This is a genomic window from Streptomyces sp. NPDC006798 (assembly GCF_040635975.1).
GTDB lineage: Bacteria > Actinomycetota > Actinomycetes > Streptomycetales > Streptomycetaceae > Streptomyces.
The window spans coordinates 1-57,671 of the sequence record NZ_JBEYIS010000007.1 but is presented as its reverse complement, the minus strand read 5'-3'; the positions used below and the strand labels follow the sequence as shown (position 1 = coordinate 57,671).

The 57,671-nt window shown below is 72.2% G+C and carries 40 protein-coding genes, 1 rRNA gene, 1 other RNA gene and 1 pseudogene (1 of these 43 running past the window's edge); 13 read left to right on the top strand and 30 right to left on the bottom strand.

Annotated elements, in window-relative coordinates; translation table 11 throughout:
- The 13 genes and pseudogenes from ABZ714_RS06540 to ftsE form a co-directional block, all read right to left on the bottom strand.
- A protein-coding gene (locus ABZ714_RS06540) for an NAD-dependent malic enzyme (RefSeq protein ID WP_358824023.1) crosses the window boundary here: on the bottom strand, nucleotides 1-416 show its beginning. Its footprint begins 1,012 nt before the window's first position; the window shows 416 of its 1,428 coding nt (coding positions 1-416); it begins with the start codon at nucleotides 414-416; the stop codon falls past the left edge of the window.
- 501 nt (nucleotides 417-917) lie between these two features.
- Nucleotides 918-3,242: a UvrD-helicase domain-containing protein gene (locus tag ABZ714_RS06535; RefSeq protein WP_358824022.1), complete on the bottom strand. Its 2,325-nt coding sequence runs from the start codon at nucleotides 3,240-3,242 to the stop codon at nucleotides 918-920.
- A gap of 302 nt (nucleotides 3,243-3,544) precedes the next feature.
- A complete protein-coding gene (locus ABZ714_RS06530) occupies nucleotides 3,545-4,249 on the bottom strand; it encodes a hypothetical protein (RefSeq protein ID WP_358824145.1) in 705 nt (234 codons plus the stop codon).
- A 102-nt stretch (nucleotides 4,250-4,351) separates the two neighbouring features.
- Nucleotides 4,352-4,537 (bottom strand): annotated as a pseudogene (locus tag ABZ714_RS06525) (zf-HC2 domain-containing protein); the annotation flags it as partial.
- The gene (locus ABZ714_RS06520) at nucleotides 4,534-5,127 is read right to left on the bottom strand and encodes a sigma-70 family RNA polymerase sigma factor (protein WP_358824021.1); all 594 of its coding nucleotides are present in this window, start codon (nucleotides 5,125-5,127) and stop codon (nucleotides 4,534-4,536) included. The gene ABZ714_RS06520 and the pseudogene ABZ714_RS06525, both read right to left, overlap by 4 nt.
- Before the next feature lie 506 nt (nucleotides 5,128-5,633).
- Complete coding sequence (locus ABZ714_RS06515; protein WP_358824020.1) at nucleotides 5,634-6,311, bottom strand: CGNR zinc finger domain-containing protein; 678 nt, start codon at nucleotides 6,309-6,311, stop codon at nucleotides 5,634-5,636.
- Nucleotides 6,312-7,128: 817 nt separating this feature from the next.
- Complete coding sequence (locus ABZ714_RS06510; RefSeq protein ID WP_358824019.1) at nucleotides 7,129-8,451, bottom strand: serine hydrolase domain-containing protein; 1,323 nt, start codon at nucleotides 8,449-8,451, stop codon at nucleotides 7,129-7,131.
- A 153-nt stretch (nucleotides 8,452-8,604) separates the two neighbouring features.
- Nucleotides 8,605-9,261, bottom strand: coding sequence for a disulfide bond formation protein DsbA (locus tag ABZ714_RS06505; protein ID WP_358824018.1), 657 nt, complete (start codon nucleotides 9,259-9,261; stop codon nucleotides 8,605-8,607).
- Between the two features lie 112 nt (nucleotides 9,262-9,373).
- Nucleotides 9,374-9,768, bottom strand: a transfer-messenger RNA (tmRNA) gene (gene ssrA / locus ABZ714_RS06500).
- Nucleotides 9,769-9,962: 194 nt separating this feature from the next.
- Nucleotides 9,963-10,454, bottom strand: a complete 492-nt coding sequence (smpB, locus tag ABZ714_RS06495) for an SsrA-binding protein SmpB (RefSeq protein ID WP_358824017.1) — start codon at nucleotides 10,452-10,454, stop codon at nucleotides 9,963-9,965.
- Nucleotides 10,455-10,472: 18 nt separating this feature from the next.
- Nucleotides 10,473-11,639: a S41 family peptidase gene (locus tag ABZ714_RS06490; RefSeq protein ID WP_358824016.1), complete on the bottom strand. Its 1,167-nt coding sequence runs from the start codon at nucleotides 11,637-11,639 to the stop codon at nucleotides 10,473-10,475.
- Nucleotides 11,640-11,706: 67 nt separating this feature from the next.
- Nucleotides 11,707-12,624 carry a permease-like cell division protein FtsX gene (gene ftsX / locus ABZ714_RS06485; protein ID WP_358824015.1) on the bottom strand — a complete coding sequence of 306 codons (918 nt, stop codon included), beginning with the start codon at nucleotides 12,622-12,624 and terminating at the stop codon, nucleotides 11,707-11,709.
- 56 nt (nucleotides 12,625-12,680) lie between these two features.
- Nucleotides 12,681-13,370: a cell division ATP-binding protein FtsE gene (ftsE, locus tag ABZ714_RS06480; protein ID WP_358824014.1), complete on the bottom strand. Its 690-nt coding sequence runs from the start codon at nucleotides 13,368-13,370 to the stop codon at nucleotides 12,681-12,683.
- A 264-nt stretch (nucleotides 13,371-13,634) separates the two neighbouring features.
- On the opposite strand from ftsE, the gene ABZ714_RS06475 reads away from it, so the two are divergent.
- Nucleotides 13,635-13,826 carry a hypothetical protein gene (locus ABZ714_RS06475; protein WP_358824013.1) on the top strand — a complete coding sequence of 64 codons (192 nt, stop codon included), beginning with the start codon at nucleotides 13,635-13,637 and terminating at the stop codon, nucleotides 13,824-13,826.
- Between the two features lie 116 nt (nucleotides 13,827-13,942).
- Here the strand turns inward: ABZ714_RS06475 and ABZ714_RS06470 are convergent, their stop codons facing one another.
- From ABZ714_RS06470 to ABZ714_RS06455, 4 genes are all read right to left on the bottom strand, one after another.
- Complete coding sequence (locus tag ABZ714_RS06470) at nucleotides 13,943-14,923, bottom strand: hypothetical protein (protein ID WP_358824012.1); 981 nt, start codon at nucleotides 14,921-14,923, stop codon at nucleotides 13,943-13,945.
- Nucleotides 14,924-15,498: 575 nt separating this feature from the next.
- The gene (gene prfB, locus ABZ714_RS06465; protein ID WP_358824011.1) at nucleotides 15,499-16,617 is read right to left on the bottom strand and encodes a peptide chain release factor 2; all 1,119 of its coding nucleotides are present in this window, start codon (nucleotides 16,615-16,617) and stop codon (nucleotides 15,499-15,501) included.
- Nucleotides 16,618-16,822: 205 nt separating this feature from the next.
- Entirely contained in the window at nucleotides 16,823-18,070 is a 1,248-nt protein-coding gene (locus ABZ714_RS06460) for a serine/threonine-protein kinase (RefSeq protein ID WP_358824010.1), read from the bottom strand.
- Between the two features lie 258 nt (nucleotides 18,071-18,328).
- Nucleotides 18,329-20,116: a serine/threonine-protein kinase gene (locus ABZ714_RS06455; RefSeq protein WP_358824009.1), complete on the bottom strand. Its 1,788-nt coding sequence runs from the start codon at nucleotides 20,114-20,116 to the stop codon at nucleotides 18,329-18,331.
- Between the two features lie 650 nt (nucleotides 20,117-20,766).
- Between ABZ714_RS06455 and ABZ714_RS06450 the strand changes: the two genes are divergently transcribed.
- The 4 genes from ABZ714_RS06450 to ABZ714_RS06435 all read left to right on the top strand — a co-directional run bounded on the left by ABZ714_RS06450 (nucleotide 20,767) and on the right by ABZ714_RS06435 (nucleotide 28,261).
- Nucleotides 20,767-24,225, top strand: a complete 3,459-nt coding sequence (locus tag ABZ714_RS06450) for an FHA domain-containing protein (protein WP_358824008.1) — start codon at nucleotides 20,767-20,769, stop codon at nucleotides 24,223-24,225.
- A 376-nt stretch (nucleotides 24,226-24,601) separates the two neighbouring features.
- Nucleotides 24,602-25,954, top strand: a complete 1,353-nt coding sequence (locus ABZ714_RS06445; protein WP_358824007.1) for an ABC transporter substrate-binding protein — start codon at nucleotides 24,602-24,604, stop codon at nucleotides 25,952-25,954.
- Between the two features lie 16 nt (nucleotides 25,955-25,970).
- Nucleotides 25,971-27,317, top strand: coding sequence for a sugar ABC transporter permease (locus tag ABZ714_RS06440; protein ID WP_358824144.1), 1,347 nt, complete (start codon nucleotides 25,971-25,973; stop codon nucleotides 27,315-27,317).
- Nucleotides 27,314-28,261 carry a carbohydrate ABC transporter permease gene (locus ABZ714_RS06435; RefSeq protein WP_358824006.1) on the top strand — a complete coding sequence of 316 codons (948 nt, stop codon included), beginning with the start codon at nucleotides 27,314-27,316 and terminating at the stop codon, nucleotides 28,259-28,261. Before ABZ714_RS06440 ends, ABZ714_RS06435 begins: the two co-directional genes overlap by 4 nt.
- 422 nt (nucleotides 28,262-28,683) lie before the next feature.
- On the opposite strand, the gene ABZ714_RS06430 is transcribed toward ABZ714_RS06435, so the two are convergent.
- Nucleotides 28,684-29,304 carry a TetR/AcrR family transcriptional regulator gene (locus tag ABZ714_RS06430; protein ID WP_358824005.1) on the bottom strand — a complete coding sequence of 207 codons (621 nt, stop codon included), beginning with the start codon at nucleotides 29,302-29,304 and terminating at the stop codon, nucleotides 28,684-28,686.
- A 262-nt stretch (nucleotides 29,305-29,566) separates the two neighbouring features.
- Between ABZ714_RS06430 and ABZ714_RS06425 the strand changes: the two genes are divergently transcribed.
- From ABZ714_RS06425 to ABZ714_RS06415, 3 genes are all read left to right on the top strand, one after another.
- Nucleotides 29,567-30,418 carry an ABC transporter permease gene (locus ABZ714_RS06425; protein WP_358824143.1) on the top strand — a complete coding sequence of 284 codons (852 nt, stop codon included), beginning with the start codon at nucleotides 29,567-29,569 and terminating at the stop codon, nucleotides 30,416-30,418.
- A 7-nt stretch (nucleotides 30,419-30,425) separates the two neighbouring features.
- Nucleotides 30,426-31,259 (top strand): ABC transporter ATP-binding protein, encoded by an 834-nt coding sequence (locus tag ABZ714_RS06420; RefSeq protein ID WP_358824142.1) that lies wholly within the window; start codon nucleotides 30,426-30,428, stop codon nucleotides 31,257-31,259.
- 139 nt (nucleotides 31,260-31,398) lie between these two features.
- Nucleotides 31,399-32,706, top strand: coding sequence for a glycosyltransferase 87 family protein (locus tag ABZ714_RS06415; protein WP_358824004.1), 1,308 nt, complete (start codon nucleotides 31,399-31,401; stop codon nucleotides 32,704-32,706).
- 174 nt (nucleotides 32,707-32,880) lie between these two features.
- On the opposite strand, the gene ABZ714_RS06410 is transcribed toward ABZ714_RS06415, so the two are convergent.
- Nucleotides 32,881-37,845, bottom strand: a complete 4,965-nt coding sequence (locus ABZ714_RS06410; protein WP_358824003.1) for an NAD-glutamate dehydrogenase — start codon at nucleotides 37,843-37,845, stop codon at nucleotides 32,881-32,883.
- A 422-nt stretch (nucleotides 37,846-38,267) separates the two neighbouring features.
- On the opposite strand from ABZ714_RS06410, the gene ABZ714_RS06405 reads away from it, so the two are divergent.
- A complete protein-coding gene (locus ABZ714_RS06405; protein ID WP_358824002.1) occupies nucleotides 38,268-38,825 on the top strand; it encodes a DJ-1/PfpI family protein in 558 nt (185 codons plus the stop codon).
- 439 nt (nucleotides 38,826-39,264) lie between these two features.
- Here the strand turns inward: ABZ714_RS06405 and ABZ714_RS06400 are convergent, their stop codons facing one another.
- Together ABZ714_RS06400 and ABZ714_RS06395 are read right to left on the bottom strand one after the other, a co-directional pair.
- Nucleotides 39,265-39,960 carry an HAD family hydrolase gene (locus ABZ714_RS06400; protein WP_358824001.1) on the bottom strand — a complete coding sequence of 232 codons (696 nt, stop codon included), beginning with the start codon at nucleotides 39,958-39,960 and terminating at the stop codon, nucleotides 39,265-39,267.
- A 90-nt stretch (nucleotides 39,961-40,050) separates the two neighbouring features.
- A complete protein-coding gene (locus tag ABZ714_RS06395; protein WP_358824000.1) occupies nucleotides 40,051-40,575 on the bottom strand; it encodes a hypothetical protein in 525 nt (174 codons plus the stop codon).
- A 293-nt stretch (nucleotides 40,576-40,868) separates the two neighbouring features.
- On the opposite strand from ABZ714_RS06395, the gene ABZ714_RS06390 reads away from it, so the two are divergent.
- Nucleotides 40,869-41,591, top strand: coding sequence for an Rv3235 family protein (locus ABZ714_RS06390; RefSeq protein WP_358823999.1), 723 nt, complete (start codon nucleotides 40,869-40,871; stop codon nucleotides 41,589-41,591).
- A gap of 167 nt (nucleotides 41,592-41,758) precedes the next feature.
- On the opposite strand, the gene secA is transcribed toward ABZ714_RS06390, so the two are convergent.
- The gene (gene secA / locus ABZ714_RS06385; protein WP_358823998.1) at nucleotides 41,759-44,575 is read right to left on the bottom strand and encodes a preprotein translocase subunit SecA; all 2,817 of its coding nucleotides are present in this window, start codon (nucleotides 44,573-44,575) and stop codon (nucleotides 41,759-41,761) included.
- Nucleotides 44,576-44,823: 248 nt separating this feature from the next.
- On the opposite strand from secA, the gene ABZ714_RS06380 reads away from it, so the two are divergent.
- Together ABZ714_RS06380 and ABZ714_RS06375 are read left to right on the top strand one after the other, a co-directional pair.
- Nucleotides 44,824-45,468, top strand: coding sequence for a GNAT family protein (locus ABZ714_RS06380; protein ID WP_358823997.1), 645 nt, complete (start codon nucleotides 44,824-44,826; stop codon nucleotides 45,466-45,468).
- Nucleotides 45,469-45,596: 128 nt separating this feature from the next.
- Nucleotides 45,597-46,760: a crosslink repair DNA glycosylase YcaQ family protein gene (locus ABZ714_RS06375; protein WP_358823996.1), complete on the top strand. Its 1,164-nt coding sequence runs from the start codon at nucleotides 45,597-45,599 to the stop codon at nucleotides 46,758-46,760.
- 80 nt (nucleotides 46,761-46,840) lie between these two features.
- Here the strand turns inward: ABZ714_RS06375 and ABZ714_RS06370 are convergent, their stop codons facing one another.
- From ABZ714_RS06370 to mtnA, 7 genes are all read right to left on the bottom strand, one after another.
- On the bottom strand, nucleotides 46,841-47,587 hold the full coding sequence (locus tag ABZ714_RS06370) for a response regulator transcription factor (RefSeq protein ID WP_358823995.1): 747 nt from the start codon (nucleotides 47,585-47,587) through the stop codon (nucleotides 46,841-46,843).
- A gap of 205 nt (nucleotides 47,588-47,792) precedes the next feature.
- The gene (gene raiA / locus ABZ714_RS06365) at nucleotides 47,793-48,482 is read right to left on the bottom strand and encodes a ribosome-associated translation inhibitor RaiA (protein WP_358823994.1); all 690 of its coding nucleotides are present in this window, start codon (nucleotides 48,480-48,482) and stop codon (nucleotides 47,793-47,795) included.
- A gap of 310 nt (nucleotides 48,483-48,792) precedes the next feature.
- Nucleotides 48,793-49,683 (bottom strand): ComF family protein, encoded by an 891-nt coding sequence (locus ABZ714_RS06360; RefSeq protein WP_358823993.1) that lies wholly within the window; start codon nucleotides 49,681-49,683, stop codon nucleotides 48,793-48,795.
- A gap of 129 nt (nucleotides 49,684-49,812) precedes the next feature.
- Nucleotides 49,813-51,567 (bottom strand): LpqB family beta-propeller domain-containing protein, encoded by a 1,755-nt coding sequence (locus tag ABZ714_RS06355; protein ID WP_358824141.1) that lies wholly within the window; start codon nucleotides 51,565-51,567, stop codon nucleotides 49,813-49,815.
- Between the two features lie 85 nt (nucleotides 51,568-51,652).
- On the bottom strand, nucleotides 51,653-53,713 hold the full coding sequence (mtrB, locus tag ABZ714_RS06350; protein ID WP_358823992.1) for an MtrAB system histidine kinase MtrB: 2,061 nt from the start codon (nucleotides 53,711-53,713) through the stop codon (nucleotides 51,653-51,655).
- Between the two features lies 1 nt (nucleotide 53,714).
- Nucleotides 53,715-54,404, bottom strand: a complete 690-nt coding sequence (gene mtrA, locus ABZ714_RS06345) for a two-component system response regulator MtrA (protein ID WP_187740742.1) — start codon at nucleotides 54,402-54,404, stop codon at nucleotides 53,715-53,717.
- A 185-nt stretch (nucleotides 54,405-54,589) separates the two neighbouring features.
- Complete coding sequence (gene mtnA, locus ABZ714_RS06340) at nucleotides 54,590-55,696, bottom strand: S-methyl-5-thioribose-1-phosphate isomerase (RefSeq protein WP_358823991.1); 1,107 nt, start codon at nucleotides 55,694-55,696, stop codon at nucleotides 54,590-54,592.
- Nucleotides 55,697-55,876: 180 nt separating this feature from the next.
- Here mtnA and ABZ714_RS06335 point away from each other — a divergent pair, with 180 nt between their 5' ends.
- Nucleotides 55,877-57,109 carry a glycerophosphoryl diester phosphodiesterase membrane domain-containing protein gene (locus ABZ714_RS06335; protein ID WP_358823990.1) on the top strand — a complete coding sequence of 411 codons (1,233 nt, stop codon included), beginning with the start codon at nucleotides 55,877-55,879 and terminating at the stop codon, nucleotides 57,107-57,109.
- A 474-nt stretch (nucleotides 57,110-57,583) separates the two neighbouring features.
- On the opposite strand, the gene rrf is transcribed toward ABZ714_RS06335, so the two are convergent.
- A 5S ribosomal RNA gene (rrf, locus tag ABZ714_RS06330) occupies nucleotides 57,584-57,671 on the bottom strand; the annotation flags it as partial.

Below are 57,671 nucleotides of genomic sequence, written 5' to 3'. Positions count from 1 at the left end.
CGCTTGATGGTGAGCCTGCGGGCGTCCTCGGGGTTCTCCGCGATGGCCATACAGACCCGGGCGACGCCCGGGGTGTAGATCATCGAGAGGTCGTCACGGTTGCGGATGGGGTGCTTGGACTGCATCTCGATCTTGCCGCCGAGGTGCATCAGGAAGGTCCGGTCGGAGACCTTGCCGAGGACGACTCCCTCGATGGCGCGCAGCCCCTCGACGATCTCGTCGGCGTGCGCGGTGGAGGAGGCCGCGATGGTGACGTCGATCCGGAGCTTTTCGTGCCCGGAGGCGGTGACGTCGAGGCCGGTGACGGATCCACCGGAGGACTCCACCGCCGTGGTGAGCTGGGAGACCGCGGTTCCGCTCGCGGGCACCTCCAGCCTGACCGTCATCGAGTACGAGACGCTTGGCGCCGTTGCCATGGCCGGATCCCTCTGCTTTCCCTAGCTCTTTCGCTCCACCGCCGCGGCCCGGCGCTTCGGCTGGGCTACGGCGGCGCACTCCCGATGGTCGCACCTACCTGCGGGTAGCAGGTAATAGTGGTCGTATTGTTTCTGGAAATCTAATTCCACGATACGAGAAAAACCTCAGGTCAGCGGGGTCGTGGACCGCTCGCGGAGGCCGCCCCTGAACAAGATCGGGCCCGCGCCCCGAGGGGACACGGACCCGATCCGACGTGCATAGATGTATACCGCCCTATGCCGACGGTTCTGCGCTGAGTGACACCGGCCCGCCATGCTCGCCTCGCGGCAAGTGGTCGCTCGAAGCGACGAAGGTTGGGCCCGGGGGCTTGGATCGGGCCGGTGCCAACCCCAAGGCTAACAAACTGTTCTTGGTTCGCAGGCGGGTTGCCCCGTACGGACCGCGCCCGTACGCCCACCGGGCCCCGACCGGCGGAATCCGTACGCCCACCCGGCTCCGGGTCAGTCCCGCAGCAGCTCCGGCACCCCCGCCCCGTCCGGCCCGTCCGCCGCCGTGGTGACCACGGTCAGCTCCCGGGTCGCCCGGGTCAGGGCCACGTAGAGCACCCGCAGCCCGGTCTCGTCGGCGCCCGCGATCTCGGCGGGCGCCACCACGATCGACGCGTCGTACTCCAGGCCCTTCGCCTCCAGGGACCCGAGGGCCACCACCCGGTCGCCCAGTCCGGCCAGCCAGCCCGCGGCCTCCTCGCGGCGGTCCATCGCGACCACCACACCGACGGTGCCGTCGACCCGGGCCAGCAGCCGCTCGGCCTCCGCCCGGACCGTCGCGCCCAGTCCCGTACCGCCGCCGTCACCGCCGCCGCCCCCGGCCGGAGCGAACCGGGGCACCACGCCCGTCGAACGGACCGCGGTCGGCGAGGTCGCCCCCGGCATCGCCCGGGCCAGCACCTTCGCCGCCAGCTCGGCGATCTCCGCCGGGTTGCGGTAGTTCACGGTCAGCTCGAACCGCCGCCTCGGCCGGCTGCCCAGCGCCTCGTCCCGGGCCTCGGCCGCGTCCTCCGGCTCGGGCCACGACGACTGCGCCGGGTCGCCCACCACCGTCCAGGTCGCGTGCCGCCCCCGGCGGCCGATCATCCGCCACTGCATGGGCGTCACGTCCTGCGCCTCGTCGACGATGACATGCGCGTACTCGGTACGCTCCGCCGCCAGCCGCTCGGCCCGCTCCCGCTGGGTCTCCTCGCGCCGTGGCATCAGCTCCTCCAGGCCGGTGAGCTGGTCCAGCGGGTCGTACTCCCGCTTCCGCTTCGGCCGGGCCGGGGTGCCCAGCAGGGTGTTCAGCTCGTCCAGCAGGGCCACGTCGTGCACCGACAGCGGCCCGGAGCCGTCCCGGCCGATCCGCCGCAGGGAGCGGGCCGTCGCCCGGACCTCGCCCGGGGTCAGCACCCGGCGGGCCCAGCGGCCGAGCCGCCGCTCGTCGGCCATCGCCGCCAGCACGGCCCGCGGCGTCAGCTCGGGCCACCAGGCGTCGAGGAAGCCGGTGAAGGCGTCCTCGGACGTGACGTCCTCGTCGAAGGAGGACCGCAGCTCGGCCGCCAGCTCGGGGTCCGCGTGCCGGCTCGCCGAGCCGGAGCGGGCGTAGAGCGCGTCCAGCAGCAGCCGCCGGGCCCGGGGCCGCAGCAGATTGACCGGGGCGGTGCCGCCGAGCACGGTCTGCCGGATCCGGCGCAGCTCGGCCGCCTCCAGTTCGATCCGCCGCCCGAAGGCGACGACCCGCAGCAGATCGGTCCGTACGGGCGGCTTCGCCGCGTCGGCGCCGCCCTCGTCGCCGTCGTCGTCGCCGAGGGCGAGCTGCCCGCGCGTCGCGGGCGGCGGCGGCAGCTCCAGCGCGCCCCGGGCGGCCTTCCTGAGCACCTGCAGCATCCGCGACGAGCCCTTGATCCGGGCCACGGCCGGGGTGTCGTAGGCCGTCGCCTCCGCGCCGTCGACCAGATGGCCGACCGCCCGGATCGCGACCTGCCCCTCCTCGCCCAGGGACGGCAGTACGCCCTCCGTGTAGGCGACGAGCAGCGGCGTCGGGGAGACGATCAGGATCCCGCCCGCGTACCGGCGGCGGTCCTGGTAGAGCAGATAGGCGGCCCGGTGCAGGGCCACCGCCGTCTTGCCGGTGCCGGGGCCGCCCTCCACATGGGTGACCGACGCGGCGGGCGCCCGGATGACCAGGTCCTGCTCGGCCTGGATGGAGGAGACGATGTCGCGCATCGTATGGCCGCGGGACCGGCCGAGCGCCGCCATCAGGGCACCGTCGCCGATCACCGCCAGCTCCCGGCCGTCGAGGCTCGCGGTCAGCTCGGGGCGCATCAGGTCGTCCTCGACGCCGAGCACCCGCCGCCCCTTGGAGCGGATCACCCGGCGGCGGACGACCCGGCCCGGGTCGACGGGCGTGGAGCGGTAGAAGGGCGCGGCGGCCGGGGCCCGCCAGTCGATCACCAGCGGCGCGTACTCCTCGTCGAGTACCCCCATCCGGCCGATGTGCAGGGTCTCGCCGATATCGGCGGTGTTGTCGGGGCGTACGGCGTCGTCCGCGGGCTCCACCGAGGTGTAGGCGCCGTCGGGACCCCGTTTGCCGTCCTTGCCGTACAGCAGGTCGATCCGGCCGAAGAGGAAGTCCTCGTACTCGGCGTGCAACCGGTTGAGATGCACTCCGGCCCGGAAGACCTGGGCGTCCCGCTCGGCCAGCGCGCCGGGCGTGCCGACCTGGCCGAGCCGGGCCGCGTCGTGCATCAGGAACTCCGCCTCGTGGATCTTCTCCTCAAGGCGTACGTACACCCGGTCGAGGTGTACCTGTTCGACGGCGATCTCCCGATCGCGGACGGAATCGGCCGCCGGTCCACCGGCCGGGTCCCCGGCCGGTTCCCGGGCCGATTCTCCAGCTGATTCCCGGGCCTTTTCCCCGGCTGATTCCCGGGCGGAGTCGGCCGACGGTCCACCGGCCGGTCCCCGAACCGTGTCTCCGGCCGAACCGTCGGCCGTGTCCGCAGCGGCGTTGTGCCTGGCCACCGAGGCCCCCTTCTGACGTGCACTGGGCAGCCGTCAACCGTACGCGAAGGGGGGCCGTCTGTCAGGCGGGGTCAGGCGTCGATCTCGACCAGTTTCTGATTGCCGAAGGTCCGTACCTCGAACCGGTCGATCTCCTCGCGGTCCATCGCCGCGCCGCCGTGCACGTACAGCGGGTTCTTCGACGCGCCGGTCGGCCCGTCCGGGATGCCGTACCCCCACGCGGGCACCGACCAGGACGTGACGACCTCCTCCTCGCCGGTCTTGGAGACGGCGACCAGATTGCACTTCAGCGGGCCCTTGACGCCCTTCAGCTCCAGGACGGTCCGGGTCCCCCAGCCCTTCCGCTCCATTCCGACGGTCGCCGACACCAGGGTCGTCGGATCGGTCGCCCGGACCTTGTCCCGCATCTCCGCCAGCAGCACGTGCTCGGAGAGGGCCATCGGCAGCGGCCCCGTACGGTCGTACGGCTGTCCCCCGCCGTCGGCGATCAGATACGTCACCACCGGGGCCGCCACGATCAGCGCGGCCGCCGCGGCCACCAGATACGTACCGCGCCTGCGCCGGGCCGACCGGGCGGCGGCCACCTGGCCGAGGAGTCCGTCGAGCGCCCGGGGCCCGGGCGGACCCGGCAGCGGATGGGCCCCCGCGCCCGGTGCCCCCGGTGCCCGGCCGGGCGGACCCTCCCGCCCCGGCACTCCACGGGCGCCGGGACCGGCGCCGGGCCGATACGAACGGGCCGAACCGGAGGACCGGACCGGGCCGGGTGAATAGGGCAATCCCGAAGAGTGAGGGGCGTGAGGGGCGTGAGGGGAATGCGGGGAATAAGGGGAGTGAGGCGAACAGCGTGAACCGGGAGGGGGCGAGGGCGTGGTCGCGGGCGGCACCGGGGCCTCGGCCAGCATGGCCAGCATCGGCTCCAGACAGGAGAACTCCTCCAGCCGTCCGGCACAGATGTCGCATCCCGCCAGATGCACCTCGAACGCGGACATGTCCGCGTCGTCCAGGACTCCGAGCACATACGCCCCCACGGCGTCGTGAATCGAGCCCTGCCCCCGCATGGTCATGCTGTGACCCCCCTTTCCTCCAACGCGAGTTTCATCGAACGCAATGCGTAGAACACCCGCGAGCGGACCGTCCCACTGGGAATGCCGAGCGTTTCCGCCGCCTCGTTGACCGTCCGGCCCTTGAAGTAGGTCTCCAGAAGTACTTCCCGGTGCGCGGGTGTCAAGTCGTCCAGTGCGTCCGAGAGCGTCATCAGCCACAACGCCTTGTCTATCTCGTCCTCCGCGGGCATGACCTCCAGCGGCGACGGGTCGACCTCCTGCGGCCGGGCCTGCCGGCTGCGGTGGCCGTCGATGACGATGCGCCGGGCGACCGTCACCAGCCAGGGTCGGACGGAGCCGGTAGCGCGATTGAGCTGACCGGCGTTCTTCCAGGCACGGATGAGCGTCTCCTGCACCACGTCCTCGGCGCGCTGGCGGTCACCGGCGACGAGACGCAATACATAGGCGAGCAGAGGTCCCGCGTGTTCGCGGTAGAGCGCCCGTACCAACTCCTCGTCGGGGACGGCGGAGAACTGGTACGGCGGCGTGCTGCGATGGCGAGCCCTCTGCGGACGGTCATCGGCCACGGCGGCATCTTTGCGCACCTGCAACCTCCCGGTCGAGACCTTGACATGGCTTCGGCTGACTGCTGTCCCCGTCCTTTACGGACGAAGACGCCTCGGCATTCAAAGCGACCGGAAAAACTTCCGACCAGCCTGAGAAAACGCCCCGTTCGCCCTCCTTTCCCCACTCATTTCCATGGTCGTAACAGTGATTTCACACCGGCCCGGCGGGCGGCCGCGGAACCGCCCCGGCGCCGGGTTCACCCCGTTTTACGTGCCGGGCCACGAAACGGTTCAACGCATCCACGAACAGTCTTCGAATTTCCGGTTTTTCCGGATTCCCGGATTCCCGGATGTCCAGATATCCGGATATCCAGGAATCCGGCTCCTCGGCTTCCCGGGTCCACCGCATTCTCGGGTCCCCGGGCTGCTCGGCTCCCTCGACATCCCGGAGTCTCTCGGCTTCCCGGGGTCCCTCGGCATGCCTGGTCTCCGGCTCCGGCTCGGGAGGCTCCCCGGGTCTCCCGGGCGGCGGATGTCCGCGTCGGCGGATCTCAGGTCCGGGCGAGGGCCGCCTCGGCGGCCCGCCGCCGGTGTCTGGCGACCCGCTCCCGGTTGCCGCAGGTCTCGCTCGAACACCAGCGGCGGCGGCTGCCGCGCGAGGTGTCCACATACACCCTCCGGCAGCTCTCGCCCTCGCACTGCCGCAGCAGCCGCCGGGCCGCCGGGTCGGTCAGCAGCTCTACGGCGTCCCGGGCGACGGCGGCGAGGAGTTCGGCGCAATCGGGGGTCCGGGTCACCGCCCGCACCAGGGTCCCGCTCGGATCCCGTACCGCCCGCACCGCCGGGGGCGCCCCGGCGGCCAGCGCGTTCACCCGGTCGAGGGCGGTGTCGACGGAGGTACGCCCGCCGCCCTCGCCCCACCCCTCGATCTCGGCGCGCACCACCTGGGCGAGATAGCCGCGGAGTTCGGCGAACCGCTCCACCCAGCGGGGACAGTCGGCGGGCAGCGGGGTCCCCGGCGGCACCAGCCGGGCCCCGACCAGCCAGCGCCGCAGCCGCCCGTCCCCGGCGAGCGGCTCGTCCACCGGCCCGCCGCCGGGGGCGGGTTCGGCGGTGGCGACGAGGTCCAGACAGATCCTCCCGCTGTCAAAACGCCAAAAATATGGATCGGGCGCCTCCGGGTCGCGTCCGTCGGCCGACCACAACGGGTCCGCTGCCTGTGCCGCCATGCCCCTGTCACCACCTCGGGCTCGCCACGGGTCTCGCTCCCAGAGTGCTCCTACCCTCCCGCCCCGAAAACACCCCGCGCGCCGCGTCTCTCGGTGGTTCTCCCCAAGGACCGCGCCTTGGCCCTCCGGGTGAGCGCCGCTACCCGGCCCGCGCCCGGCGACCACCGGTTGTCGGCGGCCTTCAGCCCGCCTGTGGCCGTCCGCGCAGTTCCCCGCGCCCCTGGTTGCCCTTCTCGCCGCCCTTGGTAAGAGGCGGCCCCCTTTTACCGGGGGGGTGCCCTTGTCAGGGCGGGGCTGTGGACAGCATTTAGGGCGTGTCTGACGGATCAGGCTGGATCAGCGAGCGGGGTCTGGTGCCGTGGATCGCAAGGCGGAGGAGGGAGTCCACGCGGTGGGGGTACGCCCCCTGGGCTCCGCCCGGGAGGTGCCCCCACCCGCGCCGCCAGGCGCAGGGGGCCGTAGGCGACCGACGACAACGCGGCGAGGCGCGGTGCCAGGGCACGCGAGCCCAGCAAGATCCGCCAGACACGCCCTAGGGGCGCGGGGAACTGCGCGACAAGCCACGGACGGCGCGCGGTCGCCCGACGACATTCGCCCGGCTGGGCGGGTGGCGTGGGCCTCGGCCGGAGGGCCAAGGCGCTGGGGGCCCCATCGCCCAAGGCTCAGGGGGCGGAACTGCGCGAACAGCCACAGGCGGGCCGCAGGCCGCCGACGGCATCAGGCTGCCGGGCGCTGCCCGGATACTCAGGGGCTCGGGGAACTGCGCGACAAGCGACGACGGCGCCGCGCCGAGAAACGCGGCGCCGTCCCGGTGGGCTTACCGCGGAACCGCCCGCCCCGGCGCGATGTCCTCGTGGCGCTCCACCCGCTCGGGCGCGCCCGAACGCGCCGCCGACGCCGTCGCGGGCGCCGCAGGACCGCAGAACGCCGCCTCCAGCGTCCTCGGCAGCGTATTCAGCACCGCCCCCGTGTTGGACGTGTTCGCCACCGCCGTGATCGCCCGCCTCCCGTCTCCCGACGCGAAGGCGAAGGTGTAGTACCCCTGCACGGTCCCGGTGTGCCCGTACACGGACACCCCGCACGACAGATCGCGGCGCCGCAGCCCCAGCCCGTACCCCTGGGTGGAGTTGACCGGCGTCCAGGTCCGCATCTCCGCGAGCGCCGCCGCCGAGGTCAGCCGGCCCTTCATCAGCGCCGACATAAAGGTGTTCAGATCACGGGTGCTGGAGATCACGGCGCCCGCGCTCTGCGCCCAGGACGCGGTCTGCCGGGTGGAGTCGACGAGCGGCGCCCCGGCCTCGTCGGGCCGGAGGTAGCCCTTGACGTGGCGGCCGGGGATCGCGGTGTCCGGGTGGACGTAGAACGTGTCGTCGAGGTCGAGGCGGTCGATGATCCGCCGCTCGTACGCCGTCCCGACGTCCGTCCCCGTCAGCTTCTCGATCAGCATGCCCGCGACGACGAAGTTGGTGTTGGAGTAGGAGTACGTCGTCCCCGGCGTGACCGTCGGCGGCTTCGCGAGGGAGAGATCGAGCAGTTCCCGGTAGCTGAAGACCCGGTTGCGGACGGATTCGAAGCCGGGCACCGTCGCGGCGAACATGTCGTTGGTGTAGTCGTAGAGCCCGGTGCGGTGGCTCAGCAGATGGCGGACCGTGATCCGGGGGTCGATCAGCCCGGGGAGGTAGTCGTTCACGGGCGCGTCGAGCGCCAGCGCGCCCTCGTCCACGAGCTGGAGCAGGACGACGGCGGAGAAGGTCTTGCTGACGCTGCCGATCCGGAACCGGTCGGCGGTGTTGATGGCGCGTCCGGTGTCGCGGTCCCCGATGCCCTCGACCTGCCGGAGTACGCCGATGCCGTCGTCGATCCGGGCCATCGCGCCGGGCGCGCCGTTGGCGAGGGCCGCCTTGAGCGCGGACCGCAGGGCGACGGGGTCGGGGGCGGTCAGGGGCGCGGCCGCCGTACGGGGCGCGCTCGCCCCCGTACCCGTACCGCCCGCGCCCGCCGAGCCGGGAGCACCGGCCGCACCGGGCGACCCGGGCGACCCGGGCGCCGCGACCGCCGACTGCACGGGTACGAGGACCGCGCACAGCGACAGCAGTGCGGCGCCGGCCGCGGTTCCCCTGCTCACCTTGGCTGAGACCATGTGGTCTTTCTCCGTCCTTGGTTCTGGAGGCGGCGGCGCTGACACGCCACCGTCACCAGCTATAGACGGCGATCCGCCGGAAGAGGTGCACCGGCGGGGGTGAACTCCCGTCATGTCCCGTACTCCGGACGCCTCCCGGCGGTGGCCGGCCGGTCAGCGCAGCCCGTCGAGCCGGGGCGCGGACTCCGTCCGGGTCCGCTTGATCTCCTGGAAGCCCGGTACGGACGCCAGCAGCAGAAAGCCGTCCCAGAGCCGCCCGGCCGCCTCCCCGGTGGGTACGGGCGAGACCACCGGACCGAAGAGCCCGATCCGGCCGCCGCCGGGACCGCTCAGGCCGCCGGATTCGCCCGGGCCACCGGATCCGCCGGGGCCGGGGACGCCCAGGACGGGGGTGCCGACGTCGGTGCCGACGAGGGCGACGGCCTCGGCGTGCGAGGCTCGTACGGCGTCGTCGTACTCGGTGGTCCAGGCGGTGTCCGCCGCTCCGGGCGGCAGCCCGGCCCGCTCCAGGGCGCCTGGGATCGCGTCCCACTCGCCGTCGAGATGGAAGGCGGCGCCGAGTTCGCCGAGGAAGGCGCCCAGCGCGTCGGAGCCGTACCGGCGCTCGACGGCCGCGCAGACCCGGACCGGCGCCCACAGATATTCGCCCCAGTCGCCTTCGGGGTCGTCGTCGCGGTGTTCATTGAGTACGGCGAGGCTCATCACCCGCCACCGGACGGAGAGGGGCCGTACGGCGGCGGCTTCCCGGAGCCAGCGGGAGGTGAGATAGGTGTAGGGGCATACGGGGTCGAACCAGAAGTCCACATCCACCGCTCCACGGTAGGCCGCCCGCCGACCGCCGTCACGGGTCGCCGGAAACGCTCCGACCGCATGACAAAGGCCCGGCTGTCGCTGACAGCCGGGCCTTCGCCTCACATGGGATGAGTGGAGATGGCGGGAATCGAACCCGCGTCCAACGGTGCGGAACCAGGGCTTCTCCGAGCGCAGTCCGCTGCGATTTTCTCGGCCCCGGAGATCACACGGACAAGTCTCCGACGGGCTCAGTCACTGTTGGTTGTTCCTCTTGACCCCGTGACCGGGTCTAGAGGTTGAGTTCCCTAGTTGACGCCAGGGTCCGGGTCGGGAACACCCCCGGGCTGACGCTCCATAAGTGAAGTTTCGTCTCTACTGCTTATCAGGCAGCGAGGGCGAAGGCTTCGGAGTTATCGCGCTTGGAATTGGCGATTATTGTTTGCGACATATGGTTTACGAGATCATTGCCGCTTCCTCGGCTCGCTTCCCCTGCCTCGACATCCGCTGTCGAAACCGATCATCCCCATGTTGAATTTTCAAGCAGTACCGACGGCAGCCCGTCGGCTCGCCCCTCACCGAGGGACGTTCCCATCGTACGGGACCAACACGATCCGGTGCCAGCGCATTCCCCGGCACCCCGTTCCGCGCCGGAGCCGCAGCGGCGCCGCGCCGGAACGCGAGCCCCGGCGAGAGGTCCGGCGAGGTCCGACAGGGAGGCCCTAGCGGGGCTCCTGCGCCCGCTGCCGCCGCCGCGCCGCCGAGATCGCCTTGTCCGTCTCGCGCCGGTCCTGCCGCTCCCGCAGCGTCTGCCGCTTGTCGTACTCCTTCTTGCCCCGCGCCAGGGCGATCTCCACCTTGGCCCGGCCGTCCTTGAAGTACAGGGCGAGCGGTACGACCGTATGCCCCGACTCCTGCGCCTTGGACTCCAGCTTGTCGATCTCCGCCCGGTGCATCAGCAGCTTCCGCTTCCGCCGCGCCGAGTGGTTGGTCCAGGTCCCCTGCGAGTACTCGGGTACGTGCACGTTGTGCAGCCACGCCTCGTGTCCGTCGATCTGGACGAACCCGTCCGCCAGGGACGCCCGCCCCTGGCGCAGCGACTTCACCTCGGTACCGGTGAGCACCAGACCGCACTCATAGGTGTCGATGATGTGATAGTCGTGCCGCGCCTTCTTGTTCTGCGCGATCAGCTTGCGCCCTTTTTCCTTAGCCATAGTGCCGTCATTTTCGCACTACGACCCCGCCCCGAGGCCACTCAATACCGTCTCGGCCCGCTCCTCGGCGTCCTCGCCGTCCGCCGGGGTCAGATCGGGCACGATGCCCCGGCCGTCGACCTGGTGCCCCTCGGGCGTGCGGTAGTGCCCCACGGTCAGCTCGGCCACCGAGCCGTCCAGCAGCGGTCTGGGCATCTGGACCGACCCCTTGCCGAACGTCCGGGTACCGACGGTGACGGCCCGGCCACGGTCCTTCAGGGCGCCGGTGACCATTTCGGCGGCGCTCATCGTGCCCCCGTCGACCAGGGCGACCACCGGCCGGCCGGTGTCGCCGCCGGGCTCCGCGTACAGGGCGTGCTGCTCGCCGTCCACGTCGTAGGTGGCGACCAGGCCGCCGTCGAGGAAGGCGGAGGCGGCCGTCACGGCCTCGGTGATCAGCCCGCCGCTGTTGCCGCGGAGATCGAGCAGTACCCCGGCGCCGTCGGGCGCCTCGGCCACGGCGTCCTTCACCCGCTCGCCGGTCCCCCGGGTGAACGAGGACACCCGGATCTTCACCGCGCCGCCCGCGAGCCGCTCGACCGTCACGGACTCCGCCGACAGGGTCGTACGGACCAGCCGCTCGGTCCACGCCCGGCCGCCGCGTTCGAGGCCGAGGGTGACGTCCGTCCGCTCGTCGCCCCGCAGCAGGGCGACGATCTCGGTGACCGGGCGGCCGTCGACGGAGCGCCCGCCGATGGTCCGCAGCCGGTCGCCGGCCCGGATCCCGGCCCGCTCGGCCGGGCCGCCGGGCCGGACCCGGGCGACCTCCACCCGGCCGTCGGCGGAACGCTTCGCCCGGAGCCCGACCCCGGTGTACTCGCCGTCGAGGCTCTGCTGGAACCTGGCGTACTCGTCCCGGTCGTAGACCGCGCCCCACCGGTCGCCGCTGCGGCTGACGACCTCCCGGGCCGCCTTCGTACCGGAGCCGCCCTCGGCCACCGCGTCGGCCGCGGCCCGGGCCACGGCATCGGGGTCCACGGTCGCCCCGGCGGGTCCCGCGGCCAGTGGGCGGTGGTCGTCGGCGGGCCGGTCGACCGGCAGCGCGTCGGTCACGGCGCCGGTGGCCAGCACCCCGGCGAAGACCAAAGTCAGGGCCGCCCCGCGGCGGGAGCGGCGGGGCCGAGGGCGGAACTCAGGGCCCGGCATGGGCCCGAGTCTAGGACAAGCCTCGGGTGCCGTACGGTCGTTGCCCGCACGGCGCCCGGGGTGGATGTCACACCTTGAGGTACTTGCGCAGGGCGACGAAAGCGGCAAGGGCCGGCATCAGCAGACCGATCACCACGACCAGCGGCAGGGTGGCCGCGACCGCGTCCCAGCCGATGAAGTTGATCAGCGGCATCTTGTCGGCGAGCGCCAGTCCGTGGTCGATCAGGAAGTAGCGGCCCGCGATCAGCATGCCCGCCGCCATCAGCCCGCCCAGCAGCCCGGCGATCGCCGCCTCCAGGATGAACGGCAGCTGGATGTAGAAGCTGGACGCGCCCACCAGCCGCATGATCCCGGTCTCACGCCGCCGGCTGAACGCCGACACCCGTACCGTGTTGACGATCAGCATCAGCGCCACGAGCAGCATCAGCGACATCAGGGCGATCGCCGCCCGGTTCATCCCGGTCATCAGATCGAAGAGATTGGTCAGGACGTCCCGTTGGTCCTCGACCGACTGCACTCCGGCCCGGCCCGCGAAGGCCGTCTCGACCACCGCGTACTTCTCCGGGTCGTGCAGTTTCACCCGGTACGACTCCGGCATCTGGTCCGGTGTGATCGTATCCGCGAGAGGAGTGTCGCCGTAGCTCTCCTTGTAGCGCTTGTACGCCTGCTCCGCGCTCTCGTAATGGATTTTGTCGACGATCTCCATCTTTTCGAGCTCGGCCTTGATCTGGTCCTTCTGCCCGCCGGTCACCGCGCCCTTGGAGCACTGCTTCGAGAACCGCGCGTCATTCTTGTTGCAGAGGTAGATCGAGACGTTGACCTTGTCGTACCAGTAGTCCTTCATCGTGCCGACCTGCTTGCTCAGCAGTACGGCGCTGCCGAAGAGGGCCAGCGACAGGGCGACCGAGATGATGACGGCGAAGGTCATCGTGAGATTGCGGCGGAGACCCACACCGATCTCCGACAGGACGAACTGGGCGCGCATCGCGTGCGATCAGCCTTTCTCGCGCAGGTGGTACGGAAACGGGTCCGCGACGGCCGTCAGTGCTGGTAGCCGTAGACGCCGCGGGCCTGGTCGCGGACGAGGCGGCCGTGTTCCAGCTCGATGACGCGCTTGCGCATCTGGTCGACGATGTTCTGGTCGTGGGTGGCCATCACCACCGTGGTGCCCGTCCGGTTGATCCGGTCGAGCAGCTTCATGATCCCGATGGAGGTCTGGGGATCGAGATTTCCCGTCGGCTCGTCGGCGATCAGCAGCATCGGCCGGTTGACGAACGCCCGCGCGATCGCGACCCGCTGCTGTTCGCCGCCGGACAGCTCACCGGGCATCCGGCGCTCCTTGCCGCCGAGCCCGACCAGGTCGAGCACCTGCGGTACGGCCTTGCGGATCTCGCCGCGCGGCTTTCCGATGACCTCCTGGGCGAAGGCCACGTTCTCGGCGACGGTCTTGTTCGGCAGCAGCCGGAAGTCCTGGAATACGGTGCCCAGCTTCCGCCTTACCTGCGGCACCTTCCAGTTGGAGATCTTCCCCAGATCCTTGCCGAGGACATGGACCGTACCGTGACTGGCCCGCTCCTCCCGGAGGACCAGCCGGAGGAAGGTCGACTTGCCGGAGCCCGAGGAACCCACCAGGAACACGAATTCGCCCTTGGTGATCTCCAGGGAGACATCGTGCAGCGCTGGCCGGTTCTGCTTGGGATAGGTCTTGGAGACATGGGCGAATCGGATCACGGGACACACCATGGTCGGCCGGGAGCAGAGGTGTGCGTGACACTACGCGAACCGTCCGTGAGTACGCAGTCGACGGCCGGGGTTGCGAAGATTGTCACGCCCATTTGCCGCTCCCCCGCAAGGGGGAAGAAACCGGGCCCCGCGCCGAACGGCGCCGGAGCTGGCACAGTGGTAGGGGAACAGTCGCGTCGCCCGGAGCGTTCTGCCACCAGAGGTGTGCCGACGGCCCGCGGAAAGCGGCTCGGCGCGGGAGGAGGAGAGCGCATGACCTATGACCGTCTGGTGTGCGCCAACTGCGCGGCCCCGGTCTCCGAGGGCCGCTGCCCGGTATGCCGCGCGAACCGCGAGCGGCTCCAGCAGGAGGGCCCCCTGGCGTCGCTGACGCCCGCGGCGCTGGCCGCGCTGCTGATCGTCCTGATCGCGGCGGTCGCGGTACTGGCGACCCGAACGGCCTGACGTCACGAGGAAGGGCCCGGGGTGCTGTGCCGCACCCCGGGCCCTTCCTCGTACTCCGCGCCGTCCGGGGTGACCGGCCGTGATCCGGCCGGTTCACCCCGTCACGCATCGCTCGCTCAGACGGCGGCGCGCCCGCCGACCAGCCGCGGCAGCATCCGGAACCCGATCCCACCGGCGATCATGGTCGCCGCCCCGACGAGCAGGAACGTGACCTCCATCGCACCGGTCTCGGCCAGCTCTTCCTTGGCCTCGCCCTGCTGGACGGGCTGGGACCCGGCGTTGTTGGTGTCGGCCTGGTTCCCACCACCGGTCGAGCCACCGTTGGACCCGCCCGTGGCACCGTCGGTCGAACCACCGTTGGAGCCGCCGGTCGACCCACCGGTTGAGTTCCCGCCACCCTGGGTGCCGTTGCCGCCGGTGCTCTGACCGGCATGGCTGTTGCCGCCGCCGGTGTCGTTACCGCCGTCGTCACCGCCGCCGGGGGTGCCGTTGCCACCACCCGGAGTGCCGTTACCACCACCGGGGGTCCCGTTACCGCCACCGGGGGTCCCGTTACCGCCGCCCGGGGTCCCGTTGCCACCACCCGGAGTGCCGTTGCCACCACCCGGAGTGCCGTTGCCACCACCCGGAGTGCCGTTGCCACCACCGGGAGCGCCTTCACCGCCGCCGGGGGTCCCGTTACCGCCGCCCGGAGTGCCGTTACCGCCACCGGGGGTCCCGTTGCCACCGCCCGGGGTGCCGTTGCCACCGCCCGGGGTGCCGTTGCCACCACCGGGAGCGCCTTCACCGCCACCGGGGGTCCCGTTGCCACCGCCCGGGGTCCCGTTACCACCGCCCGGAGTGCCGTTACCGCCACCGGGGGTCCCGTTGCCACCGCCCGGGGTCCCGTTACCACCGCCCGGAGTGCCGTTACCACCACCGACGTCGTTGCCGCCGTCGACACCACCGGCACCGGTGGCGCCGCCATTGGTCGCGCCGTCACTCTGAATGCCCAGGCTGACGTCGGCGGACGTCTCACCGGTGAACGCGGAGGCCGCACCGGCCACCGTCAGCGACGCGCCTGCAGCGATCACCGCGCCGGCGGCGATACGTGCCACGCGGATTCGCGTCTTCTTCGTCATCTACCTGCTACCCCCAGTAGCTATTCGTCAATGGAGCCGGGTCTCCGGGGCGGCTACTCAGGGGAGAACCACCGTCCTCACCCCGCTCGCCCACGCCCTGGAAACACGCATGCCGCGCGCCAGCCTGTCCAGTATTCGACGAGGCGTCAAGCCGGTTCCGCGAACGATGCCCGATATAGGGGTGGTTGCCGGACCAGAGGCGACTCAACCGTGACCCCATAGGCTGAACTCACCCCATAGGGAACCGACTTTACCGTCTTGTCGACAAAGAAGCCGGAGTGATCATCTCCACCAATCGCCCCGCCTTCGGACACTCAATCGACCCGCGGGCCATTCCGAATGAGGTGATCCACCTCGTCCTCAATATCGTCCCGGCCGCCATGATCGACATGGATTCGATTCCCATTCCACCCACTCCGGCGAAGAGTTCGCGGTCGAGAATCCCACCCCCTTCAATATCCGAATCACCGCCACCGCACCCGGGAACGCCGAGAGCGCCGACCCCGGAGGGCCGGCGCTCTCGCCGTAGGGACGGGGTCGTGCCCCGGAGGCTACTTCTCCTGGCTCTGGCCCTGGCGCTTGCGCCAGCGGATGCCCGCCTCGAGGAAGCCGTCGATCTCGCCGTCGAGGACGGACTGGGGGTTGCCGACCTCGAACTCCGTACGGAGGTCCTTGACCATCTGGTACGGGTGGAGGACGTAGGAACGCATCTGGTTGCCCCAGGAGTTGCCGCCGTCGCCCTTGAGGGCGTCCATCTTGGCCTGCTCCTCCTGGCGGCGGCGTTCGAGGAGCTTGGCCTGGAGGACGTTCATGGCGCTCGCCTTGTTCTGGATCTGGGAGCGCTCGTTCTGGCAGGAGACCACGATGCCGGTGGGGATATGGGTGATCCGGACCGCCGAGTCCGTCGTGTTGACGCCCTGGCCGCCGGGGCCGGAGGCGCGGTAGACGTCGATCCGGAGTTCGGACTCGTCGATCTCCACATGGTCGGACTGCTCGACCACGGGCAGCACCTCGACACCGGCGAAGGACGTCTGGCGGCGGCCCTGGTTGTCGAAGGGCGAGATGCGGACCAGCCGGTGGGTGCCCTGCTCGACGGAGAGGGTGCCGTAGGCGTAGGGGGCCTTCACCACGAAGGTGGTGGACTTGATCCCGGCCTCCTCCGCGTAGGAGGTCTCGTAGACCTCGGTGGAGTAGCCGTGCCGCTCGGCCCAGCGCATGTACATCCGCTGGAGCCGCTCGGCGAAGTCGGAGGCGTCGACGCCGCCCGCCTCGGCGCGGATGTTGACGAGGGCCTCGCGCTCGTCGTACTCGCCGGAGAGGAGGGTACGTACCTCCATCTCGTCGACCGCGCGGCGGACGTCCGTCAGCTCGGCCTCGGCCTCGGCGAGGGTGTCGGCGTCGTCCTCGGCCTCGGCCAGCTCGAAGAGGACCCCGAGGTCGTCGATCCGGCCGCGGAGGTGCTCGGCCTTGCGCAGTTCGGCCTGGAGGTGGGAGAGCCGGCTGGTGATCTTCTGCGCCGCCTCCGGGTCGTCCCAGAGGGACGGGGCGGCCGCCTGCTCCTCGAGCACGGCGATGTCTGCCCTGATCCTGTCGAGGTCCAGAACGGACTCGATCGACCCCATGGTCGCGGAGAGGGACTTCAGCTCTTCGGATACATCGACGACTGCCACGCGTCCAAGCGTAACGGCTGCCCGGCCCGGCCCGGCCCGCCAGGTGGTGACCCCGTGCCCCGTCGGGGCTCCCACCGGGGCGAATGCGGGCGAGGGCCGGTCCCGGCGGGCGTACGGAAAGGGCCGCCTCGGCGGTACGGGCCCGGCGGCTCCGGGCGCGCGCCGGGGCGTGCCCCGTACGTCATGGTTCGTACGCCCCCGGGGGCTAACGCTGTCCGGCGGGGGCGGGGGCCTGCGGGAGGGCGTCGGCGTTCGAGGTGGCGAGCCAGCCGCCGACGCCGACGACCACCGCCACCAGCAGGGCGGCCACACCCCGGCGGAGCCGGACCGAGCGGCTGGTGCCCTTGTTCCGGGCGGAGCCGGGGCGGCGCTGGCCGGGGCTGCGGGGCGCGCGGGCGGTGCCGTGCGCTCCTCCGGCCAGTTCGTCGGGGGCCGGGACCCGCATGGAGGTGTGGGTGTCGCGGTTGGCGTCCGCCGGGGCGGCGCCGGGGACCAGGGGGACCGCGCCCCGGCGGCGGGGCGCGGGGGCCTCCTCGCCGGTTTCGAGGTCTCTGGTGTACCGCTCCGCCGGTACGGAGTCGTCGTCCTCGGCGGGTCCGTCGACGTCGCGGACGTCCAGCGGCGGGATGCCCGCGAGGCCGGGCAGGGTCTCGCGCAGCCGTACGCCCAGTTCGGAGGCGCGCAGCCGGGAGGCGGGGGCCTTGGCCAGGCACTGGACGATCAGCTGCCACAGATCGTCGGGGATGCCCGGGAGGGGGACGACGGTCTCCGTGACATGGCGGCGCAGTACGGCGCCGGGGTGGCCGCCGCCGAACGGGGTGAACCCGGCGAGCAGCTCGTAGAGCACGGTGGCCAGGGCATAGATGTCGACGGCGGCGCGCGGCGGCAGGCCCTCCACGATCTCCGGCGCCAGATAGTCGGGGGTGCCGATGATCTTCGTGGACTTGGTGCGGCGGGCGGTGTCGATCAGCTTGGCGACGCCGAAGTCCGTCAGCAGCGCCGGGTGGGAGCCCGCGGGGCCGAGGGGGCCCTGCATGTCGAGCAGGATGTTCTCGGGCTTCACGTCGCGGTGGACGATCCCCGCGCGATGGGCGGCGGCGAGCCCGTCGGCGACGTCGGCGACGATCGCGACGGCGGCTTCGGGCGCGAGCCGCCGCTCCCGGTCGAGGCGGGTCCGCAGATCGGTTCCGCGGACCAGGTCCATGACGAGTGCGAGGTCGTTGCCGTCGACCACGAGGTCGTGGACGGCGACGATCCTGGGGTGGTCGAGCCCGAGCAGAGCGGTCCGCTCCTGGACGAAGCGGCCGACCAGCTCCTGGTCGGCGGCGAGGTCCTCGCGCAACAGCTTGATGGCGACGGGCCCGTCGGGGCCCTCCCCGGCCCACACCGTGCCCGCGCTGCCCCGTCCGAGGATCTGATGGGCCGTGTACCGGCTGCCGATATTCCGTGCCAAGACTGCTCCCTCAGCGGCTGGCGTTGCCCTTAACGTACGCGGCCACCGGGGAGGCATGTGCCCCGGATGGGATCAAGACACGTACGCTCCGGGCGAATTCCGGGGATATCACCGGAATTATCGGAGGGAAGTCCGGCCGTTTTCACCCATTCGGAAGTCGATAAAACGACAGCCTGGGGCAAGAGGGAGGAGCGTGGGACGGCGGAGGGGCGGGACCGCGTACCGCCGCGGTCCCGCCCCTGTCCGCTCGATCAGGTGTCAGGGCTGGTTGCCCGTGCCGTTCCCCGCACCTCCGCCGTTGCCCCCGCCGTCGCCGGAGCCGGAGTCGGAACCGCCCAGGTCGGAGATCCAGCCGGTCACGGTCGAGATGCCGTCGCCGATCGCGTCCCAGTAGCCCTTGCCCTCGGCGACCCAGCCCTGGAGCGGGGTCAGCTCCCAGATCAGCCAGCCCGCGACGACCAGCATCACCACGGAGAACAGACAGCCCTTGAGGCAGCCCAGACCCGGGATCCGCATCGGGTTGGCGCTGCGCTGACGCGGCTGCCGGGGCTCGCGCTCACGGCGCGGCGCGGGCTGCTGCGGCTGCTGGGGTTGCTGCGGCTGCTGGGGCGGGGTGTACGGCTGGACCTGCTGCGGCGGCGGCGCGTACTGCTGACGCTGCGGCGGCCGAGGGGGCTGCTGCTGGTACGGCTGGGGAGCGTACTGCTGCTGGTGGTGTCCCGGCGGCGGACCCTGCGGGGGCCCCTGGTGCGGCGGGCCCTGCGGGGGCTGCTGGGGTCGGCGCTGCGGCCTGCGGGCCAGCGGGTCCTGGCCGGGGTCGAGGTACTGGACCTGGGTCTGCTCGTTACGGTCGCGGGCGGCGCGGAGCTGGGACTGCCAGGGGTGCGGGTCCTCGGGTCCCGGGCCGCCGGGCTGCCCTTCCGGGCGCGGCGGCACCGGCGGCATGACGGCCGTCGGGTCGGGAGCGCCGGTGTGCGGCAGCACGCTCGTCGGGTCGGCGGCACCGGCCGGGCCCGAGGTGTGCGGCAGCACGCTGGTGGCCGCCGCCGGGTCGTATCCGGCGGGGGCCGCGCCGTGCGGCAGGACCTGCGTGGAGTCGGCGGCGCCGGGGGTCTCCGGGACGGGGGCGGGCGCCGGGTCGGGCGCGAGCAGCGCGCCGACTCCGAGAGCCGCGTCGACCTGGGCGGACGAGGAATGCACCCCGATACCGGCGGCGACGACCCGCAGTCCACGGGCGAGGTTCTCGGCGCTGGGCCGCTCGCCGGGCTCCTTGCGCAGACACCGCTCGATGACGGTCCACAGCGGCTCGGGCACGGTGGTGGGCCGCCGGGGCTCCTCGCTCAGATGGCGGTGCAGGACCTCCAGCGCCGTACCCCCGGCGAACGGCGGGCGGCCGGTCACCAGCTCGTAGAGCAGGATGCCCGCGCCGTAGATGTCGACGGCGGAGGTCTGCGGACGGCCCTCGGCCGACTCGGGGGCCACATAGGCCGGTGTGCCGACGAACTCGTGGGTCCGGGTCAGACCGGGCGAGTCCGCGAGCCGGGCGATCCCGAAGTCGGTCAGCATCGGGTGGAGCCGGCCGTCGGGGTCGGTCCGGAGCAGCACGTTCGCGGGCTTGAGGTCGCGGTGGACCACGCCGTCGGCATGGCTGGAGGCGAGCGCGTCGGCGATCTGGGCGGTCAGCAGGGCCGCGGCGACCGGGGTGAACGGGCCGCTTTCACGGAGCTGGCGGTGGAGGTCGGGGCCGTCGACCAGGTCCATGACCAGGGCGAGGAGATCGCCCTCGACCACGAGGTCCCGGGTCCTGACGATATTGGGGTGCGTCAGACGCAGCAGGACGGACCGCTCGCGGAGGAACCGCATCACGATGTCCGCGTCGTTCGCCAGCTCCTCTTTGAGGACCTTGATCGCCACGGTCTCGCCGGGCTGACCGGGCACGGCGGCCTCGGCCCCGGCGGTCTCCCGCTGCCGGGCACGCCAGACGGTGCCCGTGGCTCCGCGCCCGAGCGGCTGCTCCAGGAGGTACTTGCTGCCTACAGGCCGCACGTCTTGCGCTCCCTGCTGATCGTGGTCCGGACCATCCCCGCAGGCGCGGGGCGCCGACGGTCGGCGCTCCGCACCACTTTAGTGGGGTCGAACGGTATGACGTTCGGTTGTCCACAGGCCCCCCGGGCACGGCGGGGCGCGCGGCCCCGGCTCCCGGCCGGATGGAACAACCGTCGAACACCACCGGACAACCGCCGAACACCGCCAGACGCCACCGACCGACAGCGACTGTCGCTTGATCGCCGCTGAACACCGTTCGGGATGGAGACGCCGCGGATTCCCCGGTGGTTGCCACCGGTCACGCAAAGCGGCACAGGTCACGGTCCGCGGCCCGGCACCACCGGCGATACGGGTTCGGGCCGGACATATGCCTCTACCAGCCGGAATCCGGTGCCGAGCACCGGTTCCCCAGCCGTCCCGGGACGGCCCGGGGTGGTGAATCGGGTCGTGACCCCGCACTTTTCCGGCCGGAGGGGACCAATCATGATCACTTATTGGCGATACCCGGGCGTGTTGTCAGTGGCAGGTGCGAGGATTCCCCCAGCACGCCTTCGCGGGCGGGGATCCCCGGAGCGTGCCGACCAGCCGGGTGGGGGCGACGAGGCGGTTTCCCTGCCGGTTACTTGTGCCAGAAGGGATTGCTGACGGCGATGCAGATCCGGCTGACCGTTCTCGCGCCGCGCGGCGGACAGGCCGCGGCGGGGCCCGTGGCGGGACCGCGTGCGTGCGATGTGCTGGTCACCGCGCCCGCGGGGACGGCGCTGGCCGCGGTGGCCTCGGGTCTGGCGGCGGCCGTGGCCGGTCCGGACGCGTCCGGACCCGCCGTGCTGTTCGCGGGCGGGGAGCGGCTGGACGCCCAGCGGCGGACCCTCGGCGAGCCGCCCTTGGTGGACGGCGCGGTCCTCTCCCTCCAGTTCCCCGGTGACGACGGCCCCTCCGGCACGGACTCGACGCCCCAGCTCCATGTGGTCGCCGGTCCCGACGCGGGCGGGGTGCATCTATTGCACGGCGGCCGGGTCGGCATAGGGCGGTCCGCCGACGCGGACGTCCCGCTCGACGATCCCGATGTCTCCCGGGTCCACTGCGAGGTGGTCGTCGCGGACGACGGCCGGGTGACCGTCGCGGACCTCGGTTCCACCAACGGGACGGCGCTCGACGGCCGCCCCGTCGGCTCCCGGCCCGTACCGCTGGCTCCGGGGGCGCTGCTGCGGCTCGGCGAGTCGACGCTCCGGCTCGCCTCCGGCGGGCATACGGAGCCGCTGGCGACCACCCCGGACGGCGAGGGGTACCTCAGGCTCCCGGCCCGCGCTCAGGAGCGGCCCGGAGAGTCGGACGGCGACGCCGCCGATGCCCAGGCCGACACCGCCGAGGGCACGGGCGCCCCGGACGCCTCGCACAGCCCGTACGGCACGAACGCCCCGGACGCCGTGCCCGCCTCGGCCTCCTCCGGCGCCTCGTACGGCTCGAACGCCTCCGGTGCGCCGTATGCCCCGGGGCCCTACCCGCTGGGCGCCCCCGCACCGGAATCGCCCGGGACGTCCGGAGTGTTCGACACTCAGGGCACCCACGCCACCCACGGGGCGAACCCCGGGCAGGGCCGCGCCGAGGAGCCCCGGGGCGGAGCCCGCCGCAAAGGCGGCATAGGCGCCTGGGCCGCCCGGCGCTTCAAGGCGGACCGCGAGCCGGACGCCGCCGGACCGTTCCCGGAGCCGCCGGACAGCGGCGCCGCGCCCGTACCGCCCGCCCGGCCGTCGGCGGAGACCTGGCCGGACCCGGCGGCCGTACTGCTGACCGCCGTAGGCCCGGGACCCCGGCTCTGGGAGCGCGGCCCGGACCATCCCGAGTCCCTGGTGCTCCGGCTGGGCACCGCCGACCGGGACGGCTTGGCCGCCGTGCCCGTGACGGTCGGGCTGCGGGAGGCCGGTTCCCTGGGGATAGCCGGTCCCCGGGCCCGGCTGGCGGGGGCCGCCCGCTGGGCCGTCGCCCAGCTCGCCGCCCTGCACTCCCCCGCCGATCTGGAGCTGGTGCTGATCTCCGCCGACCGGAACCGCCCGGTCGAGGAGCGCCGGGCCGAGTGGGCGTGGCTGGGCTGGCTGCCCCAGCTCCGGCCGGCCCACGGCCAGGACTGCCGGCTGCTGCTGGCGTACGACCGCGACCAGGCGATCGCCAGGACCGCCGAGCTGACCCGGCGACTGGACGCCGGTCCGCTGGGCCCCGGCTGGCCGAGCGCCGACCGGACGGCCGTCGCGGAGGCCGCCGCCGGGTACGAGGGCCCCAGGACGGTCGTGGTCGTCGACGGCGATCCCGGCTCCGCCGCGCTGCGGGAGACCGCGGCCCGGCTGGCGGGCGCGGGCGGGGCGGCCGGGATCCATCTGATCGTGCTGGCCGAGACGCCCGCCGCGTCCCCGCTCTCCCCCGTCGCGGCGGTGTACGAGACGGCCTGCGCGGCGTCCCTCCCGTTCCGGGAGTGCGGGGCCGTCGGCATGCTCAGCGGCGATGTGGCGACGGCTCTGCGGGTCCTTCGGACCGTCGGCGGACTGCCCGCGGGGCAGGGCGCCCCGGCCGTGGTGGACGCGGTGTCGACGGCGTGGGCCGAGCGGTTCGCCCGGGCCCTGGCGCCGCTGCGCGCCGAGGGCGGCACCGGCCCGGAGGGGGCCGGGGGCCGGGCCGTGGCCCTGCCCCGTTCCGCCCGGCTGCTGGACGAGCTGGGCCTGGCCCGGGCCACGCCCGCGTCGCTGATGGCCCGCTGGGCGGAGGCCGGTGAGCAGCCCGCGCCGGTGACGGTGCTGGGCGCCGGGCCCCGGGGCCCGCTGGCGGTCGATCTGACTGCGGAGGGCCCGCATCTGCTGATCGAGGGCCCGCCCGGCAGCGGCCGTACGGAGCTGCTCCGCTCGATCGCCGCGTCGCTGTCCGCCGCGGGCCGTCCCGACCGGTTGGGGCTGCTGCTGGTCGACGGCGCGGGCGGCGGCGAGCGCGGCGCCGGACTGGCGGTCTGTACGGAGCTGCCGCATGTCACCGACCATCTGGCCGCCACCGATCCGATACGGATGCGGACCTTCGCCCAGGACCTGGGCGCGGAGCTGAAGCGCCGGGCCGAGCTGCTGGACGGTACGGACTTCGCCGCCTGGCACGCCCGGGACGACCGGCACGGCCGAGAGGGCAGGGACGGCAGGGACAGCCGGGACGCCCGGAGCGGCGACACCGCGCGGTCCGGCGCCGGACGCGCCCCGGCCCGGCCCGGCGGTTCGTACGGCTCCGATCCCGCGAGGCCCTACGGCTCCGATGCCGCCGCCGGTCCCGAAACCGGCCGCGGTACGGCGTCCGGCCGGGTCGTCGGCCCCCGCTCGCCCGTCGCCGGGGAGCAGGACGGCGGCTACGGCGCCGGGGTCGGATCGCGCCGGGTCTCCGCCGCCGCGCGGGCCGACGCGGCGGGCGGCCGGACCTTCCGGACGCCGGGTCGTCCCGACCCCGCGTCCGCCGACCCTCGGATCACCGGCGGCCGGGGCGATCTCGAATCCCCGCCCAGCTCCACCCTGCGGCTCCGCCCCGGCGGCCGGACCAGACCCGCGCCCGCCCCCGGGCCGCTGCCCCGGCTGGTGGTGCTGGTGGACGACTTCGACGCCCTCGTCGCCCCCGCCCTCGGCAGTACGGGCCGCCCGGCGGCCGGGTCCGTCGTCCGCGCCCTGGAGGCCGTCGCCCGGGACGGCGGCAGACTCGGGGTCCATCTGATCGCCACCTCCGCCCGACCGGACCGTACGGCGGACACCGACCTGGCGCACGCGGCCCGGCTGCGGGCCGTCCTCGACGCGCCGCCCGCCGCCCCCGGACAGGACGCCCCACTGCCCGGCCGGGGCGCCCTCGGCCACCCCGACGGCCGGGTCACCCCCTTCCAGGGCGGCCGGGTGACGGGCCGGATCCCGCGTACGGCGACGCTGCGCCCCACCGTCGTACCGCTGGAGTGGGAGCGGATGGGCGACCCGCCGACCCGTCGGCCGGTCCGGGAGCTGGGGAACGGGCCCACCGATCTGGCGCTGCTGGCGAGCGCGCTGGAGCGGGCGGCGGGCTCGGTGGACGCGATACCGCTGCCGCCGCTCTCCCCCGTCTCCTGAGGGGGCCGGTACGTTCCGGGACGTGGCGGCGCCACGTCCCGGAACGTACCGGCGCCACGTCCCGGGCCGGACCGGCGGGCCACCGGGCAGCCCGGTCCCGGAGCCTTCCCCGGGCCGTCCCCCCGGGTCACCCAGGCGAGCGGCGTCACGCCCAACTCGCCTGCCTCTCCTGCCCCTTACTCCCCTCCGTACGTCCCGAAACGACCGGCTCTTCCCACCCCCGACGCCTTTGACGGGACATCACGTCACAGAGGGATCACGAAAGGGCCCTGCACGCTCCCGGCGGATTGCGGGCCCTGCGGCCCAGGCATAGACCTGACACGCAACGCGTCAGCGCCGAGGGAGAAACGGGGCAGAAATGCGTACACCTCTTCGCATGAGCAAGGTCGCGAAGGCAGCGGTGGTCTGGGCCGTCGTCAGCGCTTTCACCGTCGCGGGCTGCGGCGACAAAGGCAATGAAGACGACTCCGGCGACGGCGGGAAGACGGGGAAGGGCGCGGCTGCCACGGTCCGGCTGCCGAAGCTGGACGGGCAGACCGTGCAGGTCGCCGCCGTGTGGACCGGCAAGGAGCAGGAGAACTTCGTCAAGGTCCTGAACGAGTTCGAGAAGCGGACGGGCGCGAAGGTCACCTTCGTCCCCGCCCAGGACCCGATCGTCAACTTCCTCGGCACCAAGATCGCGGGTGGCAGTCCGCCCGATGTGGCGCTGCTGCCGCAGCCGGGCGCGATCCGGCAGGCCGTGGCCCGGAAGTGGGCCAAGCCGGTCGGCCCGGAGGCCAAGGCCCAGCTGACCAAGAACTACGCGGCGGGCTGGCAGCGGATCGGCCAGGTCGACGGCGAGCAGTACGGCGTCTACTACAAGGCCGCCAACAAGTCCCTGGTCTGGTACAACGTGGCCGCTTTCGAGGACGCGGGCGTCCAGGAGCCCGAGACCTGGAAGGAGTTCATGCAGACCGCCGAGGCTGTTTCGGCCTCCGGTGTCACCCCGGTCTCGGTGGCGGGCGCCGACGGCTGGACCCTCACCGACTGGTTCGAGAACATCTACCTCTCCCAGGCGGGCCCCGAGAAGTACGACCAGCTGGCCCAGCACGACATCCCGTGGACCGACCCGTCGGTCACCCGGGCGCTGACCACCCTCGCCGAACTGTTCGGCAGGCCCGAGCTGATCGCGGGCGGCGCGGACGGCGCGCTCCAGACCCCGTTCCCGCAGTCGGTGACCCAGACCTTCACCGGGGGCGCCACCCCCAAGGCCGCGATGGTCTTCGAGGGCGACTTCGTCGGCGTCAACATCGGTGAGACGGAGGCGAAGCTCGGTACGGACGCCAAGGTGTTCCCCTTCCCGGCCGTGGGCACCGAGGCGCCGGTGGTGACCGGCGGGGACGCGGCGGTGGCGCTGCGGAACAGCGAGGGCGCCCAGGCGCTGCTCGCCTTCCTCGCCTCCCCCGACGCGGCCCGGATCCAGGCCGCCGCGGGCGGCTTCGTCTCGCCCAACAAGGCGCTGGAGCTGTCCGCGTACCCCAACCAGGTCCAGCGGGGCATCGCGAAGGCGCTGATCGACGCGGGCGACGACGTCCGTTTCGACATGTCCGACCAGATGCCGCAGGCGTTCGGCGGGACGCCGGGCCGGGGGTTCTGGAAGATCCTCCAGGACTTCCTGAAGAACCCGAAGGACGTGGCGGGCACCCAGGCGAAGCTGGAAGCCGACGCCGCGAAGGCGTACAAGGACTGACGGCCTGGTGTCCTCCGTGACGCAGGCGGGGGGCCCGGCCGGACGGCCGTCGCCCCCCGCGGGTCCGCGCAAGAGCGCGACCGGCTCCCGTACCGTCCTGGTGGCCGGATTCCTGCTGCCGGCGCTGGTACTGCTGGGCGCGCTCGTGGTCTACCCGATCGGGTACTCGGTCCACCGTTCCTTCTACGACCAGTCGGGCTCGGGCTTCGCCGGGTTCGACAACTACCGGGAGATCTTCACCGACGAGGCGATCTTCACCTCGGTGAAGAACAACGCGATCTGGGTGGGGCTCGCCCCGACCGTCGCCACCGCCCTCGGGCTGATCTTCGCCGTACTGACCGAACGGATCCGCTGGGCCACCGCGTTCAAGCTGGTCGTCTTCATGCCGATGGCGATCTCGATGCTGGCCGCGGGCATCATCTTCCGGCTGGTCTACGAGCAGGATCCGGACCGCGGCCTGGCCAACGCGGTCTGGGTCGGGGTCCACGACACCTTCAACGAGTCATCGGCCTTCCCCCGGGCCCGGCCGCTGCCGGTCCATCCGCTGAAGCCGGGCGGCGGGGGGTCGTTCGTGACCGAGACCCCGGTGACGGCGGGCCAGCCGGTACTGCTGCCGCTGGTCGGGGTGCCGCCGGGGCAGATGCCGTCGGACGCGGAGCCCGCGGCGGCCCCGGCCGCCGCGGGCGACGGGCGGATCGGCGGCACGGCCTGGCTGGACTTCACCCGGGGCGGCGGCGGAAAGCCCAATGTCGCGGACCCGAAGGAGCGAGGGCTGAAGGGCCTGGCGATCGAGGCGGTGAAGGACGGGAAGGTGGTGGCGTCGGCCAGGGCCGGGGCCGACGGCTCGTTCACCCTGCCCGCCGCCGCGGACGGGGCCGTACTGCGGCTGCCCGCCGACAACTTCCGCGAACCGTACGACGGGGTGAGCTGGCTCGGCCCCTCCCTGGTCACCCCGGCGATCATCGGCAGCTATGTCTGGATGTGGGCCGGATTCGCGATGGTGCTGATCGCGGCCGGTCTGGCGAGCGTGCCGCGGGAGCTGCTGGAGGCCGCCCGGGTCGACGGCGCGAACGAATGGCAGGTCTTCCGCCGGATCACGGTCCCCCTGCTGGCACCGGTCCTGGTGGTGGTGCTGATCACCCTGACGATCAACGTACTGAAGATCTTCGACCTGGTGTACATCATCGCGCCGGGCTCGGCCCAGGACGATGCCAACGTCCTGGCGCTCCAGCTCTACCAGTCGTCCTTCGGCCCCGCGGCCGACCTGGGGGTCGGCAGCGCGATCGCGGTACTGCTGCTGCTGCTGGTGATTCCGGTGATGGTGATCAATATCCGGCGGATACGGAAGGAGGTCCGCCGATGACGTCCACGCGCCGGACCCCGGCGGAGCGGCCCCGGGCGGATACCGGTCCGGCGGGCACGGGAGCCCCGGGCGGACCAGACGGCCGTCCCGGCCGCCCTCCGCTGATCTCCCGGGTCGCGGCCAGGGCCGGTTCGGGCGCCGTCCAGGTCCTTCTGCTGCTGATCGCCCTGTTCTGGCTGATGCCCGCCGTCGGACTGCTGGTGTCGTCGCTGCGCGGGCCGTCCGACATCGCGGCCAGTGGCTGGTGGGAGGTGTTCACCGCACCGGCCCAGCTGACCACCGAGAACTACGAACGGCTGCTGGCGAACGACGCGATCACCGGCTCACTGCTCAGCAGTGTCATGATCACCGTCCCGTCGACGGTGCTGGTCGTGGTGATCGGGGCGCTCGCGGGGTACGCCTTCGCCTGGCTGGACTTCCCCGGCCGGGACTGGTGGTTCATGCTGGTCGTCGGGTTGCTGGTGGTACCCGTCCAGGTCGCCCTGATCCCGGTCTCCGAACTCTTCGGCGCGATCGGGATCTTCGAGACGACCCTCGGGGTGGTGCTCTTCCACGTCGCCTTCGGACTGCCGTTCGCGATCTTCCTGCTCCGGAACTTCTTCGCCGAGATCCCGCGCGAACTGCTGGAGGCCGCGCGGCTGGACGGCGCCGGTGAACTGCGGCTCTTCCTCCGGGTCGTACTGCCGGTGGCCGGTCCCGCGGTCGCGTCGCTGGCGATCTTCCAGTTCCTGTGGGTCTGGAACGACATGCTGATCGCCCTGATCTTCGCGGACACGGACGGCGCCCCGATCACGGTCGCGCTCCAGCGCCAGGTCCGCCAGTTCGGCAACAACATCGACGTCCTCGCGTCGGGGGCGTTTCTGTCGATGCTGATCCCGCTGGTGGTCTTCTTCGCGTTCCAGCGGCAGTTCGTCTCGGGGGTGATGGCGGGCGCGGTCAAATAGCCCCACGGCTGCGCCCCTGGCCCCTGCGGGGGCGGCCGGCCGGAGTCTCCTCCGGACGCGTCGCTCCTGCGGGGGGGGGCGGTCAGTTGGAGGTGGTCAGGGGCGCGGGGAACTGCGCGCTCAGCCACGGACGGGCCGCAGTCCGGATACATACCTCGGTGGCACCACCGTCTCGCGCCTGCGGCGCACCCGGAGCGTACGGCTCCCGTACGCCGGATCCGGTCCGCGGACCGTGGTGGGCCGGCCGCGCAGTTCCGGCCCTAATGCCTCCGGCCGGCCGGGCCTCGCACGGGACACTCCCCTGAAGAATGCCTCCGCCTGACCGCCCCCCGCAGGGGCAACGTCCCTGCGGGGACTCCGGCGGGCCCGCCTCGCAAAGGGGGCCGCACCCCGGAAGCCTCCACCTGACCGCCCCGGAGGGGTTACGCGCGGAGGGAGGCGACCGCGCCGCGGGCCAGCGCGTCGAGATACCCCGGCGGCAGCTTCTCGCGGACCACGACCACCCGCCAGTACAGCGGCCCGACCACCACGTCCAGCAGCCGGTACGCGTCCGTGCCCGGCGGCAGCTCGCCCCGGGCCACCGCGTCCCGCACGATCGACGTCGCCATGCCCCGCTGGCTGTCCACCAGCGCCGCCTTGAGCGCGTCCGCGATCTCGGGGCTGCGGGCGGACTCCACCACCAGGTCCGGGATGATCTGCGAGGCCACCGGGTGGCGCAGGGCGTGCGACGCGACCTCCAGCAGCGCCCGGACGTCCCCGTAGAGGGATCCGGTGACCGGGGCGGGCAGTCCCTGCGCGGCGAAGGCGGAGAGCAGGTCCACGACCATGGCCAGCTTGGACTTCCAGCGGCGGTAGACCGCCGTCTTGCCGACCCCCGCCCGGCGGGCGATGCCCTCGATCGACATCCGGGCGAAGCCGACCGTGGCCAGTTCCTCGAAGACGGCGGCGCGGATCGCCTCCGTCACTTCCTCACGGAGTACGGCGGCGCCCGCGGGCGCGCGCCGCGGGGCCCGCGGCGGTCGCGGATCCGGGTCGGTGGTCATGCGGAGGAGCATACCCGTGACGACGAAACGGTTGCGTCGCGACGCACCTACGCCCTACTCTCGCGGTTACGAGCGTTACGACGAAACGGGCCCGTCCCGTCGTCGCAACCGATTCGGCGTCCGCCCAGGACCCCCGCCGGCACCGGCCGGCCCCTCCCGGCTCCCGGCGAAAGCGACCAGAGTGACCAGCCCGACCCTCTCCCCCTCGGTATCGACGGGCGTCCCGGACCCGGGGCGGCTCCGTACCGAGTCCCCGCGCGAGCTGGCCCGGCGGTACGGGCTCACCGTCAGCGGGGAGCGGCCCGGCGCGATCCGGTACGTACGGCAGCTGTGGGCGCGGCGCCACTTCATCACCGCCTTCGCCACCGCGCGGACCACCGCCCAGTACAGCCAGGCGAGCCTCGGCCGCCTCTGGCAGCTCGCGACGCCGCTGCTGAACGCGGCGGTCTACTACGTGATCTTCGGCATACTGCTGGGCACCAGCAAGGACGTCCCGGACTTCGTCCTCTTCCTGATCACCGGTCTCTTCGTCTGGACCTTCACCTCGGACTCGGTGATGGCGGGCGCCCGGTCCGTGACCGGAAATCTCGGGCTGGTCCGCGCGCTCCACTTCCCGCGCGCGGCCCTGCCGGTCTCCCTGGCGCTCCAGCAGTTCCAGCAGATGCTCTTCTCGATGGGCGTGCTGGTGGCGATCCTGCTGGGCTTCGGCCAGGTCCCCGGCTGGTCCTGGCTGCTGGCGGTCCCGGCGCTGGCGCTGCAGACCGTGTTCAACACGGGGGCGGCGACGGCGCTGGCCCGGCTCGCGGCACAGACCCCCGACATCGCCCAGCTACTGCCGTTCGTGCTGCGTACCTGGATGTACGCGTCGGGTGTGATGTGGAGCATCTCGGCAGTCCTGAGGAACCACGACCTGCCCGAGTGGGTCATGCTTGGGCTGCAGTACAACCCGGTGGCGGTCTATATCGACCTGGTGCGCTTCGCACTGATCGACAGCTACACCGCGGTCCAGCTGCCGCCGCACGTCTGGGCGGTCGCCCTCGGCTGGGCCGTGCTCTTGGGGGTGGGCGGTTTCATGTACTTCTGGAAGGCGGAGGAGCGGTACGGCCGTGGCTGAGAATCTGATGACAACAGCGGACCGATTGGCGACACCTGCCGGATCGGTCCCGGAGCGGGTGCCGACGGTCATCGCGGACGATGTGCACATCAAGTACCGGGTGAACGCGGGCCGCGCGGGCAGGGGGAGCGCCACGGCCGCACTGAGCCGGCTGATCTCCCGCAAGGAGCGCAAGGCCCGCAAGTCGGGCAAGCCCGCACCGGGCATCCGCGAGGTGCACGCGGTCAAGGGCGTCACCTTCACCGCGTACAAGGGCGAGGCCATCGGCCTGATCGGCTCGAACGGCTCCGGCAAGTCGACCCTGCTGAAGGCGATCGCCGGACTGCTGCCGACCGCCGACGGCAAGGTCTTCACCGAGGGCCAGCCGTCGCTCCTCGGGGTGAACGCGGCCCTGATGAGCGATCTGACCGGGGAGCGGAACGTGATCCTCGGCGGGCTCGCCATGGGGATGACCCGGGCCGAGATCAACGCCGCGTACCAGGACATCGTCGACTTCTCCGGGATCAACGAGAAGGGCGACTTCATCAGCCTGCCGATGCGGACCTACTCGTCGGGCATGGGCGCCCGGCTGCGGTTCGCCATCGCCGCGGCCAAGAGCCATGACGTGCTGCTGATCGACGAGGCGCTGGCGACGGGTGACGCCAAGTTCCGCCGCCGCAGCCAGGACCGGATCAACGAGCTGCGCAAGGAGGCCGGGACGGTCTTCCTGGTCAGCCACAGCAACAGCACGATCCTGGAGACCTGCGAGCGGGCCCTGTGGCTGGAGGCGGGCGTCCTGCGGATGGACGGTCCCGCCAAGGAGGTCGTCGCCGCGTACGAGGCGTTCACCAACAAGAAGTAGCTCCGCCGACCGAGCCGGAAGCCCCCGCCGAACCACCGGCGGGGGCTTCCGGCGTTCCCGGCACGACCGGCCGGGCGCCCGGGGCACATGACGTGGCGCAACCATCAAGTCACGTTATGTCGCGTTACCGTACCCGGCCATGAGCCCTCACAGGATCTCCCCGTCGCTGCCGCCCGTCCGCGTCCGGATCCCCGGCCCCTCCGGCCCGCCCGGCGGCCCGTCCGGTCTCCGGCGGCGTACGGGCCCGGCCCTGGCCGCCGCCTGGCTGCTGACCCGGGCCGTGATGCTGGTCCTGCTCGCCGTGGACCGGCTCGGCGACACCGGCGTCGCCGGGGAGGTCGGGCTGCTCTACCGGGGCTGGTACGACCAGTGGCTGGCCCGGGGCTCCTTCCCGGCCGGGGACGTCACCTGGCAGTACCCGCCCGGCGCCGGGCTCGTTCTGCTCGCCCCCGGCGCGGTGCCGTTCCTCTCGTACTTCCATGCCTTCGTCGCCCTCGTCCTGCTCTGCGACGCCGTGATCACCCTGGCGCTGGCCCGCGCGGCCCGAACCGGACGTACGGCCTCCGGCACGGGCCCCGATGCCGTCGGCGGCACGGACGGCGGTACGGGCTCCGCCGCGGGCGCCTGGCTCTGGGTCGCCGGGCTGCCGCTGCTGCTGAATCTGCCGCTCGCCCGGTACGACGTCCCCGTCACCGCCGTCGCCGTCCTGGCGCTGCTCGCGCTGCGCCGGCGGCCACTGGCCGGGGGCGCCCTCGCCGGACTCGGCGCGATGATCAAGGTATGGCCGGTACTGACCCTGCTGGGCACGCCCCGGGGCCGTACCACCAAAGAGGCGTGGGGCGCCGCCGCGGCCGCCGCCGCCGGGCTGCTCGCCGTCCTCGTCCTGCTCTTCGACGGCGCCCTGGGCTTTCTGCGCCAGCAGGGCGCCCGGGGCGTCCAGATCGAATCGCTCGGCGGTACGGTCCTCCAACTGGCGCACCGCGCGGGCTGGGACGGCCGGGTCGTCTACCAGTACGGAGCGATGGAGTTCACCGGGCCCTATGTCCCGTCCGTCGCCCGGCTGGCGCTGGCGCTGACCGCCGCGGCCTTCTGCTGGCTGCTGTTCTGGCGGCTGCGGGCCCGGCGGTGGACCCCGGCGACCCCGTTCGACGCGGCCTTCACCGCCGTACTGCTGTTCACCGTGACCAGCCGGGTGATCAGCCCCCAGTACCTGGTCTGGCTGCTCGGTCTGGCGGCGGTCTGCCTGGCCTGCCGGGAGACCGTGCTGCGGCCCGCGGCCCTGCTGATGGCCCCCGCGGCGGCGGTCAGCGCGCTCGCCTATCCGCTCAACTACGACGAGGTGATCGGGGCGACCGTGCCGGGCTGCGCGCTGATGGTGGTCCGCAACGGGCTGCTGCTCGCGGCGGCGGTACTGGCCTGCCGCCGGCTCTGGCGCTCCACCGTCTGAGCTGCCCGCGCGCCGCCGGAGCCGTACGCGATCCGTGCCGTACGCCGCCGGAGCCGTACGCGCCCCGACCAGCCCCTCCCCGTACCCGCCCGCTTGTGCCCGTACGGCCGAGGGGCCGCGCCCGGTCTCCCGGACGCGGCCCCTCGGGTCGTACAAGGACCGCTCGCGCCCCGCTCAGCTGTGGGTACGCAGCAGCTGACGCATCGTCCGCATGGCCACCGACAGATTCGCCAGGTCGAAGGTGTCCGACCCCTGGATCTCGTCGAGCGTGGCCCGGGCCCGGCCCAGGATCGAGGCGTTCTTGATCTCCCACGCCTTGAACCGCTCCTCGGGCGACGAGCCGCCGTCGCCGACCGAGAGGACGTCGCCGGTGAGCATGGCGTGCGCCGCGTACAGGTCCTCGCGGATGGAGGCGCGGGCCATCGACTGCCAGCGGTCGGCCCGCGGCAGCTCGATGATCCGGTCCATCAGCTGGGTGATCCGCAGCCGGTCCGCCAGGTCGTAGTAGACCTCGGCGACCTCCAGCGGGTCCTGGCCCGTACGGTCCGCGATGGCGACCACGTCCAGTGTCGGGAAGGCCGAGGAGAACCCGGCCACCCACATCGCCAGCTCCTCCGGCACACCCTGGTCCACCAGCTCGTTCAGGATGCCCTGGTACCACTCCAGGTCGGCGCCGCGCAGCAGGTCCGGCAGCTCGCCGCGGACCCGGGCGACCCGCTCGGCGAAGAACTCCACGGTCTCCGCGAGCTGGAGCGGCTGCGGACGGTTGCCCAGCAGCCAGCGGGTGCCGCGCTCCACCAGCCGCCGCGAGTGCAGCCGGATCCGGGTCTGGACATCGGCCGGGACCTCGTTGTCCAGCGCCTCGACGGCGTCCCAGACGGTGCTCAGGCCGAAGATCTCCCGGGCCGCGGTCTGGGCCCGTACGACCTCTTCGATGGAGGCGCCGGTCTCCTCCCGGAGCCGGTGCAGGAAGGTCGAGCCACCGGTGTTGACGGTGTCGTTGACCAGAATGGTGGTGATGATCTCCCGGCGCAGCGCGTGGCCGTCGACGGCCGCGGGGAACTTCTTCCGCAGCGGCTGCGGGAAGTACGCGTGCAGCAGCTTGGCCAGGTAGGGATCGTCCGGCAGATCCGTACCGATCAGCTCCTCCGCCACCGTGATCTTGGTGTAGGCGAGCAGGACGGCCAGCTCGGGCTGGGAGAGTCCGCGGCCCGCGTTCAGCAGCTCCCGGATCTTCTTGTCGTGGGGCAGGAACTCCAGCGCCCGGTCCAGGGCGCCGTCCCGGCCGAGGCGGCGCAGCACCCGCTGATGGGCCTGGAGCAGCGACGGCGCCTGGGCGACCGCGTTGGCCAGGGCCACGTTCTGCGCGTAGTTGTTCCGCAGTACGAGGACGCCGACCTCGTCGGTCATCTTCGCCAGCAGGGCGTTCCGCTGCTTGACGGTCATATCGCCGTCGGTGACGAGCCCGTTGAGCAGGATCTTGATGTTGACCTCGTGGTCGGAGGTGTCCACTCCGGCGCTGTTGTCGATGGCGTCGGTGTTGATCCGGCCGCCGGTGCCTTCGGGGCCGCCGGAGCGGGCGAACTCGATCCGGCCGAGCTGGGTGAGACCCAGGTTGCCGCCCTCGCCCACGACCTTGACCCGCAGCTCGTCGCCGTTGACCCGGATGGCGTCGTTGGCCTTGTCGCCGACGTCCGCGTCGGTCTCGGCGGACGACTTGACGTAGGTGCCGATGCCGCCGTTCCACAGCAGGTCGACCGGTGCCTGGAGGACCGTCCGCATCAGCTCGGCGGGGGTCATCTTGGTGATGCCCTCGGCGATTCCGAGGGCGGCCCGTACCTGGGCGTTGACCGGGATCGACTTGGCGGTACGGGGGTGGATGCCGCCGCCCTGGGAGAGCAGTTTCGGGTCGTACTCGGCCCAGCTGGAGCGGGGCAGCTCGAAGAGGCGGCGGCGCTCCGCGTAGGAGACGGCCGCGTCCGGGTCGGGGTCGATGAAGATATGCCGGTGGTCGAAGGCGGCGACCAGCCGGATGTGCTCGCTCAGCAGCATGCCGTTGCCGAAGACGTCACCGGACATGTCGCCGACGCCGACGACGGTGAAGTCCTGGGTCTGGGTGTCGTGGCCCAGCTCGCGGAAGTGCCGCTTGACGGACTCCCAGGCGCCGCGGGCGGTGATGCCCATGCCCTTGTGGTCGTAGCCCGCCGAACCGCCGGAGGCGAAGGCGTCGCCGAGCCAGAAGTCGTAGGCGACGGCGACCTCGTTGGCGATGTCGGAGAAGGACGCGGTGCCCTTGTCGGCGGCGACGACGAGATAGGTGTCGTCCTCGTCGTGGCGGACCACGTCGGCCGGGGGTACGACCTCGCCCGCGACCAGGTTGTCGGTGATGTCCAGCAGGGCCGAGATGAAGGTGCGGTAGCTGGCGATGCCCTCGGCGAGCCAGGCGTCACGGTCGGCGGCCGGGTCGGGGAGCTGCTTGGCGACGAAGCCGCCCTTGGCGCCGACGGGCACGATGACGGTGTTCTTCACCATCTGCGCCTTGACCAGGCCGAGGATCTCGGTACGGAAGTCCTCGCGCCGGTCGGACCAGCGCAGCCCGCCCCGGGCGACCTTGCCGAACCGCAGGTGGACGCCCTCGACCCGGGGCGAGTAGACCCAGATCTCGAACGCCGGGCGGGGCGCCGGGAGGTCCGGGATGGCCTGCGGGTCGAACTTCATCGACACATAACCGTGGTGCCCCCCGCTACCCGCCTTCTGGAAGAAGTTGGTCCGCAGGGTGGCCTTGATGACGGTGAGGAAGGAGCGCAGGATGCGGTCCTCGTCGAGGCTGGCGACCTGGTCGAGGGCGCCGTCCAGCTCCTCCAGCAGTCCGTCGGTCAGCTCGGTCCCGGCGCTCTGCCGGCCCGGCGACATCCGCGCCTCGAAGAGGGAGACCAGCAGCCGCGTGGTGTGGACATTGGTACGGAGGGTCTCCTCCATGTACTCCTGGGAGAAGGTCGCCCCGGCCTGCCGCAGGTACTTGGCGTAGGCCCGCAGCACCATCGCCTGCCGCCAGCTCAGCCCGGCGCCCAGGACGAGGGCGTTGAAGCCGTCGTTCTCGGCCTCCCCGGTCCACACCGCCGCGAAGGCGTCCTGGAACCGCTCCCGGGCGTCGTCGGCGAGATAGTCGCCGCCGTTTCCGTTGCCGCCGGTGACGGGCATCCGCAGCCCGAAGTCGTAGATCCACGCCTTGCTCCGGCCGGCGCCGCGCAGCTCGTACGGGCGCTCGTCGACGACCTCGCAGCCCAGCCGCTGGAGCACCGGCAGCACGGCGGAGAGGGAGACCTGCTCACCGGTGCGGTAGATCTTGAAGCGGCGCTCGCCCGGGCCCGCGCCCACCGGCTCGTAGAGGGAGAGCGCGAAGTCGCGGCCGGAGTGGGTCAGATCGTCGAGATGGACGAGGTCGGCGACGGCGGAGCGCGGCGAGTGGTCGGCCTTGTAGCCCTCGGGGAAGGCGGAGCCGTACGCCCGCAGCAGTTCGGCGGCGCGCTCCTCGCCCAGTTCGGCGGTGAGGGCGTCGGCGAAGCCGTCGGCCCAGGAGCGGGCGGCCTCGACCAGCCGGGCCTCGATGCGCTCGGTGTCGGTGTCGGTGAGATGCGGCAGTTCGGTGCCCGGGGGGACCCGGACGACGAAGTGGATCCGGGAGAGGATCGATTCGGTGTTCCAGGCGGTGAAGTCGACGCTGGTACCGCCCAGCTCCTCCTTGAGGATGTCGATCAGCCGCAGCCGGACGCCGGTGGTGTAGCGGTCGCGGGGCAGATAGACGAGGGCCGAGTAGTAGCGGCCGTACTCGTCCTGGCGCAGATAGAGCCGGAGCCTGCGGCGCTCCTGGAGGTACAGCACGCTGGTGACGATGGCCCGGAGCTGGTCGACCGGGGTCTGGAACAGCTCGTCCCGCGGGTACGTCTCCAGGATCTGGAGCAGGTCCCGGCCGTCGTGGCTGTTGGGGGTGAACCCGGCGCCGTCGAGGACCTCGGCGACCTTGCGGCGGATCACCGGGACGCGGCGGACGGACTCGGTGTACGCGGCCGAGGAGAACAGGCCCAGGAAGCGGCGCTCCCCGATCACATTGCCGTCCTTGTCGAACCGCTTCACCCCGACGTAGTCGAGATAGCTGGGCCGGTGGACGGTGGAGCGGCTGTTGGCCTTGGTCAGGACCAGCAGCTTGTGCTCCCGGGCCTTGGCGCGGGCGTCGGCGGGCAGCCGGCTGAAGGAGGGGCTGACGGGGTGCGCCTCGTCCTCGGAGTGCTGCGGGTCGGAGCGCAGGATGCCGAGCCCGGTGCCGGCCACGGCGGCCAGCGAGTCGCCGTCGGTGAGCTCGTACTCCCGGAAGCCGAGGAAGGTGAAGTGGTCGGCGGCGAGCCAGCGCAGCAGCTCCCGGGCCTCGTCCACCTCCTGGCCCGCGATGTCCCCGGCGATCGGCTCGCCGGGCAGGTCCTCGGCGATCCGCAGCGCCGCGTCCCGCATCTTCTCCCAGTCCTCGACGGCCTCCCGGACGTCGGAGAGCACCCGCAGCAGGTCGAGCGCGATCTGCTTGAGGTCGGCCCGGTCGGTCTCCCGGTCGATCTCGACATGGATCCAGGACTCGACCAGCGCGTCGTGCGGCAGGTCCTTGGCGCCGCGGGCCGCGGTGGAGAGCACCTCCAGCAGCTTGCCGGTGACATCGCGGCGGACGGTGACCTGCGGGTGGATCACGACATGGATGCCGCGACCCTGCCGGGACAGCTCATTGGTGACGGAGTCGACCAGGAAGGGCATGTCGTCGGTGACGACCTCGACCACGGAGTGGCTGCACGTCCAGCCGTTCTCCTCGACCGTCGGGGTGTGCACCCGGACGTTGGCCGTGCCCTGCGGGCGGTTCTCGGCCAGCCGGTAGTGGGAGAGCGCGGCACCGAAGACGTCGACCGGGTCCCGGTCGGCCAGGTCCTCGGGCGCGGTGTGCAGGTAGTAGCGCTGGAGGTAGGCGAACAGGTGGTCCTGGTCGGGACGCCCGCCCTGCTCGGGCCCGGCTGGATGATGACCGCCGCCCGGACCGTTCTCGGCTACCCGGGCCGCCCGTCCGAGCAGCTCTGCCTTGGCTTCGTCCAGCTTGGTCTGCATGTCCTCTGGCTCCTGTCGCGCGCCGTTGCGTGACGTAGGGGAAGAAAGCGACGCAACGCCACGGGCCGGGGTGTCCGGTCGGGGTCGACGTTATGCCGCCGTGTGAGATGTCCGGGCGCCGATCGGTGAAATCCAGGGGAATCCCACAGCCGGACCGGTACGCGGCGACCAGCGATCGCCCGGGCGCGGTGGCGCTCCGGGCGAGGACCGGGGGCTGCTCTGCCCCCAGGGCGTATCGCACTGATCACGGCTCCAGGCTATCGCTCCACCCCCCGTCGCCGTCATGGACCGTATGTGTACAAAAGCGGGGCCGGAAGTTTGACACTCTGCACAGAGGGCAGGCACAGGCGCCCACCCGATGGGCAAGAACCCCGGGAGGCCCGGGCCGGGTCTCCCACCGCGCCACCACGGGAGCAGCAGAGATGACTGTGAAGGTCCTGATCGTCACCGGCGACGCCGCGGAGTCCCTGGAGGTCCTCTACCCCTATCAGCGGCTGCTGGAGGAGGGGTACGAGGTCCATATCGCGGCACCCGCCCGGAAGAAGCTCCGCTTCGTCGTCCACGACTTCGAAACGGGCTACGACACCTACACCGAGAAGCCGGGCTACACCTGGGACGCGGACCTCGCCTTCTCGGAGGTCGACCCCGGCGAGTACGCGGCGGTCGTCGTCCCGGGCGGCCGGGCCCCGGAGTACCTGCGGAACGACCCCGAGCTGCGCAAGATCGTCAAGTCGTTCTTCGACGCCGACAAGCCGGTCGCCCAGATCTGCCACGGCCCGCTGCTGACCGCGGCGGTCGGCGGCCTCACCGGCCGCCGGGTCACCGCCTATCCGGCGCTCGAACTCGACATGCAGACGGCGGGCGCGACCTTCCAGGACGCGGAGGCCGTGGTCGACGGCACCCTGGTCTCCTCCCGCGCCTGGCCGGACCACCCGGTCTGGATGCGCGAATTCCTCAAGATCCTCCGCACCAAGAGCTGACCGGCTCGCCCCGGGGGCCACGGCCACCCCGTGCCCCCGGGGATACCCCACCCGGAGAGCGCCCCCCTGCCCGAATACGGCCCGGGGAGGCAGTTCAGGGGCGCGGGGAACTGCGCGAGCAACCACGGACGGCCCGCAGCCGAAAACCCCCTCCCGAGAAGGCACGCCGGAGAGCACCCACATCACAAGGGCGGTCAGGAGGGCAACCAGGGGCGCGGGGAACTGCGCGACCAGCCACAGGCGGTCCGCAGACCGCCGACGACATCAGGTCGCCGGGCGAGACCCGGGTAGTTCCAGGTGATGCTCAGGAGAGCCAAGGCGCTGGGGGTCCCCCCATTGCCGAAGGCATAGGGGGCGGAACTGCGCGACAAGCCACAAGTGGCCCGCAGACCGCGAACAACATCAGGCCGCCGGATGCGACCCGCCCCCGAGCAAAAAGCTACGCCGCGCCCACCAACCGCGCCGCGAGGTCCACCGCCTCCTCCAGCGTGTCCACCACGGGAACGCCCACCGGCTCCAGGTTCGCCCGGCTGTGGCTGCCCCCGGTGTAGAGCACCGCGTGCGCGCCCACATGCGCCGCCGCGACCGCGTCGTCCGCGGCGTCGCCTATCACCACCGTGCGCTCGGGCGACACGGTCAGCGCCAGGGCCGTGAGATGCCGGCCCATGGACTCGGCCTTGGAGACGCCCGAGGGCCCCCGGCGCCCGTCGACCCGGACGAAGTGCGCCTCGATGCCCCGGCCCCGGACCGCCGGAAGCAGTTCCTCGTGGCCGTACATGCTGAGCAGGGACTGGCTGCGGCCCGCGGCCCGCCATCCGGACAGCAGCTCCGCCGCGCCGACCGTGAGGCCGCATGCGTCCTGACGGGCCAGATAGGCGGCGTGGAAGGCGACGTCCATCTCGTCCCACTCGGTGTCCGTCGGCAGCCGGCCGAGCATCCGCTCGTAGAAGCGGGGTATCGGCACGCTGTACCAGGACCGGTACTGGTCGACGGTGATCGGGTCGAACCCGATCACCTCCAGCGCGGCGTTCGTCGCCCCGACGACGGCCGTCATGTCGTCGAGCAGTGTGCCGTTCCAGTCCCAGACCAGATGTCCGCCCTGCCCGGCCATTCCGTTCCCCCTGTTCGTCCCCATGGTCAAAACCGTACTCGCCCCCTCCGACAGCGCCCGCCGGCGGCCGTGACCGCCGACCCGGCGCGACGCGACACGGCGGGATACGCCCCGCTACGCTCCGGAGCCGTCCCGGCCCACGATCGCCGGGATCTCCTGTACGCCGTACCAGAGCAGTTCGTGGTCCTCCGCCCCGTCGACGGTGAACCGGGCGTCCTCGTCGCCGTGGTCGGCCGCGCCCAGCGCGTCGGCGGCCGCCGTGACGTCGTCCAGTGCCTCGTCGGAGTCGGCGTGCACGGCGGCGGCCAGCCGCAGCGGCACGGCCGACGTGATCCGCAGCTCGCCCAGGGACCGGGCGTCCAGCGCCGGATCGGGGTCGGCGCTCACCTCGCGGTCCGGTACGTCGACGGCGACGACGACCCGGCGGCGGGCGGCCCCCGGATCCCCGGCGATCAGCCGGAGCGAACCGGCGGCGGCCCGGCTGAGGGCCGCGTACTCCAGTTCCTCGATGTCGTCCGAGACGTACCACTCGCGCAGCGAGGGGGTGACCCCGTACGCCGTCAGGGGCCCGGGCCCCAGCTCGCCCGCCGTGTGCGCCTCCGCGAGTCCGGCGAGGGTCAGGGGGACGTACACGCGCATGGCAGGCCGCTTTCGTAGTCGGAAGACGCACCTCAGGATACGTGGGCCGGTTCGCCGAGGTCCCCCTTCGGGCCGCCGGTGGCCCGCGCGGAACCGTCCACTCCGGACACCCGGTACTCCGGTGGTCGGGGCGTCCGCAGCCCGGAATTCACCCGGATAGGTGAATCCGTGGCCGCCCGGCGCCCGCCGGTCTCACTCGTTGCGACCGCCGAGCGCCTGCCCGTAGAAGAAGGCCCCAACGGTGTTACCGCCCGGTAAAGCTGAGCCGGGCCCGACCGACGGGGGCGGTACGGATGGACGGCGCGGAGATCGACGGCCGGACGCAGACACGGACACGGACATCGACCCGGACACGGATCGAGGGCGAGCGGCCGGGCGAGCGGAACGGCGCGCGTGCGCCGGGCCCGCCACCGCCGGGCGCACCCGGCGCGCCGGCCCCGGCGCGGAAGCCGCCCCGTGGCCCGGCCGTACCCCCGCAGGCCGGGCGGGCGAAGGCCCGCCCCGGGGGCCGCCCGGGAGGCCGCCGGGACTCCCGGGGCCCGACCCGGACCCCGGTACGGTCCCGGCTGGCTCCCCCGGCTCCGGCCGGAGCCCCGGCGCCCGCGGTACTGGCCGCCCGGCGGCGGGACCTTCCGCCGTTCTGGTTCGCCGAACGGCTGCTCGCCGTCCTCAGCGGCCGCCGCCCGGTCCACTGGATGCTCGGCCATACCGTCGGCGACGCCTATGACCGGCTCGTCGCCCTCGCCGCCAGCGCCCCGCTCCGCCCGGAGAGCCCGGGCCCGAAGAGCTCGGAGCACTCGGAGCACTCAGTGCGCCCGGCGACCCCGGTCGTCCGGGGCTGTGGGGAGTTCCGGCCCCGGCCGGGGGTCATCGAGGCATTCGCCCTGATCGCCACCGGCGACCGGCTGCGGGCCATGGCCTTCCGCCTCGAACAGGGCCGGGAGGACCGCCGCTGGCGCTGCTCGGCCGTGGACCTCGGCGACCGGGACGCCCCCGAGGACGAGGACGAGGGCTGACACCCGCCGGGAGCATGCCGACCCCCGCCCGGGAACGACAGAGCCGGGCCGGTCCCCCGAAACAGGGGGGACCGGCCCGGCCCGGCGGCCCGCGAGAGGGCCGCCGCGGTCAGCTCCGTACGACCGCTTCCGCCGGCGCTCCCGACGGTACGGCTCGCTTCGGACGACTACTTCTTACGACGCCGTCCGCCGCCGCCCTTCTGCGCCTTGCGCCGCTCCGCGCGGGTCATCCCGTCACCGGCCGCGGCGGCCGTGGCCCGGTTCTCGCCCGTCTCGAAGTCGCCCTCGACGACACCGCCCTCACCGTCGACCGTCGGCGCGGAGAAGTGCAGCCGGTCCGGGCGCTGCGGGGCCTCCAGGCCCTTGGCCCGGATCTCGGGGCGCGCCGCGGGCACCGCGTCCCGCTTCTCCAGGGAGGGGCCGTCCGCCACCGGGACCTCCTCGACCTGCTGCTCGACCTGGACCTCCAGGTTGAACAGATAGCCGACGGACTCCTCCTTGATGCTGTCCATCATGGCGGTGAACATGTCGAAGCCCTCGCGCTGGTACTCCACCAGGGGGTCCTTCTGCGCCATCGCGCGCAGCCCGATGCCGTCCTGGAGGTAGTCCATCTCGTAGAGGTGCTCACGCCACTTGCGGTCGAGCACCGAGAGCACCACCCGGCGCTCCAGCTCACGCATGATCTCCGAGCCGAGCTGCTTCTCCCGGGCCTCGTACTGCTCGTGGATGTCGTCCTTGACCGACTCGGCGATGAAGTCCGCGGTGATGCCGACCCGGTCGCCCGCGGCCTCCTCCAGCTCCTCGACGGTGGTCTTCACCGGGTAGAGCTGCTTGAAGGCGCCCCACAGCCGGTCCAGGTCCCACTCCTCGGCGAAGCCCTCGACCGTCTCCGCCCGGATGTAGGCGTCGATGGTGTCGTCCATGAAGTGCGCGATCTGCTCCTGGAGGTCCTCGCCCTCCAGCACCCGGCGGCGCTCCCCGTAGATCACCTCACGCTGGCGGCTGAGCACCTCGTCGTACTTCAGCACCTCCTTGCGGGTGGTGAAGTTCTGCTGCTCGACCTGGGACTGCGCGGAGGCGATGGCGCGGGTGACCATCTTGTTCTCGATCGGTACGTCGTCGGGGACATTGGCCATCGCCATGACCCGCTCGACCATCTGGGCCTTGAACAGCCGCATCAGGTCGTCGCCGAGGGAGAGGTAGAACCGGGACTCGCCCGGGTCGCCCTGCCGGCCGGAACGGCCGCGGAGCTGGTTGTCGATCCGGCGCGACTCATGGCGCTCGGTGCCCAGGACGTAGAGCCCGCCCAGCTCGCGGACCTCCTCGAACTCGGTCCGCACCGCGGCCTCCGCCGCCTCCAGCGCCGCGGGCAGCGCCGCCGCCCACTCCTCGACGTGCTCGACCGGGTCGAGGCCGCGCTGGCGCAGCTCCGCCTCGGCGAGGTCGTCGGGGTTGCCGCCGAGCTTGATGTCGGTACCGCGGCCCGCCATGTTCGTCGCGACGGTCACCGCGCCCCGGCGCCCGGCCTGGGCGACGATGGTCGCCTCCCGGTCGTGCTGCTTGGCGTTGAGCACCTCGTGCTGGACGCCGCGCTTGCTGAGCTGCTGCGACAGATACTCGGACTTCTCGACCGAGGTGGTGCCGACCAGGATCGGCTGGCCCTTCTCGTGCTTCTCCGCGATGTCGTCGACGACGGCGGCGAACTTGGCGACCTCGGTCCGGTAGATCAGGTCCGACTGGTCCATCCGGACCATCGGCCTGTTGGTCGGGATGGGGACCACGCCGAGCTTGTAGATCTGGTGGAACTCGGCGGCCTCGGTCATCGCCGTACCGGTCATACCGGAGAGCTTGCCGTAGAGGCGGAAGAAGTTCTGGAGGGTGATCGTGGCGAGCGTCTGGTTCTCGTCCTTGATGTCCACCCCTTCCTTCGCCTCGATCGCCTGGTGCATGCCCTCGTTGTAGCGGCGGCCGGCCAGGATTCGGCCGGTGTGCTCGTCGACGATCATGACCTCGCCGTCGATGACGACGTAGTCCTTGTCCTTCTTGAACAGTTCCTTGGCCTTGATCGCGTTGTTGAGATAGCCGACCAGGGGGGTGTTCACGGACTCGTAGAGGTTGTCGATGCCGAGCCAGTCCTCGACCTTCGCCACACCGGACTCGTGGATGCCGACGGTCCGCTTCTTCTCGTCGACCTCGTAGTCACCGGTCTCCGCGAGGCCCTTGAGGTGGTTGCCGGGCTCGCCCCGGGTCAGCCGGGTGACCAGCTTGGCGAAGTCGCCGTACCACTTCGTGGCCTGGTCGGCGGGGCCGGAGATGATCAGCGGCGTACGGGCCTCGTCGACCAGGATCGAGTCGACCTCGTCGACGATGGCGAAGTTGTGGCCGCGCTGCACCAGCTCGTCCTTCGACCACGCCATGTTGTCGCGGAGGTAGTCGAAGCCGAACTCGTTGTTCGTCCCGTAGGTGATGTCGCAGGCGTACTGCTCACGGCGCTGCGCGGGCGTCATATTGGCCAGGATGCAGCCGACGCTCAGACCCAGGAACTTGTGGACGCGGCCCATCATCTCGGAGTCGCGTTCGGCCAGGTAGTCATTGACCGTGATCAGATGGACGCCCTTGCCGGAGAGCGCGTTGAGATACGCCGGGAGGGTACCGACGAGGGTCTTGCCCTCACCGGTCTTCATCTCGGCCACATATCCGAGGTGCAGCGCCGCGCCACCCATGAGCTGGACGTCGTAGTGCCGCTGGCCGAGCACGCGCTTGGCCGCCTCGCGGACCGTGGCGAAGGCTTCCGGCAGCAGGTCGTCGAGCGTGTTCTCGCCGCTCTCGAAGCGCTGCTTGTACTCTTCCGTGAGCGCCCGCAACTCGGCGTCGGAGAGGTCTGCGAAGTCCTCTTCGATGGAGTTGACCTGGTCCGCGATGCGGTGCAGTTTGCGCAGGATCTTGCCTTCGCCTGCACGCATGAGCTTGTTGAAGACGGACACTGGGCGAGGTCTCCTTGCCGATTCGGGCCTGGGCTGGGTCGTAGGACTCTGGCGCGGGCACGGCAGGTGGGCCCCACCGCAACGGCCATCGTAAGCGAGGACCCCCGTCGGTCGGGAGGTCCGCACTGCGCCTGTCCCCGGGCTCGGCCGCCTTGTACCCGTCCTGTCAACGCACGGGACACACGGAAGGTGCCGGTGCGAAGGGAAAAGTGCTCGCATCCGCTGTCCGGCCCGTCCAGAATCCGGCCATGGAGCCGATCACACTCACCACCGGCCGGCTGCGGCTGCGCGCCTTCGCCGAGGACGACACCGACGAGATCTTCCGGCTCTGCCAGGATCCCGGGATCCAGCGGTGGACCATGGTCCCGTCGCCCTACGGGCGGGAACACGCGGCGGAATTCACCGGGGAGATCGTCCCGGAGGGCTGGCGCACCGCGACGAGCCCCACCTTCGCCCTGGTCGCGCTGGAGGGCGGCAAGCCGATGGGGTCGGTCTCGGTCATGCTCCGTACCCTCTCCGGCACCTGGGAGATCGGCTTCTGGCTCGGCGCCGAGTACCGGGGCCGGGGCCTGATGACGGAGGCGGTCACGGAGGTCGCCCGGTGGTCGTTCACCCGGCTCGGCGCGACCCGGCTGGAGTGGCGGGCCGAGGTCGGCAACACGGCCTCCCGCGCGGTGGCGCTGAGGGCGGGCTTCACGTTCGAGGGGACCCTGCGGGCGGCGCTGGACAACAACGGCACGCTGCGGGACGCCTGGCTCGGCTCTCTGCTCCCGTCGGACCTGGGGCTGCCCGGCCGGACCGTCTACCTCCCGGCCCGTGCCGACGCCTCCACCGCCGTGTCCGCCGGTACGGAACCGGGGCGCGCCGCGGCCGGCGGCGGCGACCGGCCCTGAGCGACGCCCCCCCCCGCCCCGGCCCCCGGGCTGCGGGCCCGGGGTATCGGCATTCTGTGGCCGGGCCCGGCCCGGCGCGCGAGGGGGCCCGGACCGTCCTGTCAGTGGCGCCGTCTATCGTGCGGTACATGACCACGCAGCCACCGCCCGTCGTCGAACTCTCCGCGGACGAGGCCCGCCGGATAGCCCTGCGCGCCCAGGGCTTCCTGGGCGCGCCGGACCGGCGAGCCGGGGTGCGGGGCGTGCTGCGGCACCTCGGAGCCGTCCAGCTCGACACGATCTCGGTCCTGGCCCGCTCCCATGAACTCGTCCCCTACGCCCGGCTGGGCGCCGTCGGCCGCCCCGCGGTCGACTCGGCGTACTGGACGGGGGGCCGCAGCTTCGAGTACTGGTCGCACGCCGCGTGCGTACTGCCCGTCGAGGAGTGGCCGCACTTCGCCTTCCGCCGCCGGTCCTACCGGGCCCACCCCCAGTGGCACCACGATCTGCCGGACGGCGCCTACGACAAGGTGATCGCCCAGCTGCGCGCCGAGGGTCCGCTGACCGCGACCGAGCTGGGCGGCGCGAAGAACGGCGGGGAGTGGTGGGACTGGTCCGCCTCCAAGATCGCCGTCGAGCGGGCGCTGATGTACGGCGAGGTGGTCTGTGTCGAGCGGCGCGGCTGGAAGCGGGTGTACGACCTGGCGGAGCGGGCGATCCCGGCCCCGCTGCTGGCGGCCGAGCCGGACGACGCCGAGTGTCTGCGGCGGCTGGTCGGCCTCGCCGGGCAGGCCCTCGGCGTGGGCACCCGCGCGGACATCACGGACTACCACCGGCTGAAGGGCGAGCACTTCGACGCGGTGATCGCGGACTCGGGTCTGGTCCCCGTCGCCGTCGAGGGCTGGTCCAAGCCCGCCTGGGCCGATCCGTGGGCGCTGTCGACCCCGCCCCGGGGGCGGCACCGGACGACCCTGCTCTCCCCGTTCGACTCCCTGATCTGGGAGCGGGCCCGGACCGAGCGGATCTTCGGTTTCGCCCACCGGCTGGAGGCGTACGTCCCCAAGCAGAAGCGGGTCCACGGCTATTTCGCGATGCCGCTGCTGTCGGGCGGACGGCTGCTGGGCCGGGTGGACCCGGCCCGCGAGGGACGCACCCTGGTGGCCCGGCAGACCTCCCTGGAGTCGCCGAAGGCCGTCGGGCCGATGGCCAAGGCGCTGCGCGAGGCGGCGGAGTGGGTGGGCTGCGACAGCGTACGGATCGAGCGCGTCGACCGGCCCGAGCTGGCCGCGCCCCTGATCGCCGCCCTCGGCTGACACCGGGGACCGTGATCGGTGCCCGGCCGGACCGCCGGGCACCGACACGACCGGCTCACCGGCCCACCGGTGTCAGCGGCTCACCGGATCTCCAGGATCTTCTCCCGCATCGCGTAGACCACGGCCTCCATCCGGGAGTGCAGCTGCAACTTCTCCAGGATGTTGCGGACATGGTTCTTCACGGTGTTCTCCGAGATGAACAGCTCCTTGGCGATGTCGCGGTTGTTCATCCCGGTGGCGACGAGCTTGAGGACCTCCAGCTCCCGGTCGGTGAGCCGGGGCGCGGGTACCAGCCGGCGCTCGTCGGTCCGCTGGATCATGGACTTGAACTCGGTCAGCAGCTTGGACGCCATCGACGGGCTGATCTGCGACTGGCCGTCGGCCACCGCGCGGATCGCGGTGGCGACCTCGTCGGTGGAGATCTCCTTGAGGAGATAGCCGGTGGCCCCCGCCTTGATCGCGTCGTAGAGATCGGCCTCCTCGTCGCTGATCGTCAGCATGATGATCTTCGCGCTGGGGGCCACCTCCTTGATGGAGGTACAGGCTTCGATCCCGCCGCGCCGGGGCATCCGGACATCCATCAGGACGATGTCGGGCAGCAGGTCGGCCGCCTTGTCGACGGCCTCCGCGCCGTCTCCGGCCTCACCGACGACCTGGATGTCCTCCTCATGGGCGAGAACGATCTCCAGCCCTCTGCGGAACAGGGCGTGGTCGTCGACCACCAGAACCCTGATCGGCTCGGCGCGGGGGCCGCCCGTCACGGCCTCGTCGGCCGTGTCCCGGGCGTCGGCGGTGTCGTGATGAACCGGTCCGAAGCTGTCCGCCATCGTTCCTCCCCCTGAGATCAGGGTCCGAAGGGCATGTCCGTTCCACCAACGCCGGTGCACAGGGCACCCGTTGGCACGACGCCATGCTTTCACGTCCGGACGCCGGCGCGGTGATCCTCGGGGCGCACGGTGGTGCCCCCGAGGGCGCACGGGGCGCTTCGGGGGCACTGACGGTCAGCCGTACGACACCTGAGGGGCGGCGGGATCAGCCGCCGAGCGCGCCTCCGGCACCGCCCGCCTCGGAACCGGCCAGGGGGTCCGTCTCCAGATGGATGACGCCGTAGTCGTAGGCGTGCCGCCGGTAGACGACACTGGGCTGCTTCGTCTCGGAGTCGACGAAGAGATAGAAGTCGTGCCCGACCAGCTCCATTTCATAGAGCGCCTGGTCGAGGGTCATCGGAGCAGCCGTGTGGACCTTCTCGCGGACCACCAGCGGCCCTTCGCCCTGTACTTCCAGCGACCCGATTTTCGTGGTGGGAATGGATTCCGGAGTGTCGTCGACGACGATGTGTCCATTGGCGTTCAATTCGGCGACGCCGGGGACGACGTCCGCCACTTCCGCCGCCGACAGCCGGCCGTTACCACGCCGGGTGCTGCGCTTGTCGTGCTGCTTCCGCAGCCGCGCTTCCAATTTTCCGGTGGCCAGGTCAAGCGCCGCATACGGGTCGTTGGCCGATGCCTCCGCCCGGATCACCGGGCCTCGGGAGTGGAGCGTGATCTCCACGCGGTCGGACTGGTCCGCCAGCCGCGGGTTGTGCTCCTTGGACACCTCGACGTCCAGGCTGATCACCTTGGCGTCGAGCTTCTGGATCTTGTCCAGCTTCAGCTTCTCGGCCACGTGCTTGCGGAACCGCTCGGGCACCTCGGTCTTGCGGCCCTTGACGACGATGTCCACGCAGAACTCCGTTCCCGGATTGCCCCGCTCCCTCTTCGGCCGCGAGGCGTCTCCCTCTTGCACCAGACCCCGGTGATGAACCGGAGTCCCGGACTAGGCGACTTTCACCTCCTCCTCCCCAGTCGACAACGTCCCCACCCATCGCCTTCCGAGGTATTTGCTGCCCCGGATCCCCGGCCGTATGCCACGGCCACGCATTCGCCAGGGGTGAGGTGCGTCATTCCTCACGTCCACACCACCGAACATAGCCCCAGAACACCGGTCTCGGCACCCGCTACCAGCGCGTACCTCCGTTCGGTGGTTTTCCTTCTCACTGAGTGCAACGTTTACCTGACGCAACTGGTTCCTCTTCCGTCGAAAAGGAGATCACCGGGGCCGCGACCACCGCGGCGACGACCGAAGCGGCCCCGGGAACACCGTTCCGCGCGCCCGCCTCCCGCAGGGCCCTCGCCGCCTCCGCCAGGGACGCCCCCGTCGTCATCAGGTCGTCCACCGCCACCACCGTGCCGCCCGTCGGCAGCCGTCCGGCGCCCCCGGCCACCCGGAGTGCCCCGGTCAGGTTGGCGGCCCGCGCACGGGCCGTGAGGCCCGCCTGGTCGGCCACCGGGCGCCGCTGCCGCAGCACCGGCAGGACGACCGCGTCCGTGCCCGTACGGCGCAGCTCGCCGGCGGCGGCCAGGGCGATCCGCCGGGCGGCGTCGTGCCCCCTGGCCCGTACCGCCGCCCGGGCCGAGGGCACCGGAACCAGCAGCAGCGGCCCGCGCCGCGCACCGTCCTCGCCGCCCGTACGGCCCGTCCGGTGCGTCCCGCCCGGCCCAGGGGTCCCGTGCGGGCCGGTAGTGGGCCGCTGGGAGCCGCGGAGGCCGTCACGGCGGTCCGGCACGGACCGGACGGCCGACGGGTCCGGTACGGACACGGCCGCCCGTACGGCCCCCGCGAGCGCGATCCCCAAGGGCCGGGCCAGCCCCAGGTCACCCCGCTCCTTGTGGGCGAGCAGCACCGCCCGTACCGCGTCGGCGTACGGCGCCGCCGCGCACACCACCGGCAGCCCCGGGGGCCCGGGGTCCGGTCGCACCCGGCGGGCCGGGGAGCCGTACAGCTCCGCCGCGCACGCCTCGCACAGCGGTGTCCGGGGCACACCGCAGCCGCCGCATGCGGCCGGCAGCACCAGGCCGGAGATCTCGCGCCACCATCCCCGCATGACGTCACTGTGCCCCGGGCCGGGGCACCCCGCCACCCCCTGTGGACAACCCGAGGACCCGCGGACCGGCGGACCGGCCGGGCGGATCGGGCGGGGCGGCGGGGCGGCGGGGTGGCCGGAGGGGGCGGCTCAGCCGGGATAGACCGGTGACGAACCCTTCGGTACCACCGTCTGCCAGGTCGACCCCGCCGGCAACTGGACGATGCCCTCCTCCTTGGCGTGCGCGACCAGCGGATGGCCGTCGTCGTTGGAGGCGGAGATGGACCGCACCTGGTTGAGGCCGGGGAGCACGCTCGCGGCGGAGGTGAAGCCGTCGGTGTGGAGATAGCGCAGCTGCTGCACCCCGCCGGCCTCCCGGCCGACGACGACGAGCCGGCTGGGCCCGGCCCAGGAGAACGCGGTCACGGCCTCCATCTGGGGGGCGGCGGGCCGCAGCCCGGTCACGGAGACACCGTCGGGATCGTCCCGGGACCCGGTCCGCTCCACCCGCCCGATGTGCAGGGCCGTCTTCCCGTCCTTCGCCAGCAGCAGAGCGATCCGCGCCCCGTCGGCCGACACCTTCAGGGACTCGATCCGCGCCCCGTCGAGATCGGGCTCGATCGGCACCTCCACCGGCACCTCCGAGCCCTCCGCCAGCCGCAGCAGGGCGGGCTTCGCCGGGTCGCGGTCGGCGATCCACAGATCGCCCGAACCGTCCCAACTGGGCGCGGTGAGCCGGTCCTTCGGTGTCTTGCCCTGGCTGGCGAGGGTCGGCGGGACGGGATCGCCGCTGGTGACGATCGACGCGATGTGCAGCCGGGCCCCGTCGGCGGTGACCGCGGCGCCCCGCCGCTCGTCCCGGGAGACGGCGACCGCGCCCATCGGGATCTGTCCGGTGCCCAGCGGCCCCGGCACCGGCTCGGCCACGGCGTCCTTGCCGTCGCCGGTGAGCCCGGCGAGCTGCTTCTTCTCATTGAGGAAGTACTGCCGGGCGGGCCGTCCCGCCGTCTCCTGATCGGCGGCGTACTCCCGTTCCTGACCGCTGGAGAGGGTGCACAACTGGGAGCCGTCGGAGCGCTGGAGTTCGATCTGCTCCACCCGGACCGCCGACAGGTCCTTCAGGGTGAACATGATCTGGGCGGCCATCTTGCGGCACTGGGCGCGGCCCGCGTTGGACGCCTTCTCGTTGAGCGGCACCTCCAGCACGTCACGGTCGTCGGTGGTGAGGGCCGTGACGCCCTTCGCCAGGGTCGTACCGGTGGGGAAGGGGGATTCCACGACGGGCGCCAGCCAGTTCGTCGGCCCGTCGAGGAGCGCCTTCACGGACTGGGTGACCGGGTCCATCTTGGTGACGGGGTCCATCCGCTGCCGGATGAAGACCGGATCGGCGACGACCTTGTTCTGCCCGCTGGCGAAGTAATACTTATTCACGGAACGGTAGTTCCGCTGGAAGTCCGACTGACCGAGCACCAGTCCGTGCGGCAGGGCGTCGATCCGCCACTCGCCGTCGCCGTCCTGCCGCGACACATGGATGGTGAACTGGTAGTCGTCGGGCGTGAGCGCCTGGTACGCCTGCTCGTCGTCGACCTCGGCGATCCGGATCCCCGCCATCGGGAAGTCGACGCCCTGCTGGTCCCAGGTATCGCGCTGCGGCTGCGGCCGGGGCGTGGGGGCGACCGCGAGTACGGTCGTACGGTCCTGCGGACGCCAGTCGCGCGACGTCTTCGGCGACAGATAGGCCCGGGCCGTGGCGTAGTCGGCGTCGTCGCTGGTCATGGCCTCCAGGAAACCGTTGATGATCTCCTGGGGCCCGGCGCCCTTACGGGGGGCGACGGGGTGGACCCGTACCTGCGCGTCCGCCCGCGGGGACGCCTTCACGGCCTGTACGTCACCGTTGTCGGGCATCGCGGCACACCCGGTGAGCAGGATCCCGGTCCCGCCGAGCAGGGCGCCCAGCCGCCGGACACCCCGGTCGCGGGCCGCACGAGGGTCAGCGCCCACGAGTCGTGTCCTCCTGGTCCGGGGAGGCGGGGGCGGGCCCCGCGGTCGAGAGGTCGTCCGGCCGTTCGCCGGGCGCCCGGGCGACGACCCGGGCCCCGTTGCCGGGAAGCGCCGCCGCGTCGACACCGTGCGGCACCTCGCAGTGCGCGCCGGACGGGCGCGGCGGCACCGGCAGCGGCGACCGCGCACCCGGCGGATGCTGTACGGGTACGGAGGCCAGCAGCCGGTCCGTGCCGCCGCCCCCGGCCGGCCGGTCGGTCCGCCGGGCCCCGGCGCGCTCCCGGTTCTGCCGGGAGTCCTCGGGCTCCAGCGGTATCGGGGAGCCCCGCAGGGGTTCGTCGGCGGTCCGCGGCAGGGTGAGCCGGAACTGGGAGCCGCCGCCGGGCTCGCCCCACGCCTGGAGCCAGCCGCCGTGCAGCCGGGCGTCCTCGACGGCGATGGAGAGCCCGAGGCCGGTCCCCCCGGTGGTCCGGGCCCGGGCCGGGTCGGCCCGCCAGAACCGGTTGAAGACCCGGGTGGCCTCGCCGGGCTTCAGACCGACGCCGTAGTCGCGGACGGCGACGGCGACCGCGCCGCCCGCCGCCGCGAGCCGGACGACGACGTCCCGGCCCTCGCCGTGCTCCACGGCGTTGACGACCAGATTGCGCAGTACGCGTTCCACCCGGCGGGCGTCGGCCTCGGCTACGACGGGCTGGTCGTCGCCGATGACACGTATCCGGCTGCCCTTGCGTTCGGCGAGGGGTTCGGCGCCGCCGATGACCCGGCGGACGACCTCGCGCAGATCTATCGGCTCGGCCTCCAGGGCGGCGGCGCCCGCGTCGAACCGGCTGATCTCCAGCAGATCCGAGAGCAGGGACTCGAACCGGTCGAGCTGGTCGCCGAGGAGTTCGGCGGAGCGCGCGGTCACCGGATCGAAGTCGCTCCGGGCCTCGTGGATGACATCGGCGGCCATCCGGACCGTGGTCAGCGGGGTACGGAGTTCGTGCGAGACGTCGGAGACGAAGCGCCGCTGCATCCGCGACAACTCCTCCAACTGCTGGATCTTGAGCTGGAGGTTCTGGGCCATCTTGTTGAAGGCTTCGCCCAGCCGGGCGATGTCGTCCTCGCCGGTGACCTTCATCCGCTCCTGCAACCGGCCCGCGGAGAGCCGTTCCGCGATCCCGGCCGCCATCCTTACGGGGGTGACGATCTGCCGGACCACCAGCCAGGCGATGGCGCCGAGCAGGACGACCAGGAAGAGTCCGGCGGTGGCCAGGGTGCCCCTGACCAGGTTGAGCGACTGCTCCTCCTGGGCGAGGGGAAAGACGTAGTACAGCTCGTACGGCTCGTCGTCGGCGTCGTTGAGCTGGATGCCGACGGCCAGTCCGGGCTCGGACGACCGGACGTCATTGCTGTAGCCGATCGACATGAAGGCCCGTTTGGTACGGGTGTCCTGCTGCACGGCGTGCCGCAGCTTCTCCGGGATCGACGCGGGGTCGACCTCGCCGGAGGTCCGGGGCGCGCGGGAACCCGCGCCCGCGTCGTCGGAGCTGAGGGCCACCACGTGGAAGGCGCCCTGTCCGCCGCTGGCCAGCCGCTCCACCAGGTCGGTCCGCCAGGAACTGGTGGCCGTGGGGCCGTCCTGGCCGACGCCGTCGGGACCGCCCGGCGTCAGCGGCGCGGTGACCGCCTCACGCGCCACCTGGAACCCACCGGCGGCCTGGCTCTCGGCCGCCTTGCCCTTGGCGTCCAGCAGACCGTTGCGGACCTGGCCGATGACGACGAAGCCGAGGAGAACGACGACACCGACGGACATCAGCAGGGTGGTGGCGACGATCCGCAGCTGGATATTGCGCCGGTAGAGCCGGACCGCGGGCAGCAGCGGCCGCCGCACCCAGCGCATCACGATCCTCAGCAGCAGCCTGCTGGGCTCCCCGTCCTGACCGGACCGCCGACCGCGCAGAAGACGCCCCAGCCAACGGGGCCGCACCGGCCCCGGTCCGGGCACGGCAGCCCGCCCCCCACGGCCCCCCGGCTTCCCGGGCTGCGGAGCAGCACTGCCGCCGGGCATATCAGCTCGGTCCCGCCTTGTAACCGACACCACGGACGGTCACCACGATCTCGGGGCGCTCGGGATCCTTCTCGACCTTGGAGCGCAGCCGCTGGACATGCACATTGACCAGCCGGGTGTCCGCGGCGTGCCGGTACCCCCACACCTGTTCCAGCAGCACCTCGCGGGTGAACACCTGCCACGGCTTACGGGCCAGCGCCACCAGCAGATCGAACTCCAGCGGAGTCAGCGCGATGGACTGCCCGTCGCGCTTCACCGAGTGCCCGGCCACGTCGATCACCAGATCGCCGATGGTCAGCTGCTCCGGCGCGGGCTCCTCCGAGCGCCGCAGCCTCGCCCGGATCCGGGCGACCAGCTCCTTCGGCTTGAACGGCTTCACGATGTAGTCGTCGGCCCCGGACTCCAGTCCGACCACGACGTCCACGGTGTCGCTCTTCGCCGTGAGCATCACGATCGGCACCCCGGACTCCGCCCGGATCAGCCGGCACACCTCGATGCCGTCCCGGCCGGGCAGCATCAAATCCAGCAGCACCAGATCCGGCTTGGCCTCCCGGAACGCGGCAAGCGCCTTGTCGCCGTCCGCCACGAACGACGGCTCGAAACCCTCACCACGCAGCACAATCCCGAGCATCTCGGCCAGTGCGGTGTCGTCGTCGACGACCAGGACTCGTCCCTTCATAATCGACATCATCCCATTACCCCACGGCCCGTACGGGTTCCGGTGAGATAGGTCACTGACCTGTGACACACGCCACCCTCCGGAGAGGGGCCCTGGTCACGGCCGGTTCCCGTGCCACTCCGATGCGTACCCGCCCCCGACCCGGCCGGCAGCCCGGCCCCGGCACCGGACGCGTACGCCCGGCGACCGGTCCCGGTTCAGCCCGCGCCCAGCGGGCCGGTCCCGTCCCACAGCCCGGCCATACCGCCGCCCGTGACCGGTGACAGCGCCCCCCGCTCGGTGACGATCGCCGTGACCAGCTCCGGCGGGGTCACGTCGAAGGCCGGGTTGTACGCCTCCGTACCCTCGGGCGCCACCGGCCGCCCGCCACCCGTACCCCGGGTGACCTCGTCCGCGTCCCGCCGCTCCACCTCGATCGCCGCCCCGTCGGGGGTATCCGGGTCCACGGTGGTCGTCGGGGCGACCACGATGAACGGCACATGGTGGTAGCGCGCCAGTACGGCCAGGGGATAGCTGCCCACCTTGTTGGCCACCGCGCCGTCCGCCGCGATCCGGTCGGCACCGATGAGAACGGCGTCCACCTCCCCCGCCGCGAACAGCGACCCCGCCGCGTTGTCCGTCAGCAGCGTGTACGGCATCCCGGACCGCGCGGCCTCCCACGCCGTGAGCCGGGCCCCCTGCAGCAGGGGACGGGTCTCGTCCACCCACAGCCGCCGCAACCGGCCCGCGCGGTGCGCGGCCAGCGCGACCGCGAACGCCGTGCCCTCCCCGCCCGACACCAGCGCCCCCGTATTGCAGTGGGTGAGAACGCGATAGCCGTCGCCCGGCAGTAGTTCGTCGAGAAGCGCCAGCCCGTGGGCCGCCATCCGGTCACTGGCCTCGGCGTCCCCGCGGTGCAGCTCCCGCGCCGCCGCCAGCGCCGCCGAGGCCGCCCGCTCGGCGCCGTGGACCGCCTCGGCCCGGTACGCCGCCAGCGCCAGCCGCGCCCCGTATCCCAGGTTCACGGCGGTGGGCCGCGCCCCCGCCAGCACGACGGCCGCGCTCTCCACGTCGTCACCCCGTACGGCGGCCAGCGCCACCCCGTAGGCCCCCGTGATACCCAGCAGCGGCGCACCGCGTACGGCCAGACTCCGGATCGCCGCGACCACGGCCGGGACATCCGCGCAGACCGCCTCGGTCTCCTCACCGGGCAGCCGGGTCTGGTCGAGGAGGACCAACCGGGGCCCCTCCGCCGTCTCGTCCCACCGCAGGACCGGAAGCCGTGACCCGTCACCGTCGCGCCCTCGCGCGTACTGATCAGCCATCCGCACAGTCTGCCGCCTCCCCCGCCGGGAAAGAAGGCACGGTGCACACCCGGCCCCGCCCATGAAACGGGGGTGCGTGACACGATGGCTGACGGCCCGCCGTTCACCCGGCGGCGCCGACTTCCCGCAGGCACCGGCTCTTCGGCCCGCTGCCACGACCGACTCACGAGGTGGACGACCGTGAACGACTCTCCGGGCCGGGTCTCGCCCGGATCCGCTTCCTCCGGGGAACAGGGCGCCCAGGTGCCCCGCCCCGCGGAGCCCGCCGACCAGGCCGACTCCGGTTCGAAGTGGTCCAGCCGACAGCCCCCCGCCGGTCAGTGGTCCGCACCGTCCGTCCCGGGTCCGCACGGCGGCGGCCAGGCCCCGCCGCCCACCGGCCCCGGCTGGGGCGGTCCGGGGTTCCAGGGCGGCTGGGGCGTCCCCGAGGCACCCAAGCCCGGAGTGATCCCGCTGCGCCCGCTGAGCATCGGGGAGATCCTCGACGGCGCCGTCTCGACGCTCCGCGCCCACTGGCGCGCCGTCCTGGCCCTCACGATCGGCATCGCCGTCGTCGCGGAGGCCGGCAATGTCCTCGTCCTGCGCTACCTGCTGCAGAACACCACCGAGATAGACCGGGACGCCGACCCCGAAGTCGCCATGGAACAGGCCATGGACGCCATGGCGTCGTACACGGCGGCCCTGGGCCCCATGTTCTTGATCTCGCTCTTCGCCACCTTCCTCACCACGGCCCTGATGACGGTCGTCATCAGCCGCTCGGTGCTCGGCCGTCCCGTATCGCTCGCCGAGGCGTGGCGCGAGGCCCGCCCCCGGCTGCCCCAGTTGCTGGCCGTGACGTTCATCGTGCCCCTGACGGTCGCGGCCGTCCTGGCGGCGGGAATCCTCCCCGGCGCGCTGATCGGCGGCGCCGGGGGTGCCGCCCTGATCCTGCTGGGTGTTATCGCCGCCCTGCCCGTCGCGCTCTGGCTGTGGGTCCGGTTCTCCCTCGCTCCCCCGGCGCTGATGCTGGAGCGCCAGGGCGTCACCGAGGCCCTGCGCCGCTCGGCCAAGCTGGTCAACGGCTCCTGGTGGCGGGTCTTGGGTGTCCTCCTGCTGACCCTGCTGCTGACCACCATCATCAAGATGGTCGTCAATATGCCGTTCGGTATCGCCGCCATCGTCTTCGACGGCAACGGAATCGCCGATCTCTCTTCCACTCAGTTCTCCGGGTTCGGCTGGACGTACCTGATCATCACCGGCGTCGGCGCCGTCATCGGCTCGATGATCACCTTGCCGATCGCCGCCGGGGTCAATGTCCTCCTCTACGTCGACCAGCGCATCCGCCGCGAGGGCCTCGACATCGAACTGGGCCGCGCGGCCGGTCTCCCCGGCTACGGCACCACCCCGCCCGCGGACACCTCCGGGACCCGCTGAGGTACCGATACCACCGGCCCTGGTGAGCCCCCGTCGGAGCGTGCCGACGGGGGCTCAGCCATAGGCGCCTTGCCGTGACACAGCCCGCGAGGCGGCGCCACGGGGATCTGCCCGAGCCCGAGGCACCACGGACCCCCGGGCCTCCTCCGAGGGGCCTGAAACGGCTTCTGGGAGTGGGTCTCCGGCATCCTGACGTCGGAGGTCGGCCTCACTCCGGGACCCTCGCAGTCTGCGCGAGTACGTTCCCCGGCAACGACAGATTGTCCCGGGGCCGAGGCACTGCCCCAGCCGTCTACGAGGCCGCTGCGGCCACCCGGCCCCAGGAAGAGCGGAGCCGCACGGCGGACCAGTCTGCAGCGCTCTCGTTCACCATGTGGACGCCTGTATCTGGCGCTGAAAGTTCCGGAAATGCAGAAAGGGCTCTGGCCCCGAGACATTACTGTCTCCAGGGGCCAGAGCCCTCACTCAAAGATTGTTCGGCGGCGTCCTACTCTCCCACAGGGTCCCCCCTGCAGTACCATCGGCGCTGAAAGGCTTAGCTTCCGGGTTCGGAATGTAACCG

Excerpts from the sequence above, each read along its gene's own strand:
- ABZ714_RS06515 (WP_358824020.1), bottom strand. The coding sequence starts at position 6,311 with ATGGCGGCACAGGCAGCGGACCCGTTGTGGTCGGCCGACGGACGCGAC.
- ABZ714_RS06510 (WP_358824019.1), bottom strand. The coding sequence starts at position 8,451 with ATGGTCTCAGCCAAGGTGAGCAGGGGAACCGCGGCCGGCGCCGCACTG.
- smpB (WP_358824017.1), bottom strand. The coding sequence starts at position 10,454 with ATGGCTAAGGAAAAAGGGCGCAAGCTGATCGCGCAGAACAAGAAGGCG.
- ABZ714_RS06490 (WP_358824016.1), bottom strand. The coding sequence starts at position 11,639 with ATGCCGGGCCCTGAGTTCCGCCCTCGGCCCCGCCGCTCCCGCCGCGGG.
- ftsX (WP_358824015.1), bottom strand. The coding sequence starts at position 12,624 with ATGCGCGCCCAGTTCGTCCTGTCGGAGATCGGTGTGGGTCTCCGCCGC.
- ABZ714_RS06475 (WP_358824013.1), top strand. The coding sequence starts at position 13,635 with ATGACCTATGACCGTCTGGTGTGCGCCAACTGCGCGGCCCCGGTCTCC.
- ABZ714_RS06450 (WP_358824008.1), top strand. The coding sequence starts at position 20,767 with ATGCAGATCCGGCTGACCGTTCTCGCGCCGCGCGGCGGACAGGCCGCG.
- ABZ714_RS06445 (WP_358824007.1), top strand. The coding sequence starts at position 24,602 with ATGAGCAAGGTCGCGAAGGCAGCGGTGGTCTGGGCCGTCGTCAGCGCT.
- ABZ714_RS06435 (WP_358824006.1), top strand. The coding sequence starts at position 27,314 with ATGACGTCCACGCGCCGGACCCCGGCGGAGCGGCCCCGGGCGGATACC.
- ABZ714_RS06430 (WP_358824005.1), bottom strand. The coding sequence starts at position 29,304 with ATGACCACCGACCCGGATCCGCGACCGCCGCGGGCCCCGCGGCGCGCG.
- ABZ714_RS06420 (WP_358824142.1), top strand. The coding sequence starts at position 30,426 with ATGACAACAGCGGACCGATTGGCGACACCTGCCGGATCGGTCCCGGAG.
- ABZ714_RS06415 (WP_358824004.1), top strand. The coding sequence starts at position 31,399 with ATGAGCCCTCACAGGATCTCCCCGTCGCTGCCGCCCGTCCGCGTCCGG.
- ABZ714_RS06410 (WP_358824003.1), bottom strand. The coding sequence starts at position 37,845 with ATGCAGACCAAGCTGGACGAAGCCAAGGCAGAGCTGCTCGGACGGGCG.
- ABZ714_RS06405 (WP_358824002.1), top strand. The coding sequence starts at position 38,268 with ATGACTGTGAAGGTCCTGATCGTCACCGGCGACGCCGCGGAGTCCCTG.
- ABZ714_RS06400 (WP_358824001.1), bottom strand. The coding sequence starts at position 39,960 with ATGGGGACGAACAGGGGGAACGGAATGGCCGGGCAGGGCGGACATCTG.
- ABZ714_RS06395 (WP_358824000.1), bottom strand. The coding sequence starts at position 40,575 with ATGCGCGTGTACGTCCCCCTGACCCTCGCCGGACTCGCGGAGGCGCAC.
- ABZ714_RS06390 (WP_358823999.1), top strand. The coding sequence starts at position 40,869 with ATGGACGGCGCGGAGATCGACGGCCGGACGCAGACACGGACACGGACA.
- ABZ714_RS06380 (WP_358823997.1), top strand. The coding sequence starts at position 44,824 with ATGGAGCCGATCACACTCACCACCGGCCGGCTGCGGCTGCGCGCCTTC.
- ABZ714_RS06375 (WP_358823996.1), top strand. The coding sequence starts at position 45,597 with ATGACCACGCAGCCACCGCCCGTCGTCGAACTCTCCGCGGACGAGGCC.
- ABZ714_RS06370 (WP_358823995.1), bottom strand. The coding sequence starts at position 47,587 with ATGGCGGACAGCTTCGGACCGGTTCATCACGACACCGCCGACGCCCGG.
- ABZ714_RS06360 (WP_358823993.1), bottom strand. The coding sequence starts at position 49,683 with ATGCGGGGATGGTGGCGCGAGATCTCCGGCCTGGTGCTGCCGGCCGCA.
- ABZ714_RS06355 (WP_358824141.1), bottom strand. The coding sequence starts at position 51,567 with ATGCCCGACAACGGTGACGTACAGGCCGTGAAGGCGTCCCCGCGGGCG.
- mtrB (WP_358823992.1), bottom strand. The coding sequence starts at position 53,713 with ATGCCCGGCGGCAGTGCTGCTCCGCAGCCCGGGAAGCCGGGGGGCCGT.
- mtrA (WP_187740742.1), bottom strand. The coding sequence starts at position 54,404 with ATGATGTCGATTATGAAGGGACGAGTCCTGGTCGTCGACGACGACACC.
- mtnA (WP_358823991.1), bottom strand. The coding sequence starts at position 55,696 with ATGGCTGATCAGTACGCGCGAGGGCGCGACGGTGACGGGTCACGGCTT.